Below are 55031 nucleotides of genomic sequence, written 5' to 3'. Positions count from 1 at the left end.
CCCCGAGCGCAGTCGAGGGGCCTAGCTAGCGAAGCAACCGCGACGGCGGACCGTTTAGACATTAAACCTTAGACCTTAAACCTTAGGCTCTAAATTATCCGGCTTTTTACCCAGCACGTCGTCAATGGCCTGTTCGGCGTTGGGGAAGTTGGTTTTCAGCATCTCGGCCAGTTGTGCCTTCAGCTTCTCGAAATACTCCGGAGCGTTGTCGATGGCGCCTTCCGCCTCGGTTTTCAGCTGAGTGCCCTTCTCCTTCAGGTCGGCCATCATTTTCTCGCCTTCTTCCGTTTGCATGTATTTGTTCAAGGCCACCCCGGCGGCGGCACCGAGAATGAACGTGGCTAAGTGTTTTGCATTGACAGCCATTGTAGTATGTCGTTTAAGTGAAGCACGAACGTACGGAAAAAGAATGAGCGAATGAGTGACGCTCATTCACTCATTATCTTCGCCCCTATGAAACGGCGGATTTTGTTGGGGGTGTTACTTGTCGTGGTGGGGCTAGGTATTTGCCAGCGTGAGGTAGTGAGCTACGGCTACATGCTGGTGAAAGGGCAGTTTACCATGCTCTACGAAGCCCGCCCCGTGCCCGACGTATTGGCCGATGCCGCCGTGCCCGATTCCGTAAAAACGCGAATCCAGCTCATACAGGCTATTAAGCAGTATGCCGTTGACTCGCTTGGGCTAAACCAGTTCAAAAATTTCACGACCTACTACGATCAGACCGGCAAGCCACTAACCTACATGCTCATTGCCTCAGACCGGTATGCGCTTAAACCGCTGATGCACAACTACCCCATTGTGGGAGCGTTTCCGTACCAGGGCTTCTTTGGCCTCGACAATGCCAAGCGGGCCGACTCGCTGCTACGCTTGCAGGGCTACGACACCCAGATTCACCTGGGCGCGGCCTATTCAACGCTGGGCTTTTTTAAAGACCCGATCCTGTCTAGTTTTCTGAAATACAGCGAAGGGCGGCTGGCCGAGCTGATCATTCACGAAATGACCCACGGCACGCTGTTCATAAAAAGCAGCCTCGAATACAACGAGAACCTGGCCAATTTTGTGGGTGACTACGGCGCCGACCGCTACATGGCCCAAAAATATGGTCGTACGTCGAGCCAATACCGCGACTACGTAGCCAGCAACGTGTATTACGAACACTACAACGACCACGTTCTGCGGGGCACCAACAGGCTCGATTCCCTCTACAAGTCGTTTAAACCCTCTACCCCTGTGGCTGTCAAAGATTCATTGAAATGGACGCTGATTAGCCAGATCGTAGCCACCACAGATACCCTGCCGGGGCGGTCTGCCAACGGTAGCGCGGCCAAAAGGGTCCCGTCTAAAAAAGACTTGCCGAACAATGCATACTTCGTAAGCTTTTTGACGTATAATAAACAGCAGAACCGGTTTAAAACGGAGTTTGTTAACCAGTTTGGCAGTGATTTTCCGCGCTATCTGGCGCACCTTAAACAGACCTATCCTTCTTTGTAATAGACTGATTGCCATGAAAAAAACCGGTATCATTCTCAGTATGGTTCTCGTGTTGGTTGGTTTCCGGGCCACCGATTCGTACCGACGGGTGGTGAACACCAGTTTCGGACCGGGTGAACACATCGAGTACCGCGTTCACTACGGTTTTATCAACGCCGCCGAAGCCCGCGTCGACGTGGCTCCCTCCCTCTATACCGTCAACGGGCGGCCCTGCTACCAGGTCAACGTCTTTGGCCGCACCACCGGCGCGTTCGACATGGTAAAACGGGTGCGCGACACCTGGCGTTCGTACATCGATACATCGGCCATTTTGCCGCAGAAATTCTATACCAATATTCAGGAGAGCAGCTACCGGAAGGAGGAGAACATGACCTTCAACCACGCCAACAATACCGTGAAGGCTGAAGAGCGCACCGAAAAAGACCTCTTCAAGGTGCCCGACAACGTGCACGATTTTGTGAGCAGCTACTACTTTCTGCGCACCGTCGACTTCAACCGCATGGGCCTGAATCAGATTATTGAACTGCCCACCTTCTACGACGACACGGTTTACAACCTGAAAGTACAGTATCGGGGCAAAGAGAAGATTAAGACCAAGTTTGGTCAGGTGAACGCCATTAAGCTCAGCCCCATCATGGCCGCCAACAATTTCTTTAAGGGCCAGGATGCCCTGCTGGTGTGGGTCTCAGACGACGTAAACAAAGTACCCTTGAAGGTGCAGGTCGAACTTTCCATCGGCTCGCTCGATATGGATATCAAGTCTGTCTCGGGCCTGAAACAGCCAATCCGGGTGAATTGAAGTGTAACGTTTAAGGTCTAAACTTCACCCCCTGCACTCCCCTTTCCAGCCACGTTAGTCGGCTCCAGTTCAGCAGCAGATAGGGTTGCGCTGTTGCGCCGAAACTCTCGTAATAGTTGATAATAGCCTGTTTGTCAGGGCTTTCAAAATCCAGGAGCAGCGGCAGGTCCGTTGCTTTTTTTCGTTCAGCCTGAATCAGTTTATCCAGCAGTAACGACCGGGCATCGAGCCGGCGACCTTCGGCGTTGGCGGCGTTGACGAGGTAGATGATCCGGTCGTGCTGGGCTAAAAACAACGCTCCCGCCACAACCTGCCCCCCCGCCCAGACATATTGCAAACTGGCTAAGCCACGCGGCGCGGCGGCGCGAAATAACGCCCGCAACAGGTCGTACGCCCAGTCGCCCACGCCAATTTCGTCGGCATGGTTTTCCCGAAACAGCGTCAATAGTGGTTCAAGATCCATTGATTCATCTACCCGCCAACCGGATACGGCCGCGCTACGGTTGGTGGCCCGGTGCAGGTGCTTTTGACGATATGTTGTGTAAGCAGGCTGCTCTGACTGGCTACCGCCCACCCCCAGTACGTGTGTGTGTCTGACCTGCTGCCGAACCAGCGTAGGTAAGCCCGGCATTGGCTCCGCCAGCAGCAATTGCCACTTAGACGCGTACCGGTAGCGGTCATACACCGCGTTGATGAAGGGCGCTACATCGAGCGGTTCTTGGGAGAAGATGGCCAAAAACTGACAGAACAACGGTTGATAGACTACCCAACGCCCCCACCGTTTTCGCAACGGCACGGGCATCACCACCGCATACCCCCCACCCGATTCGTGTTCGACCACTAACCCCTCCCACCGCCAGCCGGGCGTGCTCGTTACGGCATCCAGGTACCACGTATACCCATATACGAGCGCGTTGTGCGCCCCAGCCACGCAGCCATTCCAGGCGGCATCGTTTGTTATCTCTCTAGTTAACCATTTGACTAATAGTCGTTCTACCATTTGCCTACCGATTTAGTCAAAATGGCTACCAAACGGGGAACATGCCGCACCCGATTTTCGAAAGCATGTTTTGGTTGATAGTTGGCTTTCGAATGTCATTCACCCGCAGACTATAGCGCCTTCACTAATCGAAGAAGAAGCGTAGCATCTTGGTTTTCAACTATTTGAAATATCCCTTCAGCTTGGTGATCTCTTCACGGGTGTCGGCCTTCTCTTTAATAAGGTCGTTGACCAGTTGGATAGCGTGGATGACGGTGCTGTGGTCCCGCCCGCCGAAGTGGTAGCCAATGGATTTCAGCGACAGTTCGGTCATTTCTTTGGCCAGGTACATGGCCACCTGACGCGGATGCACCACCTCGCGCTTCCGGCTTTTCGATTTCAGATCGGCGATGGTGACGTTATAGAAATCGGCCACCATTTCCTGCACGGTGTCGATGTTGATTTCTTTTTCGTCGTTTACTACAATATTGCGCAGCGTCATCTTGGCCAGTTCGAGGTCGATGTCGCGGCGGTTGAGTGAGGCCTGCGCCATCAATGATACCACCACACCCTCCAATTCGCGCACGTTGGTGTTGATGCTATGGGCCAGGTACTCGATCACACTGTCGTCGATGTACACCCCTTCAGCCACCAGTTTTTTCTGAATAATGGCAATACGGGTCTCTAAATCAGGTGTTTGCAAGTCGGTGGTGAGGCCCCACTTAAAACGCGACAGCAGCCGGTCGTCCAGGCCACCAAGGGCGGTGGGCGGTCGGTCGGAGGTCATGATGATCTGCTTGCCCGACTGATGCAGGTGGTTGAAGATGTGGAAGAAGATGTCCTGCGTTTTCTCTTTCTTCTGCAAAAACTGCACGTCGTCGATCACCAGCACGTCGACCTGCATATAGAATTGGGTAAAATCGCGGAGCGAGTCGGACTTAATGGCGTTCAGAAACTGGTTCGTGAACTTCTCTGACGTGACATAGAGGACGAATTTGTCCTGGTTGTTATTCTTGACGAAGTTGCCAATAGCCTGCACCAAATGGGTTTTGCCCAGGCCCACGCCGCCGTAGATCATCAGCGGGTTGAACGAGGTCAGTCCCGGCCGCGACGCCACCGCGTGACCGGCGTTGCGAGCCAGCCGGTTGCAGTCGCCCTCCACGTAATTATCGAAGGTATAAGACGGGTTGAGGTACGAATCGAGGGTGAGCGAATCGAGGTCCTTAAGCTGAAACGGCGACCGCAGAATGTCGGGGTTAACGTTGTCTGGCTTGGCCGACTGCGGGTTTTTGGTGGTGGGCATGTTTACCGCAATGGGGCGGTTTTGGGCGTTGCCCTGATCGACCACAATTGAGTATTCGAGCTGCCCGTCGCGGCCAATGGCATAGTCGAGGGCTTTGCGCAGGGCGTGGACGAAATTTTCTTCCAGCCACTCATAGAAAAACTCACTCGGCACCTGAATGGTGAGCACACTACCCTGCATCCGCACCGGAATAATAGGTTCGAACCAGGTTTTATAACTGGCTTCGGGCACTATTTCCTGAAGAACGCGGAGGCAGTTATTCCAGACGGTCTGTACTTCGCGTTGCATGGTTCGTGGTGGATACGGCGGTCAATTTACTGGGTCAGGCGTGGCTACGGTTGCCAAAAAGGGAGACAAAAGTAGCACAATTTATGAATTGTGAGCTGAGAAAAAAGAGGTCGTACCTTTAACCGGTCAACGCTTCATTTTACACGCATGCCTACCTCTTTTTCGGCCCCGTTTCCCGCTGCTACCCATGCCGACTGGCTGGCTCAGGTTCAGAAAGACCTGAAAGACCCCAATGCCTACGAAAGCCTGCGTTGGCCTACGCCCGAGGGCTTCACTGCGGAGCCATACTACACCGCCGAACAGCTTGCCAGTCTCCCGCTTGCTCAGATACAGGCGGTCCAGAAAAGTGCCCCTGGCTGGCTAAATACCCCTTTTTACGCTATAACAGACGAAAAAACGGACAACGCCACCCTGCGCGATGCCCTGGCATCCGGGGCAGAAGCGCTGGTGTTGCAACTGCGCGCCAACGCCGATCTGCCGCACCTGCTAGCAGGTATCAAGCTGAGCGACACGCCCGTTTTCTTTCACGTGGAGGGCGACATAGTGGTGTTTCTGGAGCGGCTGCGGCAACTGGCTCCTTACCAATTGCGGGGGGGAATTATGACCCACCACGCCAACCTGCCCGAAGCCCACACGCTCACCGCCGACTCGCCCCTGTTTCGTATTGTCACGATCAACGGCGGGGCCTTCCACCACGCCGGAGCCACTGCCACGCAGGAGCTGGCCTTCACGCTGGCCCAGCTCGCCGACATGTATGACAGCCTGACAGCGAGCGGGTTAGCCGTTGACCAACTGGTACCGAAAACGACTATTACGCTGGCCGTAGGTACCAGCTATTTTATGGAGATTGCCAAGCTCCGCGCCCTGCGGGTGCTGCTTGCCCGGTTCACCAACGCCTACGCTCTTTCTTCCCCCACTTCTTTTCCTCCTTTCTTCTTAACCTGCACTACCTCCCCCTTTTATGAGGCAACGGCCACGCCCTACACCAACCTGCTCCGAGCCACGACCGAGGCCATGGCGGCGGTGATTGGTGGTTGTGACGCCTTGAGCGTAAGGCCGTACAATGCCGTTTTGAACGCGCAGAATGAGTTCAGCCACCGCATTGCCCGCAACGTGTCGGTGTTATTGAAGGCTGAAAGCTACCTCGACAAAGTAGCCGACCCCTCAGCGGGGAGCTATTACATCGAAAGCCTGACGCACCAGCTAATCGAAGCAGCGTGGACGTTGTTTTTGCAGGTAGAAAGCATAGGCGGTTTTGCCAAAGCAGCCGAAACAGGATTCATCAAAAACGAACTCGACGCTGCCTACCAAGCTAAAATTCAAGCCGTTACCAACGGCCGAACACTGGTGGGCGTGACCAAATTTCGGCATGACGAGGGCGAACAGACAAAACCTGCAAGTCAGAGTATCGCCCAGTCTGAGGGAGATTTTACAGGTTTGAACAACCGACGATTGGCGGAGTCGTTTGAATGAGGTCTTTAGCTCACTCGCTTACAACCGCAGCCCGACCGATACATACCCGGTGCGACCGTCGGCGGGTAGGATGCCGGGGCCAGGGTAGCCACCGGCGCGGCGGGTGAAGTAGCGCTCGTCGGTGAGGTTGTTAATGCCTGTGCGCAGTGTGTAGCGTTTTGCCACCGTCAGTGAGGCCGACAAGTCGAAGACGCGGTAGGCGGGAATGACGCCTGTTTGAGCGTTGGCCGTGGGCGTTTCGGTATTGTTGGCATCGCTGTAAGCCCGGCCTACGCAGTTCATCAGGGCCGTGAGCGTGAAGCTCTTCAACGAATAATTCAGCCCGAAGCGGCCAATAAAATTAGGCGCGTTCTCCACAAAGCGGTCGCGCAGGTTGGTCTCGACGGCCTGCCCATTTGTGGCGGTTGCCACGCGCAGGCTCCGGTAGCGGGCATCTGTGTAGCCCACCGAACCAAACAGGCTCACGTGCCCATAGGCAGCCCGCCCACGTACCCCGCCAGCCAACGCCGCTACGGGGTCAAGCTCTACATAGGCCTCCACGCCCTGACTCACGCTCTGGCCAATGTTGGTCCGAAACTGGTAAGGCCGTCCGGCTTCGTTGAGCAGCGTGAGTGTACCGATACGATCGTTGTAGTTCACGAAGAAATAGCTCACGTCGAAGTTGAGGTAGTTTTGTACCCGGCCACGTATGCCCGCATCGAGGGTGTAGCCACGGGCGTCGCGCAGGTTGGGGTCCACCACAAAGTCGGTGACGGCGGCGGGCGTGAGGTCGGAAAAGAGCACCGGGCGGTAGGCCTGCGAGGCGTTGCCGTAGACCGCAATGGTTTGGTTGAACTTGAATTCGGTGCCAATACCCGCCAACAAAAACCGCCGTGTGCTTTGCTGGCTTACCCCATTTTCTGAGCCATTGGCGTTAAGACTAAGCCGCCCGCTGATGTTATTACTGAGCGATTCGAGGCGTAAGCCGGGCGTAACGGTCCAACGGGGACTGAGGCGGAATAGGTTTTCGGCAAAAGCAGCCACGTTCACCACGCCCAGGCTCAGGTCGCGCGGGAAACGGTCGGTCTGTAAGTTCAGGTTAAAGTCTGTTCCGGTGTCGCCCCGGCCTTGCTGCTGGCGCTGAGTGTGACCGTTGAAATATTTAAGGCCCGTAGCCAGGGTGTGTTCCTGCCCCAACAACTGGTAGCGCGTTAGCAGGCGGAGTTCACTGCCCCAGTTCTGGTACGTATCCCGGTCGATTTGGCGTGGTTGGCCAGTGGCGGTTAGGGCGTCGGGCGTGGTGATAGCCTGGGTGAAGCCAATACTATTGCGTTCGCCAACCAGGCCGTGCAACGTAGCCGTGAGACGGGTTTTGTCAGTAAAGGCATATTCGGCGGTGAGCGTAGGCACGGTCCAGGGGGTGCTAAACCAGTTGCGGGCGCGGCTGCTTTGCCGGGCGTTTTGGGCAAACTGCGCGTCGGTGAGGCCACCCGGCTGCTGACTTTCGTTATACAGCCGCGACACCTCCAGCCCCAGTTTGAGCTTGTTGGTAACCGCATACGACAGGGCCGCGTAGCCATTGAAAATGCCGTAACGGCTGTTATCGCGCCAGCCGTCGGCGCGGCGGTAGTGGATGTAGCCGTTGTATTGCAACCGCCCCACGGTGCCACTGACGCGGTTATAGGTCGAAAACAGCCCGTAGCTGCCCCCCGTCTGCTGCGTTTCCAGGCTAAACGGTTTGCTGGCGGCGGGCTTCAACACGTAGTTGAGCAGCCCGCCAAACTGCGGTCCGTATTGCAGCGACGCCCCGCCCCGCACCAGTTCAATGCGCTCTACAGCCTCCATCGGCGGGTTGTAATAGGCCTCCGGATAGCCAAACGGGTCGGAGCTAACATCGACGCCATTTTGCCGCACGTTAAATTCCCACGACCGGTTGGGACTAAGGCCCCGCACCGACACGCCCACCTGCATACCCGACCCGTCGTTTTCCCAGACCATCACGCCCGGCGTTTTGCTAAACACCTGTCGGCTGTTGTTGGTCACCAGGTTAGCATCGAGCGCATCGAGGTTGATGACCTCGGTTTTCTTCCCAGCATAAATGGCCGACTGGCCCACGTCGGGCAGGGTTTCGCGGTCGTGCAGACCCTTGGCTGCCACTATGTTAACTGTCGCCAACTGTTGCATCGCCTCCTGCACAGTCAGGTTTAACGTACTGATTTCGGCCCGGCGTACATTGACTGGCTGGGTCAGCACTTGTACCCCCACACCCGACACTTCCAGGGTGTAAGCACCCTCAGGCACGTTTTTAAACTGGAAAAAGCCCCGTTCATCGGTGGTGAGGCGGCGCACCGTTCCCTGCAAACGCACCTGCACCCCACCCGCCGGTTGCCCCACAGCATCAACCACATACCCCTGTATGCCACCGGTAGCCACGGGGTCATTATTGGCTATGAAGATGGCCAGAGCTTTAGCCTGCGTTGTCGGCGGAAACAAGTTTACTGAGGCAACAAATAAGGCAAGACAGGTGAATGAACGTGAGCGCATTGTTTAGATTCATTTTAAACAATGCAAATGTACTAGCCGTGATAGTAATACGACTACATTATTTAGAAAAAATCTAAACAATCTTTGTTTCGGACAAAAGGCGTTATTTTGGCACTATGCGCCCCGACTTCACCAACATACCCAACCCCTCACCTACCAACGCCCAGCCTGCGGTTGGCTTACCTGCCTATACTACCGCCGAGGGTATTAGGCTGAAGCCGCGCTTTACCATTGCCGATGCCCCTGAGGCGCAAGGACGGTCCGCCGCCGCGGTTGCATTTCTACAGGCGGGGATTCCGCCCTATCTGCGCGGGCCTTACTCAAGCATGTACGTGCGCCAACCCTGGACCATTCGGCAATACGCGGGGTTTTCAACCGCCGAAGCGTCGAATGCGTTTTACCGGCGCAACCTGGCGGGGGGGCAAAAAGGGCTGTCCGTTGCTTTCGATCTGGCCACGCACCGGGGCTACGACTCCGACCACCCGCGCGTGGTGGGCGACGTGGGCAAAGCGGGCGTGGCCATCGACTCGGTAGAGGACATGAAAATTCTGTTCGACCAGATTCCGCTCGATCAGATGTCGGTGAGCATGACCATGAACGGGGCCGTGTTGCCCATTATGGCCTTCTATATCGTGGCTGCCGAAGAGCAGGGCGTTTCGCCCTCAACGTTGTCGGGCACGATCCAGAACGACATTTTGAAGGAGTTCATGGTGCGCAACACCTACATCTACCCCCCTGCCCCGTCGATGCGGATCATCGGCGACATTTTTGCCTATACCAGTCGGCACATGCCGAAGTTCAACAGCATCAGCATCAGCGGCTACCACATGCACGAGGCCGGCGCGCCCGCCCACCTCGAACTGGCCTACACCCTGGCCGACGGGCTAGAGTACATCCGTACGGGGCTGGCGGCAGGCATGGTCATCGATCAGTTTGCGCCACGGCTGTCGTTTTTCTGGGGCATTGGCATGAACCACTTCATGGAGATCGCCAAGCTGCGGGCAGGACGGTTGCTCTGGGCTACACTGGTGGAGAAGTTTAGACCACACAACGCCAAATCGCTGGCTCTGCGCACCCATTGCCAAACCTCCGGCTACAGCCTCACCGAGCAGGACCCGTTCAACAACGTAGCCCGTACCACCATCGAGGCCCTGGCGGCGGTGCTGGGCGGTACGCAAAGCCTGCACACCAACTCACTCGACGAAGCCATTGCCCTCCCCACCGATTTTTCGGCTCGCATTGCCCGCAACACCCAGCTCTATCTCCAGCACGAAACCGACATTACCCGCGCTGTCGACCCCTGGGGTGGCTCCTATTATGTGGAATACCTGACGAACGAGTTGGTGGAAAAAGCAGGGAAGCTGATTGATGAAGTAGAACAACTCGGTGGCATGACGAAAGCTATTGAAACGGGTTTGCCCAAGCTCCGCATCGAAGAAGCCGCCGCCCGCAAGCAGGCCCGCATCGACGGGGGTAAAGACGTGGTGGTGGGCGTGAACCGCTACAAACTCGACGTACCCACTGAGATTGAACTCCTCGAAGTAGACAATCAGGCCGTGCGCGAAAGTCAACTACAGCGGCTGGCGCAGATCAAGCAAACGCGCAATCAGGCAGCAGTAGATAAGGCACTGGCGGCATTAACGGAAGCAGCGCAACACCCCAAAAACTCAGCAAACCTTCTCGCCCTGGCCATCGAAGCGGCCCGGCACCGCGCTACGCTGGGCGAAATTTCAGATGCGCTGGAAAGGGCTTTTGGCCGCCACAAAGCCACGGTCCGGTCGGTGTCGGGGGTGTATTCGGCAGAGGTGTCAGACGATGAGAACTTCCGCATTGCCCGCGAGATGACCAATCAGTTTGCCGCCGAAGAAGGGCGCCGCCCGCGGATACTGGTGGCCAAAATGGGGCAGGATGGTCACGACCGGGGGGCTAAAATCATTGCCACAAGCTTTGCCGACCTGGGCTTCGACGTCGACATGGGTCCGCTATTCCAGACCCCCGCCGAGGTGGCCCGGCAGGCAGCCGAAAACGACGTTCACCTGGTGGGGGTGTCGAGTCTGGCGGCGGGGCACAAAACGCTGGTGCCGCAACTGATTCAGGAGCTAAACGCCATTGGCCGCGACGACATCATGGTGATTGCCGGCGGCGTAATCCCCGCCGCCGACTACCAGTACCTCTACGACGCAGGCGTGAAGGGCGTTTTCGGGCCGGGCACGGTCATCTCCATCGCCGCCCAGAAAATCCTGGCCGAGATGATGACACCAGAAACAGGCAATGTATAGATTTTGTATCTTCACTAAATAACCAACATCGGTATGGTCACTACCTTAGACGCGCACATAGTACAAACGCCCGGCATTGCTGGCGGTCAGCCGCGAATTGCAGGGCATCGAATTACCGTTGGTCAGGTTGCAGTTTGGCATGAATTGATGGGTTGGTCGGCGGATGAAATTGCTACAGCTTATAGCTTGTCTCTAGGCGATGTTTACGCGGCGTTGGCTTACTATTTCGATCACCAAGATGCGATTGAGTTAGCCATGAATCAGACTGAGCAATTTGTCCAGGATCTGCGCAAGGCAACCCCATCCAAACTAAACCAACGTGGCTGAGCGCATTCGTTTTTACACGGATGAGCAGGTCGCCAGAGCTGTTGTTGACGGATTGCGTCGCCGGGGAGTAGATGTGTTGACGTGTCAGGGAGCAGGCTTGTTAGGAATACCAGATACAGATCATCTCACATTCTCTACTGATAGTCATTGCATTATCTTCTCATAAGATGATGATTTTCTGCGGCTCCATGCTGCTGGCATCCCGCATACCGGCATCGTGTACGCGCATCAGCGCACACCAATCGGTGTAGTCATTCAAGGTTTATTACTAATTCACGAAGTGCTGGAGCCGCAGGAAATGGTCAATCACGTCGAGTTTATTCCGTAGGCACCATCATCTCCATCGCCGCCCAGAAAATCCTGACTGAGTTGCTTGGCACATCGCTCCTTTAACAGTTGTTAACGAAGGCGTTTGCAACGATTGGTGGCTGAGGTTGGTCAACAGCCAAACCCTTTCACCCGCTGCTTATGCGCTACCTGCTTTTTATCCTGTTTATTGGCTCAACGGCCTGTGCCCAACCGCTGTCTGACACCCAAAAACTTAGCTCCCTTTGTCATATATGGGGGTTTCTGAAGTACTATCACCCAGCAGTAGCAACGGGCAAACTAGACTGGGATCAGCGCCTCATCGAGCTACTGCCCGCCGTGCAGCAGGCGCAGAACCGGGCGCAGCTTTCTGCCCTATACGATCAGTTACTGACCGGGCTGGGGCCTGTTAAACCCTGCCGCAAATGCCTCGCAGAAGCAGACTTACCCATGGCCCACCGGCGTAACCTCGACATGGCTTTTCTGGCCGATTCAACCACCTTGACAACCGCCGTTCGGGAGCGGCTAATGTACTTGAAAGACAATCGCAATCAGGGCGCTAATTACTACGTACAGCAGGTGAAGGGCATTAATAATACGACCTTCGAAAACGAGAAAGCCTATGCCGACATGCCCCTGCCCGACGAGGCCTACCGGTTGTTGGCCCTATTTCGCTACTGGAACATCATCCACTATTTCTTCCCCTATAAATATGCCATAGATTCAAACTGGTCTGATGTGCTCACCAAACTTATCCCGGTTTTTCGGCAGGCAGATACAGAGCAGCGTTACCAACATTCGTTGTACCAACTGGTGGCTACTATTCAGGACAGCCATGGATTCATTGAAACGGTCGATAAGTCGCGCTGCCTACGGTGCGACCTGGGCACCTATTGGTTGCCAATCACAATACAACTACTTGATAACAAGGCTATTATAACACAATTACACGCTAATTCGGCTACCCTACCACGGGCAATAAAAGTGGGGACGGTCATTAGTAAGGTAGATGGAATAGCCATCAAGGAGCGTATCGACATCCTTCGCAACACAACCGTAGCCTCCAGTGAAGCAACTTTACTACGCGATATCAGGCATTTGATTTGCGTGGGAACTACCAGACAGGCTACCCTGACGATCACTCAAAACGGACAGGACACCGTTGTTGCCATGTCGCGTTTTTTGTATAGCGAACTCGACAGAAAATACGCGGCAAGCTCAAAAGCGCCCACACCCGTCAGCAAATGGCTTACCGATAGCATTGGGTACGTGAACATGGGAGTACTTACGTCGCCCAGGGTAGACAGTGTGATGAAACCGTTGCTGACCGCAAAAACGATCATTTTCGACCTTCGCAACTACCCTAAAGGCACCTATTGGCTGGTCAAACGATACCTAACCGGACAGCCGACAACATTTGCCCGGTTTACTGGCCCCGACCTGCGGTTCCCGGGCGTTTTCAGTGACGTTGGCTCAAGCGAATTACCCGGCCCGGTAGGCAAACGTTTTATGGGTCGGGTGATTGTGCTGGTCAATGAAGAGACCCAAAGCCATGCCGAATTTACGGCAATGGCCTTCCGCACGTATTCAAACACGGTGCTGGTTGGTAGCCCCACCGCCGGTGCCGATGGTAACATTTCGTGGGTACCGCTGCCGGGTGGCTACCGAACGGCCTTCAGCGGCATTGGCGTGTACTATCCAGACGGGCGCGAAACCCAACGAATCGGCATCGTGCCCGACGTGCTGGTTCGCCCCACCGCAGCAGGCATTGGCGCAGGCCGTGATGAAGTGCTGGAACGGGCCGTTGAGTTAGCTAGTCGGCGTTGAACCATTTATGATAAGCTATCTTCGACCAGCCAACCAACCGCGAAACGCTACAGGCGTTGCTCGACCCATCATGAACCTACTAACACCAGATACCGGCCTGATTATATGGCAGGTTGTCTTTCTCGTTTTTATCGCTTTCGTGCTGGGGTCCGTGGTTAAATGGTCCGTGCGCCAGTATAAAGACTAGCCTCGCCCCGCAACCCCATCGACGCGTAAGTCAAAAATTGCTCGATGATACCGCCAAAAAGCCGAACGCCCGTGTCGAGCAGTTCGTCGGGGAAATCGTAGTCGGGGTTGTGCAGGGCGGGCGTATCTAACCCAGCGCCTAAGCCAACCATAGCCCCCGGAAACGCCTGTGTAAACCAGCCAAAATCTTCGCCAAACTTAAACGGCGTGGGCCGCTGCCGAATGGGCAGTTGGGCCAAAACGGTGGCCTTCGTGACCATTGCGTTGCAGTAAGTATCGTTGAGAGTCGTGGGAAAATAATCGAACCAGCGCACGTCTGATTGCAGGTGGTAAACGCGGCAGATAGAATCGAGGTGGGTTGTCAATGTGCGTACCAGTTCTTCCATAGGTTGGGGTTGCCAGGTACGTAGTGTAAAGTGCGCCTCGCCGTAGCCCGCCGATATACCGTAGTCGGGTTGGCCAACCCGCAGGTATATGGGTGTAACAAGGGCGAAGTCGGCGCGGGCGGGGTCGGCCACCACCCGCGCATCGAACGCCCGAACCAGATCGGCCACGGCCAACGTGGGGTTGATACCGTTTTCGGGTTCCGACGCGTGCGCCTCTTTACCATACAGCCGAATAGCCATGCTCTGTACCGTAGGACTAAACTGCCCCTTCACCCAGACTACTTCATGCATCGGATAGCCGGGCACGTTGTGCAGCGAAAATACATAGTCGGGGCGCAGGTCGGCAAAGCGCGGGTCATCCAGCACGGCTCTGGCTCCTTTGCCGGTTTCTTCGGCTGGCTGAAACAGTAAAATCACGCGCCCGGCTTCAAACGCCCGGTTATGCAGCCACGGGGCCAGCCCGGCGAGCGCGGCTGCATGACCATCGTGCCCGCACTTGTGCGACACGCCCGCCCGGCTCGAACGGTGCGTAAAGACGTTGGTTTCCTCAATGGGCAGGGCATCAAGTTCGGCCCGGAAGAGCAGCGTTGGACCACCCGCGCCAAAGTCATAGACCACCGCTACGCCCGTACCACCCAGTTCGCTGACGATGCGGGTAGGCGCAAAGGGTTGCACGAAAGCAATAAGGCGGCGGGCAGTTTCTCTTTCCTGACCCGACAGTTCGGGGTGCTGGTGGAGGTCGTGGCGCAGGGCAACAAGCGGGTGAGCGATCATTGGCAATCGAATTATCTAACAAAAATGACTATTTAGACAGGCAATAATGCCACACTTTACCGATTTTCGCTCGACAATATCCTGCCTGGAGGTGTACCTAAGCAGGCCAGCGCATGACAAAGGTGGCGCCCTGGCCGGGGGTGCCGTCGGCGTGAATGGTGCCACCGTGATTTTGCATGATGCGCTGGCAAATAGCCAAACCAATGCCCGTGCCTGAATAGGCAGTACGGCCATGAAGTCGCTGAAAAACGCCCAACACCCGCTCGTTGTATATCGGGTCGAAACCAATGCCATTATCGCGCATAACTAGCTGATTCGTACCACCTTCCGTAGCATGTAGGATTTCATGGGTGAGGTGTATCCGGAGCATTTTAGCTGGATCACTGTACTTCAAGGCGTTGCTCAGCAGATTCTCCAGTAACTGCCTGAACATAAACCGAACCACCGTCACAGTCGGCAACTGACCGACTTCGATCACGGCCCCTTTCTCGGTTATTTCATCACGAAACTCGGTTTGTACTTCGGCCAGTAGCTGCGCCAGATCGGTGGGTTCGTGCAGGTCGGTGGCATCGTTTAGCTGGGCATAGGCAATCAGGTCGCGGATCAGCAACTGCATCCGGTCGGCGGTGGCAATGGTCCGGCGGAAATAGTCTTTACCCTGCTCAGTGAAACCAGCCGCTTCAGTGGTCAGAATCATGCCGTTGAAGGTCTTTATTTTGCGCAACGGCTCCTGAAGATCATGACTGGCCATATACGTAAACGAGGCCAACTCGTTGTTGCGCCGCTCCAGTTCCCGATTCTTAGCTGCTAATTCGGCATTCAGTGCCAGCAACGCAGCCTCCTGCTCCTGTTGCTTCGTAATATTCATGTCGATGCCAAACACACCCACCGGTTGCCCCTGCTCATTGCGGATGATCCGCCCGATGGTGTGAATGAAAATCTCGCGGCCAAACTTATCATACCGCCGGTACTTCATCTCTACGTTCTCGCCCGCCAGCGCCCGGCCAATCGCCGACTGTAGAATGGGCAGGTCGTCGAGGTGCGTTTGCTGGGCCACGCTGTCCAGATCAACTTCAATTTCGTCAGGTTCATAGCCCCAGAATACATACATTTCCGGACTCCAGCGAATGGCCGTGTCGCCGAAATACCATTCCCAGCTAGCCATGCCTGCCATACGCTGCGCCTGACTAAGCTGGGCTTCACGCAGTAACAACTGCTCCCGAACAGACCGGCGTTTACCCGATTTGTGCAACAACGCGCCTGTTTGGTTGTCAAAAGGCAACTGATGGCCAGTAGATTGATTCATCGAAAGGGGGTAGTAACTAGTGTAGCAGGCACGAAAATACCTATGTAAAAATAGCCTATCCGGGCTGACTCTTTGTCGAAAAAACAAAGGCCACTCGCTGCGAGTGGCCTTTGGCAACTGGAAGAGCAGGTGTTAACTATCAGTTTTTCGTAATCACCGAATCGGGCAGGAAACGAACGTCCAGACCCGTGGCCTTCTTCAGGGCTGCAAAGTTGTTTTTGCCATCCTGATAGGCCGGATTCACCTCCATCGACTTGTTGTAATAATACGATGCCAGCGGGTACTTGCCTTCGTTCTGGTAAATCACGCCTAGGTTATTATAGGCCGGAGCATAGGATGATGCCGCCCGGATAGTTTGCTTGTAATAATACTTCGCCGAGTCGACATTGGGCGTAATGCGCTGAAATACATAGGCCATTGAGAAATAGGATTCGCCGAAATTGGGGTAAATCCGGCACGACTCCTGGAGGTGGTCCAGTGCCCAGCGGGCGTATTTTCCGGCCTCCTTGTTGTATTCAGGCAGCATGGCCTGGTACTTCTTCACCGAATCGGGCCTGGTTTGATAGCGGGCCATACGGACATTGGCCGTGTCGATGCGGGCGCGTTCTTTCAGGCCTTTTTCGATCCATTCGTTAGCCACGTGCCGCTGTACCTGGCAACTGGTACCGGCGTAGGGCAGGGCTGAGTTAAACAGCACGAAGTTGTTCTCCCAGTCGGGGTTGCGGGTCACGGTTTTGAACGAATACAGGCCCGTAGTCAGCCCAATGACCAGGGCCAGCGGCGCGTAGTTCATCACCCGCGACAGCATCGGTTTTGGCGTGGCTACTTCGATCAGCGAAATAAGCTCGTCGTCGGGTTGGCCCACTTCCTTCGACCAGCCCATGCGCTCGGCCAGCGCCTGCACGGCCCACACCAGCACAAAGGCAAAGCCCATCACTGAGGCGTACAGGAATCGTTCGGCCAGAATACCGCCCCGGCTGGCAATGAAGCCCAGGCCCGGCATCATGGTTACGAAGAACCAGAACAGCCCGAAACCCCAGAGCGAACGGCGGCGAAACCCGATCCACGACAGCACGATCATACCCAACAGGGCCACAAAACCCAGCCACGACATAATATCGCCTTTGCCGCCAGTGGGAATCACGTTATACGAATAGTCATACACCAGCGGGTGGGGAAACACCAGCAGCCGCAGGTAATAGAGGAAGAACTTGAACATGGTCGAGGTCTTTGTGTCCAAGATGGCGTAGGGATAGTTGGCCCAGTCGAGGGGGGGAGTGCCGACAAGAGTACCGATCATCTGCTTTTTCTGGTAGAAAAACAGAGCAGCAATGATCAGCAGTGGCCACAAACTCACCAGCGACCGCCATACGGTGCGCTTACCAAACCAATATTGCATGGCCGGAATCAGGGCCAGACTCACCACCGACGACTCTTTCGAGAGAAAAGCAAAGTACAACGCCGCGCAGGATAAGCCCACCCAGGTGGTAGACAGCGCGCCCATAATAAGCACGCCGATGACGCCGCCCGCCGTTGACCCAAACGAGTTAACCAGCAGGCTGCTGCCAATGACCCAGCCGCCCACTACGTTAAACACCGTGAGCAAACCGCCCAGCGCCCAGTCAGCTTTGCGGCCTTCGTACCAAAATTTGGCCTTCGACTCCAGCTGTTTCCAGTAGGTGAGCAGCATCAGCGAGATAAACAGGAAGCTCAGCAGTTCGTCGCGGCCTTTTATGTTGGCCACAATCTCGGTGTGGACGGGGTGCGTGATAAATACCAACCCCACCAAAAACGCCACCACCACCTTGCCGGGCAACCATTTTTGCAGCAACGCGCCCAGGCTTACGCCCGTGAGGCCGTAAAGCGCCGCGTTGATCATGTGGCTGTATTCGGGGTGTTTGTCGCCGAAATATTCCTGTTCCAGGGCAAACGTAATCAGCGACAGCGGCCGGTAATACCCCAGCGAAATATTGCTGAAGTGCCAGAACTCGGTGCGCATGAGGTCGTTGATGCCTTTCAGACCCTGCTTCACAAACAGGTTTTGCCCAATGGCGGCAATATCATCGAGCGCATACTGATGGCCGAAAGTGTTCACGTACAGCAGTACACCAATGGCACCCAGCACCACCAGTGGCCACCAGACAACAGGCGTGTAGGGCAGCGGCAGGTCAGATGCGGCGGGAGTCGAGGGACGGGCTACCGGTGGCAGTGGTGCACTACGAACGGGCTGTGACCGAACCGGCTGTGTGGCGGCGGCGGGGCGTGGGGTTGGCGCTGGCATTGAAGGCTGGCCAACGCCGTAGCCGGGGCGTTGCGGCACCGGCGGTTTTTTCTTACTCATACGATATGGGTCGTACTATGGGTTTTCGGCCAATAAAGGCCATTTTTGGGTATTCGGTACGTTATACGGGTACAGGCACTTAGATTCTAAAGTAAAGTTCAGTAAGTATGGCAACAAAATCAACGTCCGTTTATGGCTGGCTGGCGCATCTTGGTCTTACCATTGGTTTAGTCAGCGCACTTAGCGGCTGTTTACGACCACCAACACCGACCCGGCCACCAATTGAAGCCAACGTCACGGCGGTTAGCGAACACCTCACCCTGGGCAACCCCAGCGGCGCGGCCCAAACCGACCCCAACAACTACCTGATCACCAAGCCGCAGTTTGCGCTTTGCTTCAACAAGAGCCGGGGCATTGCCAACTGGGTAAGCTGGCACCTGAGCCTCGACTGGCGGGGCACTGCCGCCCGCACCAAAAGCTTTCGGCCCGACCCCGACCTGCCCGCCGGTTTTTCAACTATCACCACGGCCGACTACAACCGAACCGGCTTCGACCGGGGGCACCTCTGCCCGTCTGACGACCGCGACAACAGCCCGACCGATAATGCCGCCACGTTCGTCCTATCAAACGTCGTGCCGCAAGCGCCGCTCAACAACCGCGAGACCTGGAAATACTTAGAAGAGTATGCCCGGAAACTAGTAGACGATGGCAACGAAGTATACCTCACGGCAGGACCAACGGGCGTGGGCGGCGACGGCGAAGCGGGTAGCGCCACGAGCATTGCCGGGGGGCGCGTGATGGTTCCCGCCGCCCTCTGGAAGGTGTTGTTGATTCTCCCTAACGGTATGGATGACCTCAACCGCATTGGCCCCAACACCCGCGTCATTGCCGTCTATATGCCCAATACCCAGGCCAACCCAAATCTACCCTGGCAGCGCTACCAGCTCACGATCAATGAGTTAGAGCAAAAAACAGGTCTCCGCTTCTTCACCAACCTTTCTCCTGATCTGCAACGGGCGCTGAAAAGCCAGGGCATTGGGAGTAATTAGTTATTGGTCATTGCGCTGCGCTGTCATTCAATAGTCATTCATTGTCTTTACAACCAATGACTACCGAATGACAGCGCAGCAAATGACCAATAAAAAAGGCCTGCCACCGTATGGTGGCAGGCCTTTTTTATGCCCAACCATTTACAACGCTGGAATGCGCAGTACCTGACCGGGATAGATCAGATCGGGGCTTTTCAGCATGGGCTTATTTGCTTCGAAAATGACACCGTATTTCATGGGGTCACCATATACTTTCTTCGAAATCGCCGACAGCGTATCGCCCGACTCGACTGTGTGATACGTGGCTTCTGGCTCCGGGTTGTCCACAACCAGTTGGTTGTCTACCACCGTTACGCCTTCCACGTTACCCACGGCAAGCGCGATCTTCTCGGCGTCTTCCTGCGTGGCCACCTGCCCTTCCAGCGTCACGGTGTCGCCTTTGGTTTTCACGGTCAGCTTCTGGAACGACAGGCCCAGCTGCTTCACATGGTTGAGGAGTGCACTGGCTTTCAGCGGCTCTGGATCGGCAGCGGGTGTGTTGGCGGCAGGTGTTTCTTCTTTACCGAAGATTTTTTCGCCAACACCTTTGAAAAAGTTTAATAGGCCCATGTCTTGAAACAAGTTGTTTAGTTGTGCATCATATAATACTGACGGTGCAAGCAAGGGGTTTTTATGATTGAAACCAAGCCTTAGCCCAACAGATTCTTCAGAACGACCCCATAAACCGCCTCCTGTGCCGGTAAATAGCATTATAGCTTCTGCATAACTTAATCTCAATAATATCTAGTTTAACTGTAGTTCTATTATATCAACATACCTTTGTGCGTTTTTTTCATTTAGTAAAACCAACTTATGCAACGTAAACAGTACACGATCTATCGGTGGAGTATCCTGGTTGGCCTTTTGGCGGGCACAACGGGCTGCTTTAACAACGAAGATGCTCAACGTGTTGACCCGATTTCCAGCGGTACCGCCGATTTTACGCGCTACGTGGCCGTGGGCAACTCGCTCACCGCTGGCTTCATGGACGGCGGCCTCTACCGCGACGGCCAGTTGAATTCATACCCCTACATCCTCTCGCAACAGTTTCGGCTGGTGGGTGGACGTGACTTTATCCAACCTCTCTTTGGCACCGATCAGGCGGCTGGAACGGGCTATCTGAAGCTCACCTCACTGCCTACGGCCACCAATCCCCTGCCCACCATCGTGCCGGTGGCTCCGCAGGCGGTGCGTGGTACGCTCAACAATCGGTCTCTTTACACCAAGTTTACGGGTCCCAACAACAACCTCGGCGTGCCGGGTATTCGCATGGGTGACATTCAAACGCCGGGCTACGGGTCGCCGCTGGGTAATCCCTATTTCGAGCGCCTCCTGCCCGACGGCACACCCCTGAGTACCTACCTGCAATACGTGGGCGACAACCTGACGGGAGCTACATTTTTCTCGTGTTTCATGGGCAACAACGACGCCCTGGGTTATGCCAACACGGGCGGCGTAACGCCCTTCACCCCCACCCCGCTTTTCACCACCAATTACAACGCTCTCCTCAATGTGCTCACCGCCGGGGGGCGTAAGGGCGTGGTTGTCAATATTCCAAAAGTGACAACGGCTCCGTTTTTTCAGGTGGTTACGCTCACGCAGGTGCTGGGGAGCGTTAACGCTGCCGTGCAAAAAGCCACCCCCGGCGCGCCCGCCATTCCGGCACTGCTAATTGAGTCGCCGCTGGCCACGGGGGGTATTCGGGCTACCAAAGCCGGTGACCTGTTGCTACTGAGCCAACAGGCCGACTACGCTACCATTGGCAGCACAGCCGTGGGTACCAAAAAAGGTCCCTACGGCCTGTCGGCGACCAATCCACTGAGCAACGCGTCGGTGCTGGACGCGGAAGAAGTGGCCGCGCTGAACGCCAAAATAGACGAGTACAATACTATTCTGAAGGCCCAAGCCGACAGCCGGGCGCTGGCCTACGTAGACCTGAATACACTCAACAACCAGCTGTCGGCGACGGGTGGCTACTCTCAAAATGGCCTGTCGTTCTCGTCGAGCTACATTTTGGGCAGTGTGTATGGTCTCGACGGTCTGCACTTTACCGCTGCGGGCTATGCCCTGCTAGCCAACGAGATTCTGAAAAGCATTGGCATCACCTACAAAGCCAGCATTCCGGCTGTAGACCCCACCCGCTACCGCAAAGTGCTTGTCCAACCTTAACAAGTAGACGTTAGATGCTGGACACTGGATGTTAGACAACTGAGTCTTTTACGGAAGATCGTTCGTCCAGGGTCCAACGTCGGGTGTCTAACGTCCCCAATAACATGAACAAAAAATCATACATACTAGCCGGGTTTTTGCTGGCATCTGGCGCGGCAACGGCCCAATTGCCAACCCGCCTTACTGAATTTGGCCTGAAAGGCGGCGTTACCTTCGTACACGGCTACACCACCATTCCGGCGCAGCCTACGAGCATTGTGGGCGTGCAGGTACCCCAACTCGAAAACAAAAACAACGGCATCGGCACGGGCTATTCGGCGGGGGCGTTTGTGCGGTTCAACAAGTATAACCGCAAAGGGTACGTGCAAATCGAGCTGACCTACAACCGGTACTTGCTGAAGCAAAAGACCAACGTTACGCTTGACGTGAACGCCAACCCGGCCCTAGCCGCCCGTTTGCCACTGAGCTTTGCCCCCGGCCTGCTCAACGCTACCGTCGACGTGACGTCGGAATCGAGCATCGAATCGTTTGACATACCGGTGTTGTTTGGTCGGCGGCTATTGAACAACAAGCTCCGGGCCTACATTGGGCCTACGCTGCTATTCGTAAACAAGTCGGAGGCCATGCGGAGTACGCAGGGGCAGATTAACCCCAACACGGCCATTGGTTTCAGTCAGGCGGTGCCCATTCCGGCTACCACCGAGACCACCAACCTGCTTAGCCCGCGCGAAGCCAGCAACTTGCAGGTGAAACGCGTTACCTGGGCGCTGGAGGCCGGTTTAGGCATTTCGCCGTTACCATTCCTCGATGTCGATATCCGGTATGCGGTGCCCGCTGGTGGGGTCTACAAAGACACCAACATCAAAGGCTACCTCGGCATTGCCACGCTGACGGCGGGTATCAAGCTGCCGTAGTTACTAGCCTCATTCTATTGCTAAAAGCCGTTTCTGATTTCCGAAACGGCTTTTTTATGTCTTTTCAAAAGACGGCATACTGTGGCCATACGCTTCATACACGTTATGTGTCAGTTGGCAGGCTGTTTGTGCGCTTTCAGCAAGTGCCGCATTTCAGGGTCAGAGGCGGGGAACTAGTTTTATACTATCTAATTGATAAACAGCTACTTTTCATACTCATGACGTACGCCTGCTACACCCCTATTGCTGCCCCGCAGCCTATTCGGCCCGCCGTTGGCCCCGCCGTCAGACAACAGTTGGTCCTGCCCTTTCGCAACCGGACCATCGTGATCGCCACCGCCGACATTGTCTGGCTGGAGGGTGCCAGTAACTACACCTTCATCCACACCCGCGACAAGCAGCGGTACCTGGTTTCCAAGAACCTGAAGCGCCTGGAAGAGTCGCTGATTGATCCTGCGTTTTGCCGCATCCACAAGTCGGCGGTGGTCAATTTGGCTTATTTGCACTATGCCAGCTACGGTACCGACGCCCACCTGCGGCTAAAAAACGATGCGCTGATTACGATCTCGCGCCGCCGCATTCCGGCCGTCCGTCGGCATGTGTTTGCCCATCAGCGGCTGGTAACTGCCGACTCAAACTAGCCACACCCTGTTACGATATGCGAATCCACACAAACTGAAAAAGCCCCTCCTGATACTCAGGAGGGGCTTTCTTTATGATGCAGTAGCCATTACAGCGTGCTGAAATCGAAACTTTCGAGGAAGGCCGTGGTGAACAGACCCGACTTAAAGCCAGGGTCGTCCATGAGTTTGATGTGAAACGGAATAGTGGTTTTGATGCCTTCGATCACAAACTCCTGTAGCGCCCGCTTCATTCGCGTGAGCACTTCCTCGCGCGATTGCCCGCTCACAATCAGCTTGGCAATCATTGAGTCATAGTTGGGCGGAATTACGTAGCCGCTGTACACGTGACTGTCGATACGAATACCGTGGCCGCCCGGAAAGTGCAGGTTCGTGATCTTGCCCGGCGACGGACGGAAACCGTTGGCAGGGTCTTCGGCGTTAATCCGACACTCCAGCGCAAATAGCTTCGGCGTATAGTTACGACCCGAAATAGGCACCCCGGCAGCTACCTTGATCTGTTCCTTAATAAGATCAAAATCAGTCACTTCCTCCGTGATCGGGTGCTCCACCTGAATCCGGGTATTCATTTCCATGAAATAGAACTTCCCGTGTTTATCCACCAGAAACTCTACCGTACCGGCCCCTTCGTAGCCAATAGACTGTGCGCCCTTGATGGCCGCCGCACCCATAGCCTCCCGCAGTTCGTCGGTCATGATGGGCGAGGGCGTTTCTTCCAGCAGTTTCTGATGCCGCCGCTGAATGGAGCAATCCCGCTCTGACAAATGGCACACCTTGCCGTACTGATCACCCACAATCTGGATCTCGATGTGGCGGGGTTCTTCCACGAATTTTTCGAGGTATAAGCCGTCATTGCCAAAGGCGGCACCCGATTCGGTGCGGGCATCGTTCCAGGCTTTTTCAAACTCACCCTCGGCCTTGATCACGCGCATACCGCGACCACCACCACCGGCCGTGGCCTTGATAATGACCGGGTAGCCCATGTTGGCCGATAGCTGCTGCCCTTGTTCAAACGACTCCAAGAGACCGTCAGAACCGGGAATGACCGGAACCCCCGCCGCCCGCATGGTAGCTTTGGCGGTGGCCTTGTCGCCCATCATGTTGATCTGCTCAGCAGTGGCGCCAATGAATTTGATACCGTAGTCGGCGCAGATTTGCGAGAACTCGGCATTTTCCGACAAAAAGCCGTAGCCGGGGTGAATGGCATCGGCCCCGGTTACTTCGGCGGCCGAAATGATACTCGGAATATTAAGGTACGACTGGCGGCTGGGTGGTGGCCCAATACACACGGCCTCATCGGCAAAGCGTACGTGCAGGCTATCGCGGTCGGCGGTCGAGTAGACAGCCACGGTACGGATGCCCATTTCCCGGCACGTCCGAATAATCCGCAACGCAATCTCGCCCCGGTTGGCGATCAGGATTTTCTTAAACATAATGAGGGGTCATTGGTCATTAGCCTCCGGCCGCACCGGCGGACCGGTCATTCGTTGTAAAAGCAATGAATGACCATTGAATGACAGCGCAACGAATGACCGGTCCGCCGGTGCGGCCGCAGGCCAATGACCAATGACCTTTTAAATTTCTTCGAGAATAAACAATGGCTGATCGTATTCGACGGGGGTGGCGTTTTCAACCAACACCTTCACAATACGGCCCGACACTTCGGCCTCGATCTCATTGAAGAGCTTCATGGCTTCGATGATGCACACCACCTTACCCGGCTTGATCTCGTCGCCCACTTCCACAAACAGCGGCGATTCGGGGTTGGCCGACCGGTAGAACGTACCAATCATGGGTGACTTAATGGTGATCTGGTTGGTGGCCGACGCGGCGGGTGCGGCGGGGCTAGGAGCGGGTGCCGCCGTTGGCGCAGCAGCCGGTGCCGCTGCGGGCAGAGCCGGAGCGGCCGCAGGAGCCGCCTGAACGGGCGCGGGCGCCGCATACATAGCCGGTGTGGCCGTACGCTTCACATTGATTTTCAGCTCACTCGTCTCGATTTTTACCTCGTCGAGGCCTGATTTCGAGATAAAATCGATCAGTTCTTGTATTTCCTGGGTGCTCATATCTATCGAATTAAGAATTAAGAATTAAGAATTGAGAATGACCGCTTTACCCTACACAAACTACGCGCGGCTGCTATGCCATTCTTAATTCTTAATTCTTAATTCTTCATTACTTAACTCGTTCCTGGTATTCCCGTGTGCGGGTGTCGACGCGGATTTTGTCGCCCTGGTTGATGAACAACGGTACGTTGATCATGGCGCCCGATTCTACTTCCACGCGCTTTTTGGCACCGCTGGAGGTGTCGCCTTTCAGGCCGGGTTCGGCGTAGGTCACTTCCAGCTCTACCGAAACGGGCAGTTCGCAAACCAGCGGCGTATCGTTTTCGGCGTTGATAAGTACCTCCACTTCCTGCCCTTCGCGCATGAGGTCGGCCTGATCCAGAATCTTCTCGCTGATGTTGATCTGGTCGAAGGTTTCTTGGTCCATGAAGTTATAGCCAGCCTCATCTTTATAGAGGTACTGAAACTTGCGGCGCTCCACCCGCACCGGAATGATGGTGGCACCTGAGTTGAAGGTGTTGTCGATCACGCGCCCGGTGGTTAGACTCTTGAGCTTGGTACGCACGAAAGCTGCCCCTTTTCCGGGTTTAACGTGCTGAAATTCAACAATTTGAAACAGGTCGTAGTTGTGATTGATTACCAGCCCGTTTCTAATATCTGCGGTCGTTGCCATGTAATGATGTACGATTTACGAATTACGATTTACGATTTGATTCACGGGCTACGAAGTACAATCAAAGCCACTTGTGTGGCACGACTTACAAAATTGTAAATCGTAAATCGTAATTCGTACATCGTAAATCAATACGCCCACTTCACATAGACGGCTCCCCAGGTGAAGCCACCGCCGAAGGCTGCCAGGACCAGGTTATCGCCTTTTGTCAATTGCGATTCATAGTCGAACAGGCAGAGCGGGATGGTGGCCGCCGTGGTGTTGCCGTACTTGTGAATATTGAGCATCACCTTATCCGAGCCGATGCCCATGCGGTTGGCAGTGGCATCGATGATGCGTTTATTGGCCTGGTGCGGCACTAACCACGCTACGTCATCGCCGGCAAGGCCATTACGCTGCATGATCTCCGCCGACACGTCGGCCATGTTTTTTACGGCAAATTTAAAAACAGAGGGGCCGTCCTGATACACATAGTGCCAGCGTTTCTCAACCGTCTCATGGCTGGGCGGGTAACGGCTGCCGCCCGCTTTCTGAAACAGATGATACTGCCCCACCCCGTCTGACCGGATAATGGAATCCAGGATGCCCAACCCTTCTTCGGCGGCTTCGAGCAACACCGCTCCGGCCCCATCGCCGAAGAGTACACAGGTGGTGCGGTCGGTGTAGTCGGTAATGGCCGACATCTTATCGGCACCCACCACGATCACTTTTTTGTACTTGCCGCTTTCAATAAACTGCGTCCCCACCGTGAGGGCATACAAAAAACCCGAACAGGCCGCCTGAATGTCAAAACTGCCTACGTTACGAATTCCCACCATGTCGCAGATGAGGTTGGCCGTGGCTGGAAATACATAGTCGGGGGTAACGGTGGCGCAGATTAGCAGGTCAATATCTTCGGGAGCGGTGTTGGTTTTGGCCAGCAGCCCGCGTACGGCCTCGGCACCCATGTGTGAGCTGCCCATGCCTTCGCCTTTCAGAATATGACGCTCTTTGATGCCCGTCCGCGAGGTAATCCACTCGTCGTTGGTATCTACCATCCGTTCCAACTCGGCGTTGGTGAGGATGTAATCGGGTACGTAGCCATGCACACCGGTAATTGCTGCTTTCATCATAGGGTAGTTTACGGGGGCTTAGGCAAGAGCCTGTTCAATGTGGGTAGGCACATTGGCATTGACCTGCCGAATGGCTAAGCTAATCATGTTTTGGATAGCAGCGGGCGACGAAATGCCGTGGGCGATAATGACGTTACCGTTTACGCCAATAATTGGGCTACCACCAATGGATTCGTAGTTGGTCCGGTCGATGAACGGGTGGTGCAGTCCGAGCAGTTTATTCACCTCATAAAACGACTCGCCGAGCTTAAACAAGGCATTGCCCGTGAAGCCGTCGGCCACGATTACCTCGGCGCGGTCCATAAACAGGTCTTTGCCTTCGATGTTGCCAACAAAGTTGATGCGCTTGTTTTCTTTCAGCAGTTGATGCGCTGCCTGCACCGCCACCGAGCCTTTTTGCTCTTCTTCGCCAATGTTGAGCAGGGCCACGCGCGGCGATTCGATACCAAACGTATGGCGGGCATAGATAGACCCCAGTTCACCAAACTGAGCCAGCATATCGGGTTTGCAGTCGGCATTGGCCCCAATGTCGAGCATGATAGCGGTGCCCCCGTCAAGCTGTGGAACGAAGCCCGCAATACCCGGCCGCAGTACGCCCGGAATAGCTTTCACGCTAAACAAAGCCCCCACGTGCATGGCACCGGTGTTGCCCGCGCTGCAAAACGCGTCGACCAGCCCGGCCTTTAAATGAGTAAACCCAACCCCGATACTAGAATTGGGTTTCTGCGAGAGGGCTTTGGTGGGGTGTTCGGCCATTTCGATGATATCGTCGGCGTGAACCACCTCGATACCGGAGGCATCGGCCACGTCAAATTTTGTCAGACAGCCTCGTATAACCAGTTCCTGGCCAATCAGTACGAGGGTGACACCCTGGGGCAAGCCCGCTTTGATAGTTCGGGCAACGCCCTCAACAATCGCTTCGGGGGCAAAATCGCCGCCCATGGCATCAATGGCAATCTTCATCGAATGGATCTTAATCGAACGTAGCCAGACCAGTTGAGATGGTCAAAACGGGCGCGTCGTTGTTTTGTGAAAGCCCACAGTGGCGCAAAATTAGCAGGCGGTGGGCAATAAAAAAGTATTCCGCGTTCATCTAAACCAGACGTCGGCGAAATACTCCTTTATCGTATGACCCTCAGGCGGCAAACAAACAGCGGTCTGGCCGGGTCAGCGCAGGTACGCAAAAAAATGGTTACGCTATGGGTCTGTAGCCCTCAATAACCACTTTTCCTTTGTAATACAGGTTGCCTTCGAACACGTGGGCGTGGTGACGCTCGTGCACTTCGCCGGTGGCGGCATCGGTCGACAGCGTAACGGCTACTGCCTTATAGTGGGTGCGGCGTTTGTCGCGGCGGGTGGTCGAGTGGCGGCGTTTGGGGTGTGCCATAATTCAGTTATCAGTTTTCAGTTTACTGTCTTCAGTTTCCGCTTCAGTCCAACTCTAAACTGAAAACAGTAAACTGAAAACCTTGTGTTAGTTATTGCTCAATTTTCGCAGGGCATCCCAACGCGGGTCCACTGCGGGTTTTTCTTCTCCTGTATCGTCGACCACCGTACCGGAATCTGACGAATAGATCAGTTTGCCGGGGGCATCTTCGTCATCATCGCCGTTAGCTTCGTCGCGGAAACGGGGATGAAGCCGTTTCATAGGAAGCGCCAACACGATGAAATCAAAGATGTACCGGGCAACGTGAATCGTAGCCGTGTTCCGCTCGATCAGCTCAATTTCGTCGGTCAGTTCTTCGTTCCGGTCGCCGAATTTGAGGTATAACGTGCGGCGGGTGTCCACCTGTTCGTCATACAGATCGAGGCTGCGGTCGCAGGTTTGTTCGACCACGCCCTGAATCTGAAAGTCGAGCCGGATCATGGTCTCTGACTTGTCGAGAATCAGGTGGGTTGTCACGCTCCCTTTCGTAATCAACTGTTGGTCAAGGGCTTTGAAGAACGTATCGTCCGATTTAAAATCGAATTCATACCGTTTTTCCTCTAAACCAATGATGTTGATGTCGTATGGCCGCAGTTCGTTCACCTCAGTCGTTTGCTAACAAGGGCGCAAAGATAAGGAAAAAAAGTCAATAGTCGATAGTCAATAGTCGGCTGACGCACGCGAGTTGCTTACACGTCAGCCGACTATTGACTATCGACTATTGACTTTATTCCTACGCCGCCTTCATCAACTTCTGCTTCACATACTGCACAATGATGGGCATGAGCGAGAGGCCTACGATGCCGAAGACGACGATCTCGAAGTTCTTTTGTACGATTTCGAGGTTGCCGAAGAAATAACCCAGCAGCGTGATGCTCACCACCCACAGAATGGCCCCCAAAATGCAGTTCTTGATGTAAGTGCCGTAGTGCATGCTGCCCGCGCCAGCCACAAAAGGCGCAATGGTGCGCACGATAGGGATAAACCGGGCCAGGATCACCGTCTTTCCTCCATGCTTGGCGTAGAACTTTTCGGTTTCGTAGATGTATTCGCGCTTGAAGAACAGGATTCGCTCCCGTGCCTTAATCTGCGCGCCCAGTTTGGTGCCTACAAAGTAATTGACATTGTCGCCCAGGAGCGCGGCCCCAATCAGGAGCGGGATGATGATGCCCACCTGCAAATTGTTGGTGTCGCGGGCGGCCAGGGCACCAGCGGCAAACAGCAGCGAGTCGCCGGGGAGCAGTGGCATCACAATCAGTCCCGTCTCGGTGAAGATGATCAGGAACAGAATAGCGTACAGCAGTATGCCATACTCATTGGCCCACGTGTCGAGAAACTTGTCGAGGTGAAGCAGAAAATCGAGGAGCGATTTGATGAGTTCCATGAGAGTGAAGTCGATAGTCGACTCATTTCTTATTTATCTAAAAAATGACTAAACGTATCGCCGCGAAGGCCCAGGCGGATGGTTTCGAGGGGGATAACTTCGTGGGGGGCAATGTTGCCGACGTTGACGTTGGCACCCAGCAGTTTTACAAACCACACCTGCTGCTCTTTCTGGGGGGCTTCCCAAAGGATATTTTCCGAGGGCACCTGCGTCAGGATTTCTTCCACCAGCCCCTGCCGCACTTCGCCGCTTGAACGGAACAGACCCACCGTACCGCCTTCGCGGGCTTCGCCGATGACCTTCCAGGCACCGGCTTCCAGTTCCTGCTTCATGAGCTTGATCCACTTGTAGGGCGGAATGATCTTGGCCTCGTCTTTCGACCCCACCTCCGACAGTACCGTTACCTGCCGGGCCAGCGTACGGATGTATTCGCACTTCTGGTCAGAGTCCATCTCCAGCGAGCCGTCTGACACTTCAGCGTATTTGAGGTCGTATTTGTCCAGCAGTCGGCGGTAGTCTTCAAACTGATTACGCACCACAAATGCCTCGAACAGCGTACCCCCAAAATAGACAGGAATGCCCCCGGCGCGGTATACGTCTAGTTTTTGTTGCAGGTTAGGCGTTACAAAAGACGTGGCCCAGCCTAGCTTTACAATGTCGATGTAGTCGGCAGAAATCGAGAGCATATCTTCGACTTCGCGTACGCTGAGGCCCTTGTCCATCACCATGGTAATACCGCTTTGGCGCGGCTTCGCGGTACGGTCGGGAATCTGAGATAATGTGTAGTTCATTGAAGCAAGCAGCAGCCTGAGTTATCAAAAATCGCCCAAAAGTAGCACCACTTACCGGTACCTCACAAATAAATACCGTGATACGCCCTAATTTGGCCCATTAAACTTAGTTAAATACTATTTTCGACTATGGATACCAACCCCCGCCTCGACACCTTCCGCACCCTTATCGACCAGCCTATGACCAGCATTCCCTCAGGCGTAGGGCGGTGGCTGGGGGGCGTGCTGCGCGTGGTGGAGGAAGGCCGCCTGGTGGCCGACTATATAGTGCGCGACGACATGGTGAACCCCATGCAGGTGCTCCACGGCGGCACAGCCTCGGCCATACTGGATGATCTCTGTGGCCTCACGGTGTTTGCCCTAGGCCGGGAATACGGCTACACGTCGGTAAACCTGACCATGGATTTTTTGAATGCTGCCCGTTTGGGAGAAACCCTCACCGCCGAGGCTGTGGTGATACGCGCCGGACGAAATATTATCCACCTGGAAGGTCGTATCACTAACGCAGCAGGCAAGCTCATTGCCAAATGCAGCACGAACCTTATCCAGACCGCAGTAAAATTGTGAGTATTTGTTTCTATCCGGCTTCAATTATATCAGCTAAGCTTACACACATATGAGTAAGTATACTATACTATTTTTATAGGTTTTATTAAAACAACATTAACGACAGCGTATAATTTAGCCTACATTTACTATAAAAACTACTTAGTAGTTATGGCAAGGTCATGGATTAGTTCACGTGCTGAGCGTTGTGACCACGTTCTACCTGCCTGGCCCACCTATGATTGTACCTCCTTCTGCCTTCCATGCAACCCACTGTCGACCTTACCAACTGTGACCGGGAGCCTATCCAATGGCCTGGCTATATCCAGTCTCATGGGTACCTACTAGCCCTCGACCCTACTACCTTAACTATCTGGCAGGCAAGTGAAAATTGCCAGGAACTGACCGGTATACCTACCGAAGCACTGATTGGTCAGCCCCTGCACACACTCACATTGCACCACGTACCCGGCCAGGAACTGGTCGATTTGCTTACGGTGGCCCTGCGGCAGGATGACCCGGCGGCGTTTAACCCCTACCGGCTCAAGCTCAAAAACCAACACTGGTATGTGGTCATTCACCTGCACGACGATGCCCTCATTCTGGAACTCGAGCCACCCGCCGATGCTGTCAACATCACTGATGCCGATGCGCCGCTGCTGAGCAAAGCCCTGCCCGTACAGGTCCTGCTGGCCCAGACCATGACCGACATTCAGCGGAGTTCTTCATTGGCAGACCTGCTGGAGAAAACGGCCCATAAGGTGAAAGAACTGACGGGCTACGACCGCGTGATGATTTACCGGTTTGGCGACGACTGGCATGGCGAAGTAGTGGCCGAAGCCCGTGAGTCGTTTCTGGAACCGTTTTTGCACATGCACTACCCCGCCTCCGACATTCCAAGGCAGGCGCGCGAACTGTATAAAGTAAATCTGGTGCGCATCATTGTCGACACATACAAGCCTCGCGTGCCCATCTACCCCGTTCAGTATGCAGACCGGGGCCGCCCACTAGACCTCACTCACGCGGGGCTGCGGGCGGTGTCGCCTATTCACATCGAGTACCTGCAAAACATGGGTGTGCGTAGCAGCATGAGCCTGTCGCTGATCTACCGGGGTGAGTTGTGGGGGCTGATCTCGTGCCACCACTATGCCACCGCCCGCCTGGTCGACTACCCCACCCGGGCGTCGGTGAAGCTCATCAGCCAACTGCTCTCTACGGCCCTTGAAATCAGGAAAGATGACGAAGACGAGGCCTTTGCCCAGACCCTCCATCAACGCGAACAGCACATCCACCAGCAGATGCTGGCTGACTGGGACGTGGCGCAAGGGCTGACCAGACACCCGCTTACGGCTCTAGGGCTAAACACAGCAACGGGCGGCGCACTCCTGTTCGAGAACCAACTTATCAGGCTGGGACAGGCGCCCGAAGAAGCCGACATTTATTCGCTGATCGAGTGGTTGAAAACAACCTCGCCCGATGTTGTTTTTCAAACCGACCAACTGCCCAACCTGTTTACCCCCGCCGAACGGTACCGGGCGCTGGCGTCGGGCGTACTGATGATTGTGCTCTCGCGCGAGATGAACGAGTATCTGCTCTGGTTCAAGCCCGAACAAAAGCAAACTCAGTACTGGGGCGGCAACCCCGAAAAGCCCGTTGTGCGCGATGAGGCTGGAAGTGAGCGCCTTAGCCCACGTAAAAGCTTCGACAAATGGGAGCAACTGGTGCGCAACCGGTCTGACCCCTGGCGGCAGGTAGAAGTGGCTACGGCCCTGAAACTACGGGAAAATATTTTGCAGCTCGTTACCCAAAAAGCCAACCAGATTCGTGCGTTGAATGAGCAGCTCAGGCTGGCCTATGAAGAGTTGGAAGCCTTTAGCTATACCATCTCGCACGACCTGCGCACGCCCCTCTCGTCGATCAAGAGCTACACGGAAATCTACCTCGAAGACTACGGCGACACCATGCCGACTGACGCCCGCGCCACCTTCGACAAGATCACGCGCGCCTCTGACCGGATGGCCATGCTGATTCGGAACGTGATGCAGTATTCGCGCATGAGCCGCACCGACCTAACCATGGAACCCCTGGCCGTGAAGCCGCTGATTACCCAGCTTTGGGATGAATTGCGGGCAGGCGAAAACGGCCGCGACCTGACCATTCAACTGGGCGACACCCCCCAGATTAACGGCGACCAGACCATGGTGGCGCAGGTGTTTGGCAACCTGCTGTCCAACGCCGTGAAGTACTCGCGGCAGGTGCCCAGAGCGCGCATCCAGGTAAACGGCACCGAAACCGACCAGGAGGTGGTCTATGCCATCACGGATAATGGCATTGGGATTGACATGAAGCAGGCGGGCAAGGTATTTGAACTATTCCAACGGCTCGACTCGGCGGTGAACTATGAGGGCTATGGCGTAGGGCTGGCTATTGTGAAACGTATCATGAGCCGCCACCGGGGTAAAGTATGGTTTGAAAGCTCGCCCATGCACAGCACCACATTTTTTGTTGCCTTTCCGAAAACTACTCAATCTGCTCAAACGGACTTATCAGCAGACATGCCGAAACCTATAACATCTTGAGTAAAAATAAGGTTAGCCTTTACCCGACCTTACCCGATTAACCCCTATGCTCGACATTCTGTACATTGAGGACAACGTTGATGAAGCCGATATTTTTAAGCGCGTTATCAGCCGGTTGCCCGCACCACCTTCCTACAAGATCATCGTGAGCGGCACTGAAGCCATTGATTACCTCCTGCAACAGGGTACCTATCAGGGGCAGTCGGTACCTATGCCACGGCTGGTGCTGGTTGATCTGAACCTGCCAGGTCAAAGTGGTTTCGAGGTCATTCAACAGGTGCGGGCCAACAGCCGTACGCGCTACATGTCTATGGTGGTCTACAGCACGTCCGATAGCCCCAAAGACATGCGCCGGGTGTTTGACCTGGGGGCTAATGCGTACCTGATTAAGCCCGGTTCATACCACGAGGTGAGCGATATGCTGCGCCGGGCCATTGAATTCTGGCTTACTCAAAACCAGTACATGCCGTGACAACTGCCCTGACCGACATCATGCCGCACCTGAAGCAGGAAACCGCCGGGCTGCATCAGCAAACAGAACAGTTAATGCATACCGGCAAGCTGATGGCGGGTAGTCTGTCGCTCGCCGAATATGCCCATTTGTTGGCTATACAGACGGTTTTTCACCGCTCGCTGGAACAGGCAGTGGGGCATAACGATTCATTTTTCAGCGATTTCGACTGGCAGTCGCGTCAGAAGACCAATTGGCTATTGGCTGATTTACAGCAGCTTAATCAGCCAATACCGTCTGTTGACGACACCTTGTTTGCCCACTTGACAGGCTATCAGCTGTTGGGAGCCATGTATGTGGCCGAAGGGTCGATGCTGGGCGGGCGGGTGATTGCCAAAGCGCTGGCCCGCACCCCTGCCCTATGCCAGGCCCCCATCCGGTTCTACACCGGCTATGGCGACCTGACCGGCCCTTACTGGAAGGCCTTTGGTGCCTACCTTACTCACCGCGCGCCCAGCCACGAAGCCGATATCCTGGCCGGTGCTATCCGAGCCTTTAACAGCCTGATACGCGTGGGGCAACAAACTGAGCGCATAGAGTGCTGAGTGATAAGTGGTAAGCGTTGACATCGCACCGCACACGAAACCAACACACTCACCACGAAGCACTTACCATTAACACTTATACCCCATGCCTGCCAACACCTCAACCCAACCGCCCGTAGTGATGCTACAAAGTGTCCTGAATGCCTCGCAGAACGGGGTGGCCGTGTATCAGGCTGTGCGGGCAGCCAATGGCCACCTGACCGACCTCCGGGTTACGATCCTAAACGCCGTGGCCGAACGCGACATGGGCCGACCGGCCGTAGAGGTGGTGGGTAAGCTGTTTAGTGCGGGCTTTCCAGAAATGGTGTCTACTGACCTCTACAGCCGGTTTTGCCGCGTAATTGAGACGGGGCAGTCAGATCAGTTCGAGTTCTCACTGATGCATCCTGTTCGGCATCAACAGGAGTGGTACGACGTGTCGGCAGTGCGGATGGAAGACAGTGTGGTGGTGTCTTTCGACAACATAACGGCTCAGAAAGCCGCCGAACGAACCATTCAGCAACAGGCCGAACTGTTGCAGGGCCTGATGGGCAATACCCCCGTGGGTATGGCTATTTTCGAGACAGTTCGGCGTAGCAATAGTACCGTGGCCGACTTTCGCTTTGTGCTTGTCAACCCGGTGCTGGAAGGCATCATGTGCATACCAGCACAGCAGGTGGTTGGCCAGCTGGTGAGCCGCCTGTTTCCGGCAGCCAACGAATCGGGCTTCATGAGCCGGGCCATTACGGGCGTTGAACTGGGTATCTCGCAAGTTTTCGAGATGCCCTATACCATCAAAAATACACCCGGTTGGTATAGGCTGTCGATGGCACCTCAGGGTGACCGACTTATTGCGGCCATCATTGACATTACTGAATCGAAGCGGGCGCAACTGGACCACCATCACCAGGCCGAATTACTGCGCTCAGTACTGGATGGGTCGCAAAATGCTGTTGTGGCCTTCGACGCTATCCGTAATGTTGACGGGACCATCACGGATTTTCGGTATATCCTGCAAAACGAAGCCAACCGGCAGCGGGTTAAGCGCACCGACGAGCAGGTTATTGGCAACACCATGCTTACTTATTTCCCCAACGTGCTCACCAACGGTTTGTTCAATCAGTATGTGCAGGTGGTGGAATCTGGCCAGCCCATGCGCACCGAGATTGCCTTTGACTATGGACTGGGCGCAGGCTGGTACGACCTGTCGGTGGTGAAACGCGCCGATGGCATTATCCTGACGGTACAGGATAAAACCAGGGAAAAGCAAGCTGAGCAGGCGCTTACAGAACAGGCTGGGTTACTTAAGGCAGTAGTCGATAATTCACCCACGGGCATTGTGTTGTACAAGGCCGTACGGGATGAGCACCAGCAGGTCACTGATTTCAGTCATGTGCTCTCTAACCCCGCCAACGCTGCCATAACGGGACTTAACGAACGTGAACTGGTCGATAAGCTGGTGGCCCGAGACTATCCGGCCAGTGTAGAATCGGGCCATTATGCCACCCTGCTGCGGGTGCTGGAAACGGGCGAACCCGAAAGCAACCTATTTCACTACGACGCCCACGGCATCAACGGGTGGTTCGACGGCGGCTATGTACGGCAGGGCGACGGAGTACTGTTTACGTATTCAAACATCACCGACCTCAAGCTGGCCCAACAACGCCTGGAATACCAGAACGTTGAACTGCTACGCAGCAACGACAACCTTCAGCAGTTTGCCTACGTGGCCAGTCATGATTTGCAGGAGCCCCTCCGAAAAATACAGTCCTTTGGCGATATGCTTATTAAGGAGTTTGGCGACAACCTCCCCATTAATGGGCAAGACATGGTTCACCGAATGCAGGGAGCGGCCAACCGTATGTCGCTGCTGATCAGAGACTTACTTGCCTACTCGCGCATTGGCATCCAGCGCGAACCTTTCCAGCCGCTGGTGTTAAGCGAGCTTATCGGCCAGGTGCTGGAAGACCTCGACGTGGCCATTCAGGAATCGAAGGCGGTTATTTATTGTAGCGAGCTACCCACGGTGCCAGGCAACCGGTTGCTACTCCACCAGCTATTTCAAAACCTGCTTGGCAATGCCATCAAGTTTCGCCAGCCCGGGCTACCACCGCACATCAGCATCACGAGCCGTAGATTGACCACCGCGCAACTGCCCGACGGTGTAGTACCTGCCAGCCTGCTGCTGACCACCAACCCGGCCGAAAGACCCGCGGCCTATCACGAAATCTGTGTCAGCGACCAGGGTATTGGTTTCGACGAAAAGTACCTCGACCGCATCTTTCAGGTGTTCCAGCGGCTACACGGCAAGAGTAGTTTTGCGGGGTCGGGGGTAGGGCTGGCCATTTGCAAAAAGGTGGTTGAGCACCACGGTGGGGCCATTGCCGCCAGCAGCCAGCCCAACGCCGGAGCCACGTTCCGGGTCTATTTGCCCGTGTAGATTATGAACCGATTAATATCGCTTGTTCTGTGGCTAGTACTATGCCTTTCTGTTGATATAGTTGCTCAAACAAATACGCGCACTATAGAAAAAACCGATACTAGTATCATTAAAGTCATGTATCCAAACCAGGATTTAAAATTATGGTATGGCAGTGATGAGTTTAAAGTAAACGATTTTGTAATACTGCCAAACTATACCATTCTGCATAGCCGTAAAACGTCGACCCTTCGGCTGTTGGCTAATGAGGAAATGTTGGTATTGGATAACAGCAAACTACTGGAAATTAAAACTATTAGGCCGCATATAGTCGATGAAGAAGAAGTAGCTATTGGCCCGATAAAGCCTTGGTTTACAGTGATTAACGATTCTACAGTGCTGGCGGGAACGGCGCTTTTCAAGGGTAGGAATAAGGTAGGGGGCGTCAACGAATCAATTACGTACGGCTACAACTTATTTGTCGGCGTTGACGCTGATTGATGTCGCAATTGTGGTGGCGGCAGAGGATCGCAATGATCCAATTCTTGGCCAGTATTTTGTGTATGACCGGGTTACAAAGCAGCTTTATTACCGCACATCGTCTGTTAAGGAAAAGGTACGGAAGCAATTATACATGAAAGCCGATTTGGCTGATGACAAGCTTACGTTAACCCCTTTCTTGCGGAGTGATTTAACCGATTTTTACAGCGTCTATATAAATAACCGCCGCTTGTTTTTCCACGACTCAAAGCGGGGCTATATCTACGTACTGAATTCAGACTTGCCCTAACGGCTGGCCAACGCCCCGAAACTACGTTGATGACTCTTATAACCCATGCTCGTGTGCAAAGGCAATCAGGTCAGACAGGTGGGTAATGGTTAGTTTACGATAGATGTTTTTGCGGTGCGATTTCACCGTTTCGAAACTCACAAACAGCTGATCACCAATCTGTTGCGTATTCAACCCCTGCCGCATCAGACGGATAACCTTTAGTTCAGTGGGGGTGAGTTTAAACCGCACTACAAAGCTGTCGGCGGCGTGTAGATCAACTGTTGGTGACGTTGGAAAGATGCGTTCGCCAATCAGTACGCGCCTGATGGTGTCAATCATGGTACTAATCTGCACATGCTTGAGTAAATAGGCCGCCGCCCCAGCTCCGCGGCATTCGTCGACAAAGCGTTTGTAGGCGTACATCGTCAGCATGATCGTCTTCACGGCCGGGTACGTGTCTGATAGCTGTCGGAGGCATTCAATACCAGTAGGCGCAGGCAGGTTGATGTCGAGCAATACCACGTGGGGCGTGTGAGCCTGGACAGCGGGCAGCACGTCGGCCCCCCGAAACACCTGCCCCACCACCGTCATAGCCGGGTCAGCCTGTGCGAGCTGTAGCGCCAGCCCATCGCTAAAAAGGGTGTGGTCATCGGCCAGTAAAATGCGGACGGACGAGGCAGCAGAGGTCATGTGTAAGGAACGTCGAGCCGGATGGTGGTGCCTCTGACGGAGGTATCAATCGCCATCCGGCCTCCTAACCATTCGGTTCGTGAAGCTACGTTTTTTAGCCCGATTCCACTGGCGGAATCTGCTTTGTGGTTGCCGAATCCGTGTCCGTTGTCTTCCACCATGATGTTCAGCCCGTCAGGGTGATAGACTAGTTGGACTACAGCCTCGGTGGCTCCACTGTGGCGCACCACGTTATGCATCAGTTCCAGCACGGCGCGGTAGATAGCCAGTTCTTTCACCTGCGGCAGCGGGATCACCTCACCCGCACTGACAAACAAAAACCGAATGCCCGACGCTGCCCCTAACCGTTCGGCGGTTTCGGCCAGCGCACCACCCAGGCCCAGCATAGTCAGTTCATCGGGCATGAGGTTGTGCGAAACCGTCCGCACGTTAGCGATGATCTGGTTGATCAACTCATAGGCCTCTTCACTGGCGGGGGGCAGTTTACCCCGCAGAGCCAGCAGCGACGTACCCACGTCGTCGTGGAGGTCCTGAGCAATGCGACGGCGTTCGGTTTCCTGAGTCAGAATAACCTCTTTCTGGGTGTTACCTAACTGGATAAGCGTCGCCTCGCGTTCATGAATCAATTGTCGGGTAGCACCAATACCCAGCACGATTATCTCAAACAGAGGTGCATAATAACGCAGGTAATAGTGCCAGTCCTGCGTTTCCAGTATGCCTGCGCTGTCGAGCACCCTCACCAGCACAATCAGCAAAAAAGGGGCAATAGCCAATAGGTAGATGCGGGCTTCGTCACTCCCCTTAGCGAGGCATGTTAGCAGGTACATCAGCATAAAAGCAGCCGTTATGCCTGTTATCAGCAAGGCTACGTCGGCAGTATGGTCCTGAAATGGCATAACCAGTAGATACAGAAACCAGGTGGCCTGAACGCCAATTAGCCCGTAGGTAGCCCATCTCAGCCACCCGATGGGTTTGGGGAGACGCTTGTAGACATACTGTTGCGTAAACAGTAAGTTGGCCATGTAACTCAGTGAAACCCCAAGCGCATACCCCTTGATCGTATTGAACGGATCGGGGAGGTAGTGCGCCAGTACACCTTCAATATTCAGGTTATACACGGCCGTGCCAAACGCATGGACGGCATAAAACAGCCAGATCAGATTACGGGACACTATAAACACGCCTAAACCAACTACCGTTAGAAACAGCAAAATGATAGCGGGCAGAATGAGAATGTTAGTCTCCGTGGAATAGTATAGCTCATACGCTGATCGCTCCCAGATATGGATCGGCGTGATCAGGGTTCCGCCCTCCTCCTGCGCGCGGAGCAGCACCCGCACGGTTTGTCCGGGAGTCAGATTGAGCGGAAAAGCAAAGTAGCGCGACGGAATGCTTCGTTTCCAGAGTGGAACGTGCCAACTGTCATGCTCAATCTGGTAGCTGATGCGCTGCCCATCCAGCACGTAGAAACTCATCTCGTCGGCGTAAACGATATCGACCTCCAGCACAAATTGGTGGGCCTGTTTGGCGGCATTCTGGCACGTGAAGGTGAGCCAGTGGGTCAGGCCGTCGGTGCCGAAATTAGGCTGGGTGGTGCCAACAGGTTTGAACTGGCTCAGATCCAATTGCCTCGGGGTCAGTTGACCAGTTGAGTCTGCGAACGTCAGCAGGCAGTCAGACGGGTAGGTGCCTGACGAAAGGCTATCCAGTTGCAGTGGACAGGGCTGTGCCCAGCCGCTGGCGGCTGTCAGGCCAAGCAGCAGGCCCAGCAAGAGCCAGCGCCCGGTTGGTATAAGAAGGAATAACTGGCTCATCATCAGTGCAAATGACGAAGAAATAGCCACTCAAAAAAATCCCCCAACCGGGGGATGGCGCAGGCCGGACAGACGGGGGAGATTTGGGCACCTGCTTCATCTATATCCACACCATTCCTCATCCTATTCAATGCCGAAAGCGATCCGTTCAGGCCTGTATTTGCTGATGCTGACGGGGCTGTTTAGTCAGGCCTATTCCCAGATTCCGCTGGTCAAAGATTTTCAGTGCAACCTGGCTCCCAACTCGTTCATCCGCTTCAATAGTCAGCTTTATTTTAATGGAGGCGGGGGCAATTGCCCTAACAGCGGCATCTACCGAACCGATGGTACGGCGGCGGGCACGGTGCTGGTGTCGGGCGATACTTTCGACCAAAGCCCGACGGGACGTTGTGTGGCCGGGGGGCACCTCTATTTTGGTACTACGGGTCAGTTGAAGCGGATTAACGGGCAGACAGGCGCGGTTGAACTAGTGAAATCGGGGTTTAGTGTTATTCCCAGATACATGGTCGAAATAAGCGGTGGCATTTTGCTTTTTAGCGACAACGGCACGGGCTTGTGGCGCAGCGACGGCACCACAGCAGGTACGTATGCTATCAGGAGTGAGTTAACCTCGATTGGGCAGGTAGTTTCCGATGGCACAACGGCTTACTTCCGGGCGGCAAACGGAGCCCTCTATAAAACAGATGGCACTACGGCAGGCACCGTTATTCTTCGTCAGTCAACCGCCAATCAGATTAGTGTCAGTATAGTTGGCCTCACGGTCTGGAATGGTGCCTTGTACTTCCGCGAGCAGGCAACCCCGAATAGCAGTTTTAGTACCAGCCGAATCATGAAATATGATGGCATCAATCTGGTTGCTCTTTATACCGTAGCACATGATCCAACGTATAATGCATCTGTGCTCGACGCCGTAGATCGGTTCATACCAACGGCCAACGCACTTTATTTTTTCGGCACAACACATGTCGTACAGGCAGGCAGCCCTGTATCGACCTTCAACCAACTGTGGAAAACGGATGGCTCGCAGGCAGGTACGGGCCAGGTGGCCATACTGGGCGCTACTATTCCGAGCTATTTTCGCACTTATCAGGTCAATCCTGAAGGTTATCAGAACCTGCTTTACTTTCCCGCCGAGGATGCCACGTTTGGTATAGAGCTTTGGCGGAGCGACGGCACGGCGGGCGGTACGTTCCGGGTACGTGATGTTAACCCCGGAACTGGTAGTTCAACCCCACTCGATTTTGCCAGCATCAACGGCATCTGTTATTTCCACGCCTATACCGATATCAACGGCACCGAAATCTGGCGCTCCGACGGGTCATCTGCCGGGACGCAGTTGGTACAGGACCTGTGGCCGGGTTCTGGCAGCGGGTCTTCAGCCTCTATAAGCAACGCAGCAACAAACTATAACTCACTGGCTTATAACGGTCGACTTTACTTAAGGGGGCAGCCTGATGGTAATAGCAATTCACAACTCTACAAGACCTGCGCTATTCCGAGTGCGCCCACCCTCACAGTCAGCCCCAGTGCCAGCATTTGCGCCGGAACGAGCGTTACGCTCACAGCATCGGGTTGCGCCGGAACCGTTACCTGGAATACAGGCGCGACCGGGGCCAGCTTAATTATCACGCCTTCGGCAGGTTCGGTGGGTTATTTTGCCACCTGCACCACCGAAAGCTGCGCCAGCCCCAACAGTGCCACGCTTACCGTATTGACCACCAGCATACCCACCGCCCCCACCATCAGCCCATCGGGTTCGGTTAGCTTCTGCCTGGGGCAAACCACCTCACTTACAGCCAGCGGCTGCGCGGGCGTAGTCAGGTGGAATACGGGCGTAACGGGCAATGTGCTATCCATATCAGCAACGGAGAGTTACTCGGCTTCCTGCACGATCAATAATTGCACTGGCCCTGGCAGCATGACAGTGCAGGCTACAGCCATTTCGACTACCGCCACCGTTGGACTTAACCCAATAGTGATGTGTGCAGGTAGTAGCCAAACGCTCACGGCCACGCCCACCAATGGCGGCACAAACCCGGGTTACCGATGGGCACGGAATAGATTGTCATTGCTAACTGTCAGTAACAAAACAACTACCAACGGACTGGGCAGTGCCAACGTGCTTGGTGTTTATGTCTCCGCCAACGGAAACGTTTATGCTTCAACCACAGGCGGGTTAAGTATTTCGACCGACGGCGGGCAATCATTTGTGAACCGTACCACAGCAAATGGCCTGGGTAATAATTTCATTTTCAACGCCTTCGTTGGCACCGACGGGAAAATATATGCAGCCACCAATGCCGGGTTGAGCATTTCGGCCGACGGGGGCAGTACATTCAGCAACAAGATCAATACCAGAACCGTATCGGGTGTTTATGTAGATGGCACGGGTAAAATATACGTCGCTACTGGTGGAGCAACCGCAGCAGGTCTGGGCATATCGACCGATGGGGGAAATACGTTCGCCTACAAGACAACTACCAACGGATTAGGCGGCGTGACGGTCTACAACGTCACGGCCGGCCCAGACGGGAAGATTTATGCAGCCACCTACGGCGGGTTAAGCATTTCCTCAGATGGAGGAAACACGTTTGTGAACCGTACTTCGGCGAACGGCTTAGGTACTGACCAAACCACCGACGTAGTGGTTGGTCCCGACGGCACCATCTACGTGGCTACCTACGGCGGACTGAGTATCTCCACCGACGGGGGTACTACATTCATCAACCGCACTACCGCCAACGGTTTGGGTAACAATTCCGTTGAAACTGTCTTTGTCGATGCCACCGGGACTGTTTATGCTGGTAGTGATGGCGGATTGAGCATCTCGACCAACGGTGGCCAGATGTTTGTCAATTACACTACCGCCAGTGGTTTGGGGGCCAATTATGTACAGGGGTTGTCCGTTGGCGCCAATGGTATTATCTACGCGGGCACCACCAGCAGCGCGGGTAGTGGCCTGAGCATTGCCAGACGGCCAACCAACACATACCCAGTGCAGATAGCAATGGCGGGCGACGTGTATTCCGTGAGCCTTACTCCGTCGGCTGATGGCTGTCCGGCCATAGCAGTCGTTTCGGCCAGCGTCATGGTGTATTTAGGGAACACGACGCTCAGGTCCGGCAATTGGGACGACGCTACCGTATGGTCGTGCGGGCAGGTACCCACGGCTACCGATGCCATCACGCTCAACCATGCCATCACCATTCCGGCAGGTTTCGCAGCCAGTGTACTACGGGTACGTTACGGAACAGGTGGGCAACTGCGTTATCTGCCGGGTGGGCGATTACGGGTAGGGCCTTGAACAGAACATGGCTACACTACCAACTTTTTCTACCTGCTACCACTGCCAACTGCTAACTTTTTTCTACCTTTGCACCCTCATTTTCAAGTTATACACACAATCATGTACGCAATCGTAGAGATCGCAGGGCAGCAGTTTAAAATCGAGAAGGGCCGCTTCATCTATACCCACCGGTTGGGAGGTGACGTGGACGCTGCACTTGCCTCCGACCAGGTGAAGGTTCTCCTGGTTGACAACGAAGGCACGATTACCGTTGGCGCCCCCCTCGTGGCAGGCGCAGCCGTATCGGCCACTATCGTCGAACACCTGAAAGGTGAAAAGGTCATCGTCTTCAAAAAGAAGCGCCGCAAGGGCTACAAGAAAAAGAACGGTCACCGTCAGTACCTGACCAAAGTTCAAATCAACGACATTACCGTTTAATACTCCTCAAAAAGATGGCACACAAGAAAGGCGTCGGTAGTTCGAGGAACGGCCGGGATAGTATCAGCAAACGCTTAGGCGTAAAATTGTTTGGCGGTCAGAAAGTGATTGCCGGCAACATTATTGTGCGGCAGCGCGGCACGAAACACCACCCCGGCAAAAACGTGGGTCTGGGTCGTGACCACACCCTGTTTGCTCTCATCGAAGGCACCGTACACTTCAGCAAAGGTCGTGACGACCGGTCGCTGGTGAACGTGATTCCTGCCGAAGTGGCCGCTACGGCACCCGTGGCCGAAGTAGCTGCCTAATCAACATCAGGCGGTACGTTGCTACGGGCAACTCCCCTTACAAAAACCGCCTGCTGGCATCGGCAGGCGGTTTTTTCATGTTCATCCCGCCCTCACACCGTTTATGGATTGGGCTGCTCATTACTGTAACCTGTTTGTTCCGAAGGGCACAGCGGGGTAATTTTGGGCTTTCGTTACCACGCACTCATGGATCAACTCTTCACAGCCGAGGCCATCATCAGCCTCTTGACGCTCACGTTTCTGGAAATCGTTCTGGGGATTGACAACATCATTTTCATCTCCATTGCCGCTAATAAACTTCCCCGCGCCGATCAGCCCAAAGCCCGCAACATTGGCCTGCTGCTGGCCATGATCTTCCGGGTAGTGCTGCTATTTGGTATCTCCATCCTGATCTCGCTCAGCAAGCCCTTCACCCACATCGATACAGGCTGGCTCGTGGCAGCTCCCACCGGACAAAGCATCATTCTCTTCATTGGTGGCCTGTTTCTCCTCTATAAAGCCACGTCTGAAATTCATCATAAGCTGGAAGGCGACCCCCACGGCGACGACGTAATGCCCGAAAAAAAAGGAGGATCCAAAAACAGCGTGGGTGGTGTGGTTGCCCAAATTGCCATCATCAACGTAGTTTTCTCCATCGACTCGATCCTGACCGCCGTGGGCCTGACCCAGAATGTAACCGTCATGATTATTGCCGTAATTTTGTCGGTACTGATTATGATGTTCTTTGCCGGTCCCGTAGGCCGATTTGTCAACGACCACCCCAGCATTCAGATGTTGGGCCTGTCGTTTCTGATCATGATTGGGTTCATGCTCATCGCCGAAGGTGCCCACCTCTCGGAAGTGTCCTTGTTCAACTCGCCGGTGGGTACCGTGCCCAAAGGCTATCTCTACTTCGCCATTGCATTCTCTCTGATGGTAGAAGTGCTGAATATCAAGCTCCGCAAAAACCAGAAGCCCGTTCAGGTGCGCGGCTACGAAGATCAGGCGGAACGGGACGGCATTATTTAATATTTACAAGCGGCCCGCCGGGGGCGCCTAGCCGCCGCGGTTACGATGGACGACTTACGATTTATTGCTGACGCCTAACTACGCTTGCCTTGGCCTACGTGCGAAAGCAATAAATCGTAAGTCGTCCATCGTAATTCGTAAATCAAATTATGTCTCTCGCCGAACAACTACAAAATATACTCGATAGCCTGGGCGGCGTGGGGGCCGAGTTGTGGCTAAGCGGCCTGTTTTGTGGGCTGCTGGTGGGCGAATTAGTGCTACTGCGGCAGACCGACATAGTCACTACGCGGCGCTGGCTGACGGGCATTACCGTGGCGGGTCTGGCGGTAGCAGGGGTGCTGGCTATGGGCGAAACCGGGCGCGGCAGCCTGTTTATGAACCTGCTCTTTCTGGATCGGCAGGCCTTGTTTTTCAAAGTCATCGTCACCGGTGCGGCCATGGCTGTAGTACTCTGGGAAACTGGAAATAGCACTTCCACGGCCCCCAAACGGCTATTGCCTACCGAGTGGTACGTCTTGCTGGTGGGGCTGGTGCTGGGCCTGTACCTGCTCACGATGGCCGTAAACCTGCTCACAATCTACCTCAGCATCGAACTTGTTTCCATTGCGTCTTACCTCCTCACCGGCCTCGTCGCCGACCGGAAAGCTGCCGAAGGGGGGCTGAAATACCTGCTCTTCGGGGCGGTTAGTTCGGCCATTATGCTCTACGGCATGTCGTTGCTGTATGGCCTCACCGGCACCCTCGATATCACGGCCGATACCTTTGGCACCCTGCTGGCCGACGGCGGAACGGTGGCGCTGGTGGCGGGGCTGCTCACGCTGGCGGGGGTGTTGTTTAAACTTTCGGCGGTGCCATTTCATATCTGGACGCCCGATGCCTACGAAGCCGCGCCGGTACCCGTAGCGGCTTTTTTCTCCATTGCGCCTAAAGCAGCGGCTTTGCTGGTACTAATGCGGTTATTGTCGGCGGGGCAGTCGGCGGGCATGCAAACACCATTGGCGGTGGTGGCTCTGGCGGGCATTCTGCTGGGCAACCTCTCGGCCCTGCGTCAGACCGATGCTAAACGGATGCTGGCCTATTCTACTATTGCACAGGCGGGGTTTCTGCTGGTGGGCGTGGTGGCGCTGAACGAATCGGGCTTTGAGGCAGCTACGTTCTATGTGGCTACCTACCTGTTTATTACCCTGGCCGCTTTCTTCCTCATTGACGCCCTCGCCCCCGCCGGGTCGCTACGTATGGCCGACTTTGCGGGTCGTTTCTCGGTATCTCCCCTGCTGGGTGTGTGCCTGGTAGTGGTCATGCTGGGGCTGACGGGCCTGCCGCCTACGGTGGGGTTTACGGCCAAACTACTGTCTTTTTCAGCCCTGTTCGAGGCCTACCAGACAACAGGTAACCCGTGGCTGATCTGGCTCTACGGCATTGGGCTGGCCAACGTGGTGGTGTCGCTGTTCTACTACCTGCGCATTCCATTTCTGCTCATTTTTCGCCCTGCCCCAACGGGTGCTGTACCTAGTGTTGTGCGACTTACGGTTGGTCAGTGGGTAGCGTTGGCCATTACGGTACCACCTGTGATCCTGCTATTTTTAAAGCCCGACTGGCTCTTGCGACTGATTGCCGACTTATAAAACACTCATGCTCCATTACACCATTGAAACCTTGGGCTGGATAGCCTCTGCCCTTATTGTGGGTGCTTATTTTCTGAACATGCAGGGCAGGTTAGATGCCAAAGACCCGCGCTATATCTGGGCTAACCTGATTGGCGGTCTATTCTTTATTGTCAACACCTACTACCACGGCGCCTATCCGTCGGCACTCGTCAACATAGTCTGGGTGCTAATTGCCGTCTTTTCGTTAAGCAGGAAGGGGAAGCCGGTTTAAGGTTTTAACTGCCTTCCTTGAACTCACCCCGCGTGCGCAACACGATGTTGGCGGAGGTTAATGAGGTGGGTGATAACCAGCCCCGCAGAGGCGAAATAGGCTGTATACTCAAACAGGGAGCTGACAGCTTCGAGGAGCAGGCTCGTGGCAAACAGGGTCAGAAAACCCCAGAGGGTAGCGCGAATAGCAGCCGACGTATGATGCCTCGTAGCGAAATAAACTGCTGCTATGTTGATAGCAATGAACACGTAGTCGAGACCCAGAAAGCCGATACGCAGGGTAGCGTCGGTGCGCAAAAAGCCCGTTGTCATTACCATCACCGGGGCCGCCATGCAGTGAATAATGCACAGCACCGAACCCGTGATACCAATATAATCGGCCTTCTTGTCGAAGAGATCCAGCTTCATGGTCAATCGCAATTTTCTGTTCACAAAAGTACAAGCATAACTTCCGTTGTTGCAATAAGGTTGCAAAAATAATTGCAACAACGTTGCAAGTTCGTATGTTTGTCCTTCAGGAAAACACATCCTCGTTATGCGTACTCAAAACAAACTGCACCTCAGCTGGGTCCTTGGCATTAGCCTTCTGTTTCTATTTAATGGTTGCAAAAAAGGTACTGACCCCCTACCGGCCGATGAGAATGAACTCATTACTACCGTTACGCTGCGGTTTACGCCCGTAGGCACCACCAATACCCAAACCGCTACTTATCAGAATAAGAGTGGCGGGGCTACTCCTACTAAGTTCGACGCGATCACCCTGACCGCCAACACCAGCTACAGCCTAACCGTTGATCTGCTCGACGAAAGCAAGACGCCCACGGTATCGGTCACCAACGAGATCAGCACCCAGAAAGAGGAACACCTGTTTCTCTACGCCGCTGACCCAACGGCCCTGCTCACTTATACCTATGGCGACAAAGACAGCCGCAACCTGCCTGTAGGCCTCATCGGCACTGCCCGCACCGGCGTAGCAGGCACCGGCAAACTCAACGTACGCCTGCGTCATCAGCCCCCCGTCAATGGCACCATAGTCAAAGACGGCACCGCCGCCCCCGGCTCCGACGACGTGAACCTAAGCTTTACGCTAACGGTGAAGTGAGGGAGTGGTGAGTGGTAAACGATGAGTGGTAAGTGAAAGCATTAGCCTTGGCTACACTTACCGCTCATCGTTTACCACTCACCACTAACTAGCGTGCCACCTTTTTATACCGTATGGGGTTTACTATCCAGACCCTGTTTTCGGTCTGGTTGGCCATTTCGAACACGCCGTTACTTCACATGAAACTACTGTACTTCTACCTAAGCCGCTATTGGGGCCTGCTCATTCTGGCGCTGGTGCTGGCCACCGTCAACCAGGTGTTCTCCCTGCTTGATCCCTATATTTTTCGCAAAATCATTGACCAGTATGTGGTGAAGCCGGGTGGTACCTGGCGCGACATCAATTTTTGGGGGTTTCTGCAAAAAGGCTCCGGGCTGCTCATTTTGCAGGCATTGGGCGTGGCCATGGTGAGCCGCATTGCTAAAAACTTCCAGGACTATTACGTCAACGTCATCACCCAACGACTGGGTGCACAAATGTACTCCGACGGCCTGCAACACTCGCTCGAACTGCCTTATCAGGTCTTTGAGGATCAGCGGTCGGGCGAGACGCTGGGGATTTTGCAGAAGGTGCGCACCGATGTAGAGAAGCTCATTCAGTCGTTTGTGAACGTGCTGTTTACCTCAATTGTGGGTATCGTGTTTGTGATGTGGTACGCCAGCACGGTCTACTGGCCCATTGCCCCGGCCTATTTCCTTACCATTCCGCTGCTGGGTTTCGTCAGTTCGCTGCTGAGCAAAAAGATTAAAGTAGTACAAAAAACCATCGTAGCCGAAACCACTGCCCTAGCCGGGTCGACCACCGAGAGCCTGCGCAACATTGAGCTGGTGAAGAGCCTCGGTTTGGCCCAGCAGGAGACCGAGCGGCTCAATGGCACTACAGGCAAAATTCTGAAGCTGGAGCTAAAAAAGGTGCGCTACATCCGGTCGCTGTCATTTATTCAGGGCACGTTTGTGAACCTGCTGCGCAACGCCATCATGCTGCTGATGCTGTTTCTGGTGGTGCAGGGCAAGATCACCGTGGGCGAATTCTTCTCGCTGTTCATTTACTCATTTGCCATTTTCGGACCGTTGCAGGAGCTGGGCAACATCATCAACGTCTACCGCGAAACCGAGGCGTCGCTGGCCAATTTCCAGCGCATTCTCGACACCCCCCGCGACGAAAAACCAGCGCATCCTCAGACCGTGGGGCGCATTGACGAGCTGGCGTTTGAGAACGTGCATTTCAAGCACCTCTCGGCCAACACCCCCGCCCTGGCTGGTATTTCGTTCGATGTAAAAACGGGTGAAACCATTGCGTTTGTGGGGCCGTCGGGGTCGGGTAAGACCACGCTGGTGAAGCTGCTGGTGGGGCTGTATCAACCCAAAGAAGGGCGTATTCTATATAATGATATTCCTGGCGACGAAGTAAACCTGGACGAGTTGCGGGAGCAAATCGGCTTTGTGACACAGGATACGCAGCTTTTTGCCGGTACCATCCGCGAGAACCTGCTCTTTGTAGCCCCCAACGCTACCGACGCCGACTGCCTTCGCGCCCTGCATCAGGCCGCCGCAGACGGGCTGCTGGCCCGCGCACCACAGGGGCTGGATACGGTCATTGGCGAAGGTGGCGTGAAGGTATCGGGGGGAGAAAAGCAGCGCCTGAGCATTGCCCGCGCCCTGCTCCGCGAACCCGCCCTGCTGGTGTTCGACGAGGCCACCTCGGCGTTGGATTCGCTTACCGAAGAAGAGATCACCAACACGGTGCGGCAGCTGTCGGCCTCGCAGCACCGCATCACGATCCTGATTGCCCACCGCCTGAGTACCATCCTCCACGCCGACCGCATTTTCGTGCTCGAAAAAGGGCACGTGGTAGAGCAGGGTGCCCACGCCGAACTCCTGGCTCACAAAGGCCTCTATTACGCCATGTGGCGGCAACAAATCGGCGAACGAAAAGAAATGGCGCTGGCGTGATGGGGGTGGGCAACGAGCTGTTAATAAGCGTATTGCTGCCGTGCGGCCCCGCGGCGGCGGACCGTCTCGACTGCGCTCGGGGTGACAGGCAGGTAGAGTCAAGTTTACTGAGTTGATTCAAGGTGCCTGTCACCCCGAGCGCAGTCGAGACGGTCCGCCGCCGCGGGGCCGCGCGGCAGCAATACGCGGAATCAAAACCTATAACTTATCTGTAACTACATCCATCACACCCGCACCAGGGCAATACCGATCTGGCAGTTGAGGCAGCGTTTGGGGGTGCAGAAATTGTTATACAACTCAATCGAGGCCTGCGAATCGAAGGCGGTTTTTACGGCCAGGCCCAGGTCGTCCCAGAGGCGGGTGATGCGGTTGTCTTCGGCGGGGAGTTGTTCCAGCAGGCTGATGGCCCGGTCGAGCAGGTCGGGCTGATCTTTGCGTTTGGCGTAGGCCGCCAGCAGGGGCACGGCCACGTTGATGAGCAGGCCCGTGGCCGTGGCCTCACCCAGCGTGGCCGAGAGTTTCGCTCCCGTTTTCCCAAACCGGTAATGCGTTTGCCAGTAGGCCGAAGGCATCAGTTGCAACATGGCCAGCAACGAAGGCGCGTCGGGGGTATCGACCAGCAGCGAAAACAGGCTGCCATATTCATGAACAAGCCGGGCCAGTTGCGCCAGCCGCATGGTAGGGAACCCCGCCGGACGCAGCTTACCCCATTTCCAGACGTGGGCGGGTAGTTGCCCGTCGGTCAGGGCGTATTTGGTGGCCAAAAATTGATGTTCTCGGCGCAGTACGGCCCGGTATTCGTCGGGGGTAGTAGCAGCTTCCGGGTCGGTGTCGTCCAGCAACCCGGCCGTACCGAAGAGCAGCGCCTCTAGCTGCGTGAGGTTGTTGCGGTGTTTGTGAAGCACCCGCAGTGGCACCGTCCGGGTGAGTTGCTCCATGGGGTCGGCGTTGACTTTGCTGCCCAGGTGCATGGCCAGGAGGCGGTAGGCGGTTTCTTCCCAGTCCTGCCCCGTGGCATCATACAACGCCTGCACGTCGGCGGCTTTGCGTTCGAGGCGCTCCAGCAGGGCTTTGTCGAGCATGGCGGTTTGGCGCAGGGGCTTCACCATGCGAAACTGCCCGGCGCAGGGAATAACGTCGGCACTGCTGGTGAGGGTGCCGTAACGGCTCAGGAGGTTGTCGGCGGTGAGCGGGGCCAGTTCCAGGGTGGGCAATCGGGTGCCGTCGGGGCGGGGCACGGCGCGGTCGTGGTGCCAGACAATGTGCAGGATCACGTTATCATAGGCCTTATCGCCCTGATGCTGATGCACAAGCCAGTCCGACGTGCGTACGTGCGCTTCCACCGTGCCCACCCACTCTACCCCCGCAATGCGCAGCCGGGCGTTCAGGAAATCAGGTCCGGCATTACCATTCCGAAAACCGGGGTGCAACACCTCAACCGTTTCGCCGTCGGTAGTGGTAAGCGCCTGATTGGCAACGTATTGAAACTGCCAGATGAAATAGATGAATTCCTCGGAAATAGTCACGGTTTCCGGCGTTTCAATGACAGGTCGTGGGCGGTGTCGTAGTAGGAACGGAGGTTGGTCCAGTCGAATACTTCGGCGATGCTTTCCACGCGGTTGCGCTGCTGAATCCGGTCGCGCATGGTCATCCGCACAAACCGGAACAGGATGTCGGCGAGTTGGTTGGCCGCTTCATCGAAGTTTTGTGTTTTGCGATTGACCACGTAGATGCCCCGGTTTTCGTAGTCGCGCATGATCTGCATGATGAAATCGCCAAAGCCCGATTGGTCGCTCGTGACGGTGGGAATGCCCCGCACCACGCACTCCAGCGGCGTATAGCCCCAGGGTTCGTAGTAGCTCGGAAATACGCCCAGGTGGCACCCCCGCACAAACTGACTGTAGTCGAGGCCAAACAGCGGGTTGGTCGAGGCGATGAAGTCGGGGTGGTACACGATTTTCACACGGTCGTATTCATTATTGACCAGGTTGGCCTGCCGGATAAACCGCGTCATGTCGTCTTCCTGCAAGAGATCGTGCGTGACAAAGCGGGGCAGCTGCTTGGTTTTCCAGCTCTGAATGGTCCGCCGCAGGCGCAGCCGCCAGTATTCGTCCACAAACTTGTTAAGGTCGGGCAGGTTGGTTTCCTGCCCCGATGCCGAGGCCAGAAAGAGCCGTTCGCCCACCTGCTTTTCAATGGCATCGGTGGTTTCGCGGATCTCGTCGAGCAGGGCGCGGGTGTGGAGCACTTCGGGATTGATAGACCGGTAGGGCTGCTTGGTCACCATAAACATCACCACGGTGGTGTCCATGTTGGCCTCGCGCATCCGCCAGTTCAGCCGCGCCAGAGCCTCCAGCGTGAGGTCGTACCCTTTGTTGGTAAACTCGAACCGCCCCGACGTGAAGAAGTACAGCGTCTTGTCGAGGTCGAAGGAATAGTTCTGGAAGAAGTGACCCATCACAAACTCGTGGATGCGCTCTTTGAACTTCACGTGCAGGTTCTGAAACTCGTGGGCGGCGGCAAAGCGCGTCACGTTCAGGCCGTTGGGCAGCACCAGGTCGGGGCTGCGACCCAGAAACACCTCGCACTCGCGGGCGGTCACGTCGCTCACGGTGGTGAATACATGGCTCTGCTGCGCGGCTAGTCTTTCTACGGTTGCCTGAGCTTCGATGCCGTAGTGCCGGGCTTCTTTTTGCCAGTTGAAGGTGGGCAGCTTTTGGTAGAAACCGGTTTCGTTCTGGGCCAGGTAGCGCCCCAGCATGGTGGCGTGGGTGGTGAAGGTGGTGGCCACGCGCACATTGTCGCGCCGGAGGTCGGGCAGGCCCGAAGCGGCCATCCATTCGTGAAAATGGGCCACCAGGTCAACGCGGCGGGCATGGTCGGCAGCCAGCAGGGTAATAAATACGCGGACCATTTCGCCAAACAGCAGCGTCTGGTTCACCAGATCTTCCACGTTGAGCGTAGGCAGTTGATGCCGTTCCCACAGGCCTGCTTTGATGGCATCTACCTGAGGGGCAAGGCTTTGCACGTTGAACATGACCACCCGCGGGCGACCCGTTACCAGCCAGTAACCATATTCTACGTCGTAGCCCAATTGCCGCATCTTGCGCACAGTCTGCCCAATTTCGGTTTCGTCGGGGTCGGTAATGGGTTCGTATTCGGCGGCGGCTTTTTGGGGGAAGTAAGGCCCCAGCAGCACATAATTATCGTCCCACTTCTCGACCATCGCGGGTACTTTCGAGCGGATTACGGTGTAGATACCGCCCACCTGATTACAGACCTCCCAGGCGATTTCGAGTAAGAGTTTGCGTTTGGACGTTGAGAAGATTGATTCCACGGCAGAGGCTGGGTTGGGGTGGTTTTGTCAAGATGTAAATTTCACCTGCAAGTAAGCAGTTTACAGGCATGAAAATCGGCGCGTATGTAAGTTTACTCGATTCAATTTATCTTGCATGAACAGCCTTACATCCACAGGCACCCGTTTCCACTACTTAACAACCCACCCCGCCTGTCTGCTTCACCTATGACTAAACATATTCTGCTGATGGATGGCCCCGACGGGCCGGGCCTGATTCACCACGTCACGGGCGTTCTCTTCCGGCATGGTCTCAACATCATTCGCAACGACGAATACGTAAGTCCCGACGGGCAGTTTTTCATGCGAACCGAGTTTGAGGCCGGGCCACAGCAGGCCGGGATCGCGCTCGACAGCCACGATCCGCAACAGATTCTGGATGAACTGCGCCAAACGCTGCCCGCCGGGGTGAGTTTGCGGCTGAATCCAAAGCAGAAAAAGAACGTGGTGGTGTTTGTCACCAAAGAACACCACTGTCTGGGCGAGCTGCTCATCCGCTACGGCTTCGACGAGTTGGGGGCCGATATTCTGGCCGTGGTGAGCAACTACGCCACCCTGCAACCGCTGGTAAGCAAGTTTGGCATTCCGTTTCACCACATCGCCCACGAAGGCAAAACCCGCGAAGAACACGAGGCCGCCGTACTGCGCACCCTGGCTATCTACCAGCCCGACTACCTCGTGCTGGCCAAATACATGCGCGTGCTGACGCCCGATTTTGTAGCCCACTACAACAACCGGATCGTCAATATCCACCACTCGTTTTTGCCCGCCTTTGTGGGGGCCAGCCCCTACCGGCAAGCCTACGAGCGGGGCGTAAAAATCATTGGTGCCACGGCCCACTTCGTCAACAACAACCTCGACGAAGGCCCCATCATTGCCCAGGACACGCAGGAAGTAGACCACCGCCACACCGCCACCGACATGGCCACCATGGGCCGCGACGTAGAGAAAATAGTGCTCTCACAGGCCCTGAAACTCGTTTTCAACGACCGGGTATTTATTCACCAGAACAGGACGATTATTCTTTAATGAGTTTAAGGTTCAATGTCTAAGGTCTAAAC

49 protein-coding genes are annotated in these 55031 nt (G+C 55.1%); 27 read left to right on the top strand and 22 right to left on the bottom strand.

The window, feature by feature from the left end; translation table 11 throughout:
- Positions 1-75 precede the first annotated feature (75 nt).
- Positions 76-366 (bottom strand): YtxH domain-containing protein, encoded by a 291-nt coding sequence (locus J2I48_RS27200; protein WP_207338692.1) that lies wholly within the window; start codon positions 364-366, stop codon positions 76-78.
- 87 nt (positions 367-453) lie between these two features.
- Here J2I48_RS27200 and J2I48_RS27195 point away from each other — a divergent pair, with 87 nt between their 5' ends.
- Positions 454-1491, top strand: coding sequence for an aminopeptidase (locus J2I48_RS27195; RefSeq protein ID WP_207338691.1), 1038 nt, complete (start codon positions 454-456; stop codon positions 1489-1491).
- Positions 1492-1504: 13 nt separating this feature from the next.
- Positions 1505-2290: a DUF3108 domain-containing protein gene (locus tag J2I48_RS27190; protein WP_207338690.1), complete on the top strand. Its 786-nt coding sequence runs from the start codon at positions 1505-1507 to the stop codon at positions 2288-2290.
- Between the two features lie 10 nt (positions 2291-2300).
- On the opposite strand, the gene J2I48_RS27185 is transcribed toward J2I48_RS27190, so the two are convergent.
- Together J2I48_RS27185 and dnaA are read right to left on the bottom strand one after the other, a co-directional pair.
- Entirely contained in the window at positions 2301-3290 is a 990-nt protein-coding gene (locus tag J2I48_RS27185) for a GNAT family N-acetyltransferase (protein WP_207338689.1), read from the bottom strand.
- 160 nt (positions 3291-3450) lie between these two features.
- On the bottom strand, positions 3451-4860 hold the full coding sequence (dnaA, locus tag J2I48_RS27180; protein ID WP_207338688.1) for a chromosomal replication initiator protein DnaA: 1410 nt from the start codon (positions 4858-4860) through the stop codon (positions 3451-3453).
- A gap of 147 nt (positions 4861-5007) precedes the next feature.
- Between dnaA and J2I48_RS27175 the strand changes: the two genes are divergently transcribed.
- Complete coding sequence (locus J2I48_RS27175; RefSeq protein WP_207338687.1) at positions 5008-6333, top strand: methylmalonyl-CoA mutase family protein; 1326 nt, start codon at positions 5008-5010, stop codon at positions 6331-6333.
- Positions 6334-6351: 18 nt separating this feature from the next.
- Here the strand turns inward: J2I48_RS27175 and J2I48_RS27170 are convergent, their stop codons facing one another.
- Entirely contained in the window at positions 6352-8856 is a 2505-nt protein-coding gene (locus tag J2I48_RS27170; protein ID WP_207338686.1) for a TonB-dependent receptor, read from the bottom strand.
- Between the two features lie 116 nt (positions 8857-8972).
- Here J2I48_RS27170 and scpA point away from each other — a divergent pair, with 116 nt between their 5' ends.
- The 4 genes from scpA (at position 8973) to J2I48_RS27150 (ending at position 13595) form a co-directional block, all read left to right on the top strand.
- On the top strand, positions 8973-11135 hold the full coding sequence (gene scpA, locus J2I48_RS27165; RefSeq protein WP_207338685.1) for a methylmalonyl-CoA mutase: 2163 nt from the start codon (positions 8973-8975) through the stop codon (positions 11133-11135).
- A gap of 33 nt (positions 11136-11168) precedes the next feature.
- Positions 11169-11462 (top strand): DUF433 domain-containing protein, encoded by a 294-nt coding sequence (locus tag J2I48_RS27160; RefSeq protein ID WP_207338684.1) that lies wholly within the window; start codon positions 11169-11171, stop codon positions 11460-11462.
- Positions 11455-11628, top strand: a complete 174-nt coding sequence (locus tag J2I48_RS28715) for a DUF5615 family PIN-like protein (RefSeq protein ID WP_207338683.1) — start codon at positions 11455-11457, stop codon at positions 11626-11628. The genes J2I48_RS27160 and J2I48_RS28715 overlap by 8 nt, the downstream gene beginning before the upstream one ends.
- Before the next feature lie 302 nt (positions 11629-11930).
- Complete coding sequence (locus J2I48_RS27150; RefSeq protein WP_207338682.1) at positions 11931-13595, top strand: S41 family peptidase; 1665 nt, start codon at positions 11931-11933, stop codon at positions 13593-13595.
- A 155-nt stretch (positions 13596-13750) separates the two neighbouring features.
- Here the strand turns inward: J2I48_RS27150 and J2I48_RS27145 are convergent, their stop codons facing one another.
- The 3 genes from J2I48_RS27145 to J2I48_RS27135 all read right to left on the bottom strand — a co-directional run bounded on the left by J2I48_RS27145 (position 13751) and on the right by J2I48_RS27135 (position 18588).
- The gene (locus J2I48_RS27145) at positions 13751-14941 is read right to left on the bottom strand and encodes an amidohydrolase (protein ID WP_207338681.1); all 1191 of its coding nucleotides are present in this window, start codon (positions 14939-14941) and stop codon (positions 13751-13753) included.
- Positions 14942-15038: 97 nt separating this feature from the next.
- Positions 15039-16247, bottom strand: a complete 1209-nt coding sequence (locus tag J2I48_RS27140) for a sensor histidine kinase (protein WP_207338680.1) — start codon at positions 16245-16247, stop codon at positions 15039-15041.
- A 139-nt stretch (positions 16248-16386) separates the two neighbouring features.
- On the bottom strand, positions 16387-18588 hold the full coding sequence (locus J2I48_RS27135) for a tetratricopeptide repeat protein (RefSeq protein ID WP_207338679.1): 2202 nt from the start codon (positions 18586-18588) through the stop codon (positions 16387-16389).
- Between the two features lie 107 nt (positions 18589-18695).
- On the opposite strand from J2I48_RS27135, the gene J2I48_RS27130 reads away from it, so the two are divergent.
- Positions 18696-19577, top strand: a complete 882-nt coding sequence (locus tag J2I48_RS27130) for a DNA/RNA non-specific endonuclease (RefSeq protein WP_207338678.1) — start codon at positions 18696-18698, stop codon at positions 19575-19577.
- Between the two features lie 141 nt (positions 19578-19718).
- Here the strand turns inward: J2I48_RS27130 and lysM are convergent, their stop codons facing one another.
- Positions 19719-20186 carry a peptidoglycan-binding protein LysM gene (lysM, locus tag J2I48_RS27125; protein ID WP_207338677.1) on the bottom strand — a complete coding sequence of 156 codons (468 nt, stop codon included), beginning with the start codon at positions 20184-20186 and terminating at the stop codon, positions 19719-19721.
- A 243-nt stretch (positions 20187-20429) separates the two neighbouring features.
- On the opposite strand from lysM, the gene J2I48_RS27120 reads away from it, so the two are divergent.
- The 3 genes from J2I48_RS27120 to J2I48_RS27110 all read left to right on the top strand — a co-directional run bounded on the left by J2I48_RS27120 (position 20430) and on the right by J2I48_RS27110 (position 23340).
- Complete coding sequence (locus tag J2I48_RS27120; protein ID WP_207338676.1) at positions 20430-21785, top strand: SGNH/GDSL hydrolase family protein; 1356 nt, start codon at positions 20430-20432, stop codon at positions 21783-21785.
- Positions 21786-21889: 104 nt separating this feature from the next.
- Positions 21890-22699: an outer membrane beta-barrel protein gene (locus tag J2I48_RS27115; protein ID WP_207338675.1), complete on the top strand. Its 810-nt coding sequence runs from the start codon at positions 21890-21892 to the stop codon at positions 22697-22699.
- 218 nt (positions 22700-22917) lie between these two features.
- On the top strand, positions 22918-23340 hold the full coding sequence (locus J2I48_RS27110) for a LytR/AlgR family response regulator transcription factor (protein ID WP_207338674.1): 423 nt from the start codon (positions 22918-22920) through the stop codon (positions 23338-23340).
- 89 nt (positions 23341-23429) lie between these two features.
- On the opposite strand, the gene accC is transcribed toward J2I48_RS27110, so the two are convergent.
- The 9 genes from accC to J2I48_RS27065 all read right to left on the bottom strand — a co-directional run bounded on the left by accC (position 23430) and on the right by J2I48_RS27065 (position 30789).
- The gene (gene accC, locus J2I48_RS27105; RefSeq protein WP_207338673.1) at positions 23430-24773 is read right to left on the bottom strand and encodes an acetyl-CoA carboxylase biotin carboxylase subunit; all 1344 of its coding nucleotides are present in this window, start codon (positions 24771-24773) and stop codon (positions 23430-23432) included.
- 141 nt (positions 24774-24914) lie between these two features.
- Entirely contained in the window at positions 24915-25403 is a 489-nt protein-coding gene (gene accB, locus J2I48_RS27100; RefSeq protein WP_207338672.1) for an acetyl-CoA carboxylase biotin carboxyl carrier protein, read from the bottom strand.
- A gap of 109 nt (positions 25404-25512) precedes the next feature.
- Positions 25513-26076 (bottom strand): elongation factor P, encoded by a 564-nt coding sequence (efp, locus tag J2I48_RS27095; RefSeq protein ID WP_207338671.1) that lies wholly within the window; start codon positions 26074-26076, stop codon positions 25513-25515.
- A 128-nt stretch (positions 26077-26204) separates the two neighbouring features.
- Entirely contained in the window at positions 26205-27188 is a 984-nt protein-coding gene (locus tag J2I48_RS27090; RefSeq protein ID WP_207338670.1) for a beta-ketoacyl-ACP synthase III, read from the bottom strand.
- Between the two features lie 18 nt (positions 27189-27206).
- Positions 27207-28151 carry a phosphate acyltransferase PlsX gene (gene plsX, locus J2I48_RS27085; RefSeq protein ID WP_207338669.1) on the bottom strand — a complete coding sequence of 315 codons (945 nt, stop codon included), beginning with the start codon at positions 28149-28151 and terminating at the stop codon, positions 27207-27209.
- Positions 28152-28380: 229 nt separating this feature from the next.
- Positions 28381-28575 (bottom strand): 50S ribosomal protein L32, encoded by a 195-nt coding sequence (gene rpmF / locus J2I48_RS27080; RefSeq protein ID WP_207338668.1) that lies wholly within the window; start codon positions 28573-28575, stop codon positions 28381-28383.
- An 87-nt stretch (positions 28576-28662) separates the two neighbouring features.
- Positions 28663-29217, bottom strand: a complete 555-nt coding sequence (locus J2I48_RS27075; protein ID WP_207338667.1) for a YceD family protein — start codon at positions 29215-29217, stop codon at positions 28663-28665.
- A gap of 130 nt (positions 29218-29347) precedes the next feature.
- Complete coding sequence (locus J2I48_RS27070; protein ID WP_207338666.1) at positions 29348-29998, bottom strand: DedA family protein; 651 nt, start codon at positions 29996-29998, stop codon at positions 29348-29350.
- A gap of 29 nt (positions 29999-30027) precedes the next feature.
- Complete coding sequence (locus J2I48_RS27065; RefSeq protein WP_207338665.1) at positions 30028-30789, bottom strand: phosphosulfolactate synthase; 762 nt, start codon at positions 30787-30789, stop codon at positions 30028-30030.
- 129 nt (positions 30790-30918) lie between these two features.
- Here J2I48_RS27065 and J2I48_RS27060 point away from each other — a divergent pair, with 129 nt between their 5' ends.
- The 7 genes from J2I48_RS27060 (at position 30919) to J2I48_RS27030 (ending at position 38158) form a co-directional block, all read left to right on the top strand.
- Positions 30919-31356, top strand: a complete 438-nt coding sequence (locus tag J2I48_RS27060) for a PaaI family thioesterase (protein WP_207338664.1) — start codon at positions 30919-30921, stop codon at positions 31354-31356.
- 242 nt (positions 31357-31598) lie between these two features.
- Positions 31599-33914 carry an ATP-binding protein gene (locus J2I48_RS27055; protein WP_207338663.1) on the top strand — a complete coding sequence of 772 codons (2316 nt, stop codon included), beginning with the start codon at positions 31599-31601 and terminating at the stop codon, positions 33912-33914.
- Between the two features lie 46 nt (positions 33915-33960).
- Entirely contained in the window at positions 33961-34386 is a 426-nt protein-coding gene (locus J2I48_RS27050) for a response regulator (protein WP_207338662.1), read from the top strand.
- The gene (locus J2I48_RS27045; protein WP_207338661.1) at positions 34383-34970 is read left to right on the top strand and encodes a biliverdin-producing heme oxygenase; all 588 of its coding nucleotides are present in this window, start codon (positions 34383-34385) and stop codon (positions 34968-34970) included. The genes J2I48_RS27050 and J2I48_RS27045 overlap by 4 nt, the downstream gene beginning before the upstream one ends.
- Positions 34971-35055: 85 nt before the next feature.
- Positions 35056-37389: a PAS domain-containing sensor histidine kinase gene (locus J2I48_RS27040; protein ID WP_207338660.1), complete on the top strand. Its 2334-nt coding sequence runs from the start codon at positions 35056-35058 to the stop codon at positions 37387-37389.
- A 3-nt stretch (positions 37390-37392) separates the two neighbouring features.
- Complete coding sequence (locus J2I48_RS27035) at positions 37393-37869, top strand: hypothetical protein (protein WP_207338659.1); 477 nt, start codon at positions 37393-37395, stop codon at positions 37867-37869.
- Positions 37856-38158, top strand: a complete 303-nt coding sequence (locus tag J2I48_RS27030) for a hypothetical protein (RefSeq protein WP_207338658.1) — start codon at positions 37856-37858, stop codon at positions 38156-38158. The genes J2I48_RS27035 and J2I48_RS27030 overlap by 14 nt, the downstream gene beginning before the upstream one ends.
- A gap of 36 nt (positions 38159-38194) precedes the next feature.
- Here the strand turns inward: J2I48_RS27030 and J2I48_RS27025 are convergent, their stop codons facing one another.
- Both J2I48_RS27025 and J2I48_RS27020 read right to left on the bottom strand, forming a co-directional pair.
- Entirely contained in the window at positions 38195-38830 is a 636-nt protein-coding gene (locus tag J2I48_RS27025) for a response regulator (RefSeq protein WP_207338657.1), read from the bottom strand.
- Entirely contained in the window at positions 38827-40647 is a 1821-nt protein-coding gene (locus J2I48_RS27020) for a sensor histidine kinase (RefSeq protein WP_207338656.1), read from the bottom strand. The genes J2I48_RS27025 and J2I48_RS27020 overlap by 4 nt, the downstream gene beginning before the upstream one ends.
- 127 nt (positions 40648-40774) lie before the next feature.
- Here J2I48_RS27020 and J2I48_RS27015 point away from each other — a divergent pair, with 127 nt between their 5' ends.
- The 6 genes from J2I48_RS27015 (at position 40775) to J2I48_RS26990 (ending at position 47562) form a co-directional block, all read left to right on the top strand.
- Complete coding sequence (locus J2I48_RS27015) at positions 40775-43948, top strand: hypothetical protein (RefSeq protein ID WP_207338655.1); 3174 nt, start codon at positions 40775-40777, stop codon at positions 43946-43948.
- A gap of 102 nt (positions 43949-44050) precedes the next feature.
- Positions 44051-44368 carry a 50S ribosomal protein L21 gene (gene rplU, locus J2I48_RS27010; protein WP_207338654.1) on the top strand — a complete coding sequence of 106 codons (318 nt, stop codon included), beginning with the start codon at positions 44051-44053 and terminating at the stop codon, positions 44366-44368.
- Between the two features lie 14 nt (positions 44369-44382).
- Positions 44383-44676, top strand: a complete 294-nt coding sequence (gene rpmA, locus J2I48_RS27005) for a 50S ribosomal protein L27 (RefSeq protein ID WP_207338653.1) — start codon at positions 44383-44385, stop codon at positions 44674-44676.
- A gap of 186 nt (positions 44677-44862) precedes the next feature.
- A complete protein-coding gene (locus tag J2I48_RS27000; protein ID WP_207338652.1) occupies positions 44863-45684 on the top strand; it encodes a TerC family protein in 822 nt (273 codons plus the stop codon).
- Positions 45685-45833: 149 nt separating this feature from the next.
- Positions 45834-47309: an NADH-quinone oxidoreductase subunit N gene (locus J2I48_RS26995; RefSeq protein ID WP_207338651.1), complete on the top strand. Its 1476-nt coding sequence runs from the start codon at positions 45834-45836 to the stop codon at positions 47307-47309.
- A 7-nt stretch (positions 47310-47316) separates the two neighbouring features.
- Positions 47317-47562 (top strand): CBU_0592 family membrane protein, encoded by a 246-nt coding sequence (locus J2I48_RS26990; protein WP_207338650.1) that lies wholly within the window; start codon positions 47317-47319, stop codon positions 47560-47562.
- Positions 47563-47585: 23 nt separating this feature from the next.
- Here J2I48_RS26990 and J2I48_RS26985 read toward each other — a convergent pair whose 3' ends face one another.
- On the bottom strand, positions 47586-47969 hold the full coding sequence (locus J2I48_RS26985) for a MerC domain-containing protein (RefSeq protein ID WP_207338649.1): 384 nt from the start codon (positions 47967-47969) through the stop codon (positions 47586-47588).
- Positions 47970-48096: 127 nt separating this feature from the next.
- On the opposite strand from J2I48_RS26985, the gene J2I48_RS26980 reads away from it, so the two are divergent.
- The gene (locus J2I48_RS26980; protein WP_207338648.1) at positions 48097-48663 is read left to right on the top strand and encodes a hypothetical protein; all 567 of its coding nucleotides are present in this window, start codon (positions 48097-48099) and stop codon (positions 48661-48663) included.
- 179 nt (positions 48664-48842) lie between these two features.
- On the top strand, positions 48843-50615 hold the full coding sequence (locus J2I48_RS26975) for an ABC transporter ATP-binding protein (RefSeq protein ID WP_207338647.1): 1773 nt from the start codon (positions 48843-48845) through the stop codon (positions 50613-50615).
- A 224-nt stretch (positions 50616-50839) separates the two neighbouring features.
- Here J2I48_RS26975 and J2I48_RS26970 read toward each other — a convergent pair whose 3' ends face one another.
- Both J2I48_RS26970 and J2I48_RS26965 read right to left on the bottom strand, forming a co-directional pair.
- Positions 50840-52135: a DUF2851 family protein gene (locus J2I48_RS26970; protein WP_207338693.1), complete on the bottom strand. Its 1296-nt coding sequence runs from the start codon at positions 52133-52135 to the stop codon at positions 50840-50842.
- A gap of 2 nt (positions 52136-52137) precedes the next feature.
- Positions 52138-53952, bottom strand: a complete 1815-nt coding sequence (locus tag J2I48_RS26965; protein WP_207338646.1) for a glycosyltransferase — start codon at positions 53950-53952, stop codon at positions 52138-52140.
- A gap of 186 nt (positions 53953-54138) precedes the next feature.
- Between J2I48_RS26965 and purU the strand changes: the two genes are divergently transcribed.
- Positions 54139-54999 (top strand): formyltetrahydrofolate deformylase, encoded by an 861-nt coding sequence (gene purU / locus J2I48_RS26960; RefSeq protein WP_207338645.1) that lies wholly within the window; start codon positions 54139-54141, stop codon positions 54997-54999.
- Positions 55000-55031 lie beyond the last annotated feature (32 nt).

Source organism: Fibrella aquatilis (assembly GCF_017353255.1).
GTDB lineage: Bacteria > Bacteroidota > Bacteroidia > Cytophagales > Spirosomataceae > Fibrella > Fibrella aquatilis.
The sequence above is the reverse complement of the archived record's forward strand: the minus strand, read 5'-3'. Positions and strand labels throughout refer to the sequence as shown.

Bases quoted from the DNA above. Each gene is read 5' to 3' on its own strand.
- J2I48_RS27120 (WP_207338676.1), top strand. From the start codon at position 20,430: ATGCAACGTAAACAGTACACGATCTATCGGTGGAGTATCCTGGTTGGC.
- efp (WP_207338671.1), bottom strand. From the start codon at position 26,076: ATGGCAACGACCGCAGATATTAGAAACGGGCTGGTAATCAATCACAAC.
- rpmA (WP_207338653.1), top strand. From the start codon at position 44,383: ATGGCACACAAGAAAGGCGTCGGTAGTTCGAGGAACGGCCGGGATAGT.
- J2I48_RS27160 (WP_207338684.1), top strand. From the start codon at position 11,169: ATGGTCACTACCTTAGACGCGCACATAGTACAAACGCCCGGCATTGCT.
- J2I48_RS27200 (WP_207338692.1), bottom strand. From the start codon at position 366: ATGGCTGTCAATGCAAAACACTTAGCCACGTTCATTCTCGGTGCCGCC.
- J2I48_RS27130 (WP_207338678.1), top strand. From the start codon at position 18,696: ATGGCAACAAAATCAACGTCCGTTTATGGCTGGCTGGCGCATCTTGGT.
- J2I48_RS27190 (WP_207338690.1), top strand. From the start codon at position 1,505: ATGAAAAAAACCGGTATCATTCTCAGTATGGTTCTCGTGTTGGTTGGT.
- purU (WP_207338645.1), top strand. From the start codon at position 54,139: ATGACTAAACATATTCTGCTGATGGATGGCCCCGACGGGCCGGGCCTG.
- dnaA (WP_207338688.1), bottom strand. From the start codon at position 4,860: ATGCAACGCGAAGTACAGACCGTCTGGAATAACTGCCTCCGCGTTCTT.
- J2I48_RS26990 (WP_207338650.1), top strand. From the start codon at position 47,317: ATGCTCCATTACACCATTGAAACCTTGGGCTGGATAGCCTCTGCCCTT.
- plsX (WP_207338669.1), bottom strand. From the start codon at position 28,151: ATGAAGATTGCCATTGATGCCATGGGCGGCGATTTTGCCCCCGAAGCG.
- scpA (WP_207338685.1), top strand. From the start codon at position 8,973: ATGCGCCCCGACTTCACCAACATACCCAACCCCTCACCTACCAACGCC.
- J2I48_RS27195 (WP_207338691.1), top strand. From the start codon at position 454: ATGAAACGGCGGATTTTGTTGGGGGTGTTACTTGTCGTGGTGGGGCTA.
- rpmF (WP_207338668.1), bottom strand. From the start codon at position 28,575: ATGGCACACCCCAAACGCCGCCACTCGACCACCCGCCGCGACAAACGC.
- J2I48_RS27090 (WP_207338670.1), bottom strand. From the start codon at position 27,188: ATGATGAAAGCAGCAATTACCGGTGTGCATGGCTACGTACCCGATTAC.
- J2I48_RS27025 (WP_207338657.1), bottom strand. From the start codon at position 38,830: ATGACCTCTGCTGCCTCGTCCGTCCGCATTTTACTGGCCGATGACCAC.
- J2I48_RS26980 (WP_207338648.1), top strand. From the start codon at position 48,097: ATGCGTACTCAAAACAAACTGCACCTCAGCTGGGTCCTTGGCATTAGC.
- J2I48_RS27145 (WP_207338681.1), bottom strand. From the start codon at position 14,941: ATGATCGCTCACCCGCTTGTTGCCCTGCGCCACGACCTCCACCAGCAC.
- J2I48_RS26995 (WP_207338651.1), top strand. From the start codon at position 45,834: ATGTCTCTCGCCGAACAACTACAAAATATACTCGATAGCCTGGGCGGC.
- accC (WP_207338673.1), bottom strand. From the start codon at position 24,773: ATGTTTAAGAAAATCCTGATCGCCAACCGGGGCGAGATTGCGTTGCGG.
- J2I48_RS27175 (WP_207338687.1), top strand. From the start codon at position 5,008: ATGCCTACCTCTTTTTCGGCCCCGTTTCCCGCTGCTACCCATGCCGAC.
- accB (WP_207338672.1), bottom strand. From the start codon at position 25,403: ATGAGCACCCAGGAAATACAAGAACTGATCGATTTTATCTCGAAATCA.
- J2I48_RS27055 (WP_207338663.1), top strand. From the start codon at position 31,599: ATGCAACCCACTGTCGACCTTACCAACTGTGACCGGGAGCCTATCCAA.
- J2I48_RS27185 (WP_207338689.1), bottom strand. From the start codon at position 3,290: ATGGTAGAACGACTATTAGTCAAATGGTTAACTAGAGAGATAACAAAC.
- J2I48_RS27140 (WP_207338680.1), bottom strand. From the start codon at position 16,247: ATGAATCAATCTACTGGCCATCAGTTGCCTTTTGACAACCAAACAGGC.
- J2I48_RS27115 (WP_207338675.1), top strand. From the start codon at position 21,890: ATGAACAAAAAATCATACATACTAGCCGGGTTTTTGCTGGCATCTGGC.
- J2I48_RS27000 (WP_207338652.1), top strand. From the start codon at position 44,863: ATGGATCAACTCTTCACAGCCGAGGCCATCATCAGCCTCTTGACGCTC.
- J2I48_RS27110 (WP_207338674.1), top strand. From the start codon at position 22,918: ATGACGTACGCCTGCTACACCCCTATTGCTGCCCCGCAGCCTATTCGG.
- lysM (WP_207338677.1), bottom strand. From the start codon at position 20,186: ATGGGCCTATTAAACTTTTTCAAAGGTGTTGGCGAAAAAATCTTCGGT.
- J2I48_RS27170 (WP_207338686.1), bottom strand. From the start codon at position 8,856: ATGCGCTCACGTTCATTCACCTGTCTTGCCTTATTTGTTGCCTCAGTA.
- J2I48_RS26975 (WP_207338647.1), top strand. From the start codon at position 48,843: ATGAAACTACTGTACTTCTACCTAAGCCGCTATTGGGGCCTGCTCATT.
- J2I48_RS27065 (WP_207338665.1), bottom strand. From the start codon at position 30,789: ATGAACTACACATTATCTCAGATTCCCGACCGTACCGCGAAGCCGCGC.
- J2I48_RS27020 (WP_207338656.1), bottom strand. From the start codon at position 40,647: ATGATGAGCCAGTTATTCCTTCTTATACCAACCGGGCGCTGGCTCTTG.
- rplU (WP_207338654.1), top strand. From the start codon at position 44,051: ATGTACGCAATCGTAGAGATCGCAGGGCAGCAGTTTAAAATCGAGAAG.
- J2I48_RS27135 (WP_207338679.1), bottom strand. From the start codon at position 18,588: ATGAGTAAGAAAAAACCGCCGGTGCCGCAACGCCCCGGCTACGGCGTT.
- J2I48_RS27060 (WP_207338664.1), top strand. From the start codon at position 30,919: ATGGATACCAACCCCCGCCTCGACACCTTCCGCACCCTTATCGACCAG.
- J2I48_RS27150 (WP_207338682.1), top strand. From the start codon at position 11,931: ATGCGCTACCTGCTTTTTATCCTGTTTATTGGCTCAACGGCCTGTGCC.
- J2I48_RS27015 (WP_207338655.1), top strand. From the start codon at position 40,775: ATGCCGAAAGCGATCCGTTCAGGCCTGTATTTGCTGATGCTGACGGGG.
- J2I48_RS27050 (WP_207338662.1), top strand. From the start codon at position 33,961: ATGCTCGACATTCTGTACATTGAGGACAACGTTGATGAAGCCGATATT.
- J2I48_RS27070 (WP_207338666.1), bottom strand. From the start codon at position 29,998: ATGGAACTCATCAAATCGCTCCTCGATTTTCTGCTTCACCTCGACAAG.
- J2I48_RS26985 (WP_207338649.1), bottom strand. From the start codon at position 47,969: ATGAAGCTGGATCTCTTCGACAAGAAGGCCGATTATATTGGTATCACG.
- J2I48_RS27040 (WP_207338660.1), top strand. From the start codon at position 35,056: ATGCCTGCCAACACCTCAACCCAACCGCCCGTAGTGATGCTACAAAGT.
- J2I48_RS27035 (WP_207338659.1), top strand. From the start codon at position 37,393: ATGAACCGATTAATATCGCTTGTTCTGTGGCTAGTACTATGCCTTTCT.